Here is a 44,477-nt window from a genome sequence, read left to right as displayed (position 1 = left end):
ACGAAACGAGGTCAAAACTACGAAACGAGCACACTATAGACGTGTCACAGGTCACAAAAAGGCGCGCCCCTTGCGTGTCACCATGCCGCCACACAACAGCTGCCCCACCACAACACCCCAGCCGTGCCACGTGGCGTGTAGAAACGTGCTCGGTTCGATTCGTAAAGATTAGGTCGCAGGCTATTGTGCGCGACGCATAAGTTCCGTACGATGGCCCCCAGACCGTATGTGGCGTTTTAATTCGTTTTTGGTTTAGCCAGCCGCATACGGGGGATAACCCCGAGGATAATTCATAAAGAGACAGCCTCTCGACCGTGATAGGCGCGGTTCCTCCGACGAGATAGACCGGTCGGCAACGGCATTGCCAACCACAAAAGCGGTCAGGTAGGGAGTAAGCGCTCCCGTAAAGCGATGGGACGGCAGACCACCGTTCTAGCGAGTTGAGCACGGCACTCCAAGCCGCCTGAATAGCAAGCCGGTAAAGCACCCCGCTCCGGGACAGATCAATCTGCCCAGGAGCGTTTTTCTATGTCCGAAAAGGACACGACTACCGCCGTCGCGCCACGCTTTTACACGCTGCAGGAACTCGCCGATCTCGGCGTCGGCTCCGAGTCCACGTTGCGAAAAGCTATTAAAGAGGGCCGTCTTTCATTCCACCGTTTCGGCACCGCCTATCGGATTCGCCAAGACGATCTCGACGCCTACCTCGCGGCCGCACGCCGCCCTGCCCCGCAGCTATTCGACGGCTTCGTCGATGCCGTCGTGAATGCAGCGCCCCAACTGACAGATGAGCAGCGCCAGCAGCTCGTCACGGTGCTGGGCGGTGTGAAGCACTAATGCGGACAAACCCGCCTACGACGAGATCCCGCCGCTTAGCTCAGCTAGTCAGGCTGGGTCTTGAACTGAGTGCGAGGGCTGATGGGTGATGGCCGTGCTACTACACACGCGCGCTCCACCGTCGTGCCCCGAGTCCAAATAAACAGTTCATTCAACCAAGGAGAACAAACCATGTCTTTCAGAGACGATTACGCAGCAGCGCTGCGCGATGAGCAGCAAGCAAAAGATACCGTGAACGAGGCGCGCCGTGCACACAAAGCGACAAAGGAGCGCCTTGCGCAGTTGCGCAAGTATGCCGAAGAGTTCGAGGTGAATCTCGACGGTGACAAGTCCGCCAGCACCGAAGGGGACGGTGACAAGTCCGCCAGCACCGAAGGGGACAGCGATACACCTGAGAACGGTGACGGCGACACGCCTGAGAGCACCGAGGGCAGTAAGCCGAAGCGGCATCTAGAAGTTGTACCCGACTAACCCTTTAGCCGTACACGCAATCACCTCATGTGTGTACGGCCACGCGGCGTGACGACGTACAGCCGTCACGTTTGATGTCGCCACACACCCCGCTCGCAAGGGCGGGGTTTTCGCGTGTGTGCGGGTGGCTGCGGCACCGCTACACGTGACACTGTCACGATGCTTGCGCCGGTATCGGCGACGGGGCATATACACGTCTGCCCCGTCGCCTGGATCATCCGCCACATGGCTGGCGGTATGTCGCGCTGCTGTTATGCGCGGTTCTGGCCGGCATAGTCTTGTGTGGACTTGAAATATGCCGAAGACGGGGCCGTGGGTGCAGCAAAGACAGCAGCGTGGACAGAGCAGATTTCAGCAGCTGTGCTGCTGAAGATGCAACCGCGACGGCAGATGGTATGCGGCGCATGCCGCATAATGCCGCGTCGTGAGATACGCCAATATCCATCTCGGCAGGCTTGCCGTGATGGAGCGTTTCGTGATGACCCAAACACGACACATCGATGCTGGCATATCCGAATGTATATCAACGGGATATATCGGATTGCCGGCAGTGTCGTGATGCAGAGCATGGGTCATCACACAAGGTGCAGCGCCAGCTGCACTATTGGGCATCTTGACCGGAGCGCAAGCGGAGGGCAAGACAGCACCAGCCAGACCGAGCGAGCGAGGTCTGAGACTGGGGCTGTAGGGGGCGGCGCGCCAGCGCCGGGCACCGGGTTATGCGAGCGCCAGCGAGCAGTAATACCCGGTGCAGTGCCTCGGCTATGCCGAGCGCCGGAGCGCAGCGGAGGCGTCGCACCCCCTTATGCCCTTTTCCCCCTTCTACCCCTATAACGACAAACATATAGGGGTTTTGACACAGAAGGGGGCTGCGACCTGCGTGTTTCGGGTCTTAATGCGGTCTTCGACCCTTACCCGAAACGGCCCGTTGATGCGCGAAGCGCACATGGTGCCTACGCAAAACCTGCAGGTCGCCACGCTGTGCGCACCACATGCGGCTACGTCCGTTGTATGTCGGTCTTAAAGTAAGGGCCGATGACGGGTGGAAACGCCGCTTGCGGCGTCTTCCCGCGTCATCGAGACACCTGCAGCGAGCCTGCGAGCGCAAGGTGTCTAACCGAACGGCAAGACCGACATCGTTAACGTGGTGCGCACAGCCACACCCTGCACTCTGGCACCGCCGTCAGGCGGTCATTGCAGGGTGTTCCAAATCCCGCAGCGAGCCATCCGCCGCCAGGCGGTGTTGATGCTGCTGCGGGGGTCAACGACACGGGCTGAGTAACACACTCCATATCGGCCCGTGCTACAAGCACACTATCGGTGCAGACGTATCACGTTCGCGGCGGCCATATGCGCGCAAGCGCATGTAACAGACACCGCCAGCGACGTGTGTTTCGCGAGCGCCCGCTCGCAGCAGATCCAGCGGCAGCTGTTGATGCAAATGTGTAGCGCCGCGACTCGATTGGTTCATCTTTGTGGCAGCGGCTGTACGGCCCTGTGGCGGCCGTAGACGCCTCGGATGGACGGAGTGCGCGTGCAGAAGAACAGTTTCGAGACGTCGCTGTTCGTCGTGTATCTGCCGAAGTCGATGTGCAAGGAGATCCCCGACTACTACACCAGTGAGGTGGACGGGCGCGAAGTGAAACGTCCGCGCTATGCAGCCCGCGACTACGAAGAAGCAATGATGTACCCCGAAGAGTCAATGCGTTGGCTCGCCGAGAACTTCATTCCCGGCGGTATCGACGCAGTCGCTGGCGGTGATATGAACTTCGACGAATCAACGCCACACATCCAGTTCCAGGCGGATACGTTCTCACCGAAGCCCGAAGATCCCGACAAGCTCCGTTGCCGCCCCGGCATCGCGTACAACACTGACACCTCAGTGCGGTACACATCCGGCCCGAAGAAGGGCAAGCAGATCTCGGGTAACCAGAAGTTCATCGACGCGCAACGGGGCCTGCGCGAACACATGCACTCGCTGGGCTATCCGGTGGAACTGGAAGTCTCCGAGCGGCATGACGAGTCGTTGAACCTCGGACGCTACGCAGAACAACAAGACCGGGAGCGCGACCTCGCCAAGCGCGAGGATGATGTGGAAGTCAAGAAGCGATCCGTGCAGCGCGATATGGACGCAATTGATCGTGACCGCGAGCAAACAGCAAAAGAACTTGAACAGGCAAAAGCTGCCAACGAAAAAGCGCAAGGTGTGTTGCAGCACGCCGAAGAACAGGCTCGCGCTGTTGCCGAGCGTGTGCTCAACGAGGCACGTGAGAAGGCAGAGCAAGAAGCCGAGCAGATCCGCAGTGACGCGCGCGAGAAGGCCAAGCAAGAAGCCGAGCAGACCATGGGCCTTGCCGAAGCGCAAGCAGACGAGCTGCTCGAACGAGCCGAAGAGACTGCACAGGCCAAGGCGGGCGAGATTACAGCCGCAGCCCGCAGCGAAGCGGAGTCGATCACACGCCAAGCCGACGAGGCCCGTAAGCAGGCTGAGCGCGACGCTGAGACGATCCGCAGCGAAGCACGAGATGAGGCCACAAGCATCCGCGACGAGGCCACGCGCGACGCTGCAGTAACGCGCACGGATGCCCGCGATGAGGCTGATCAGATCCGCCGCAACGCGCACACGGACGCCGAAGATGAAGCAGCCATCATCATCGAAGAAGCGGTGAAGTCAGGACAGCAGTTGGAGCATCTGGACAAGAAGTTCCTGGTGCAAGAACTGCATCGCAGCCCGGAGCTGCTTGAGCGCTACACGCTGTTCAAGCAGTCGCAGACCTCAGGCAAGAAGGGCGGGGCGCAGCAACGTGCGCGCGAGCGTATCGAGAAGCGCCGCCAGCAGCAACAGCAGCGTGATCGTGACGGCGGTATGGAGCTTTAGCAGCTCACCATGCGCTCTGCACGCCCGTCTGCGGGCCGTACAGGGCGCCGTCGGCGTCGTCGGTCATCTGCGGTATGAAACCGCTGAGATTCGGCGAAAATCGAAGAAATCTCGGCTAAGCGGGGCCAAGTGTCACTACGTTGCGCAGCGAATTGGCCGGTTAAGTGGCGGAGATATTGCGCAGCGCGTCGGTGTGTACGACGGCGCATGTGCTGCACAGCAAACATGCCAGCACACAGACCTGCAGAATGTCGTTGTCATCCTGTTGCGCAGTAAAGGTGTCAATAGGATGACAAACCACTTCACTGCCCAATTCACATGTCATTAAAGTGACAGGGCATTTGATTGCGCAGTAAACGTGTCGATGAAATGGGTGCCCAATACACAGTGCAACCTACGTGTTAATGAAATGTCACAGACACTACATAGTGCAGTGAGTTGCGCAGCAGAAACGCCAGTAAAAGCACCGCACCACTGCACCGTAAAACTGCACAAGTGATTCGCAGCAAATTGGCGTGTGAAATGGTTGAAAAAATAACCCCGCAGGTTTCCCTGCGGGGTTTCGTAGTTAGAACGGTACTTCTTCGCCCTCAGCGCCAGCCAGGGCGGCGGTCGCCGCCTCGCCTCCGCGACGGGCAGCGCGAGCAGCGGACTCCTTCTTGGAATCGATCAGCTGCACCGTGTCGATGCGCGCCACCAGCGGGTACTGCTTCACACCGTCCTTGTCGGTGTAGACGTCGGTCTTGAGCGAGTAGCTCACCGCAACGCGATCGCCGGAGCCGATGCAGCCGAACACACCGGGGTTCGCGGCGTCCTGGACGTAGCCGGTCAGCTCCACGATCTCGCTTTCCACCTTGCCGGTGGACTTGTTCTTGAAGGTGTTGCGCGCATAGACGCTGAGCTTCACCGTCGCGCCGCCGTTTGCGTGCTCGAACAGCTTGGGTGCGCGAGCTGCGTTGCCGACGATGGTGCCGTTGTTGAAGGGGTTGGACATGTTGGTTCTCCTTACGTGAGTGGGTGTGATTTGCCGTGCAATTTGGGTACTTAAGCAGCTGCTTTGCTGCTGCGGGGCGGTTGCGCTGTCGTTACAACACTGCCCAGGGCAGCGGTGTGCCTGCCGCCTCTAGGTCGCGCAGTTCTTGTGCTGCGCCCGGATCGGCGTCCTCGCCGTCGATGCCGTCGGCGAGCTGGTAGAGCAGTTCCAGGTCGGTGTGGGTGATGTCGCGCATCACGTGCCTCCTTGTTCGGATTGATGGTCAATCCGTCTGTTGGAGACAGCTCTGCTGTCTAAAGGTCACTCCCCTGCCTCGTTGCGGTGTCTGTCGTCGCAAGCCAAGGCCCCGCGAGAAAAAGAAACCCCGTTGCATTGCTACAACGGGGTGTGTGGTGCTACTCGGCAAACAAGATCGTGCGGGTCTTCTCAGCGCCCTCGCGGACAAGCTCGACCATCCGCTCGCCCTGGCCGATATCGGTCAGCTTCGCCACCAGCGACGGGAAGTTCTCGTCTGGCCCGATCTCGGTGGCTCGCTGCGCAGCCACGCCAGCTAGCCCCGGCTGGCCTGTGGCGTGAGCGAGCACGGCAACAGTGGCGGTGAGCTGCGAGCGCATGCCTGGCCAGCTGGTCGGGACAGCGCGCATAACCTTCTCTATGAACGCAAGGCCCGCCTGCGGGTCATCGAGCAGTGCGGCAAGCAGCGTGTCCCGCAAGCGCGGCGTGGTGAAGCATTTCAGCGCAGACCGAACAGCGCGAGCGCTCGGCTGGGTGATCCCTGCCGCCGCCTGCTCATACTCACGCTGCAGCACGTCTGCGAACATGGGCGGGATATACGCCAGCGCGTCTTCGATGATGTCGGCGTGCTCGGCAGCGTCGATGCCGTGGTCAGTGCTGTTCAACCGTGCCTCGATGTCGTCTTTGCTCGGCTCCGGCAGCTCGCCGGTGTGCTCTAGCATCTGCTGCAGCGCCGCTGATGCGGCGACCTCGCCGACAACACCGTGGCGCGGCTCGTCGATGAGCGGATGCTGGTACACAGACCACCAAGCAGCCCCAGTGACGATCTCGGGCACCTGCACCACCCCGAGCAGCGGCGGTAGCGGCGAGGCCCCGCTGGTGAGGTACGTGGCCGTCTCGTCGAAGACCGGCTGCGCAATGTCATCGCTGATCATGTACGCGATAACAGCGTCGAGTTCGAGGTGGTGGACCCACGCTGCGAACCGCTCGCGGCTCTCGGTGAGCTTCTCCACTGCTTCGTCCAGGTCGAACCGTGCGACCGGGCCGAGGCGGACGGTGTCGACGCCCTCGTCGTCGACGAAGAACGCGAGGATCAGCGAGTTGTTCGGGTAGAACCCGAGGATGCCGGGGAGGTTCGCGAGGATCTCGCCGTGGGATGCAAGCGTGTGAGAATGGGTGGACATGGCAGTGCTCCTTTGCACGAATACGGGGTGTATGTGGTCAATCCCGTATTCGGCCCGGCTCTGCCGGTCGCAGGCGTATCCCAGCAGTGCAGCACTCATGTGTGCCGAGCGTCGCTAGCGCAGCCTGATGCCTTCTCGCCGGGTGCGAGCGCTAGCGACGCAGCCTGTGCTTAAGCGTCGGCTTCGATGCGCTTGAGAGCGCGATAGATCGTCGGCCGCGAGACGTTAAAGGTGCGCGCTACAGCGCTGACGGACTTGCCGCCGTCGATAAGCTCCTTGGCCATCTGCGCCTGCTCAGCGCTGAGCTTCGGCTTGGGGCCGGCGACCCTGCCCTGTGCGCGGGCGTGCGCCACGCCCTCACGGGTGCGCTGGACAAGCAGGTCACGCTCCCACTCGGCAAGACTTGCCATGACGTTGATAACCACCTTGTCGGTGGGCTTCGACGTGTCCAGCGCTGGCTCCAACACCTTGACGTTGATGTCACGCTCGGCGAGGTCAGCGATGGTGTTCACGGTGTCCGCGAGGCTGCGGCCGAGCCTGTCCAAGCGCGTGACCCTCCGAGCGTGTCGTCGGGGCGCATGTACGCCAGCGCGTCATCAAGACCAGGCCGTTGCCAGTTGGTGCCGGAGATGGTGTCTGAGTAGATGTGGTCCGGGTCGCAGCCAGAGCCTGAACGCTCAGATGACTTCGAGCCTGACTTCTAGCCTGGAACCGCTGGTAGAAGTAGCTGTATCTGAGGCAATGTCGAAAGAGTCCGAAAGCCTGCACAAGGCAGCAGAAGCATCTAAGAAGGCTCGCAGCGCCCTGCTCCAGGAGAAGGAGTCCAACGAAAAGCTGCTGGAGAAGATACGTGCAGAGCGCAAAAAGTACAACGACGACATGGAAAAGTCGAACACGAACTTTATTAAGGCCTGCATGTCTGCCTCGTGGATTGCAGCCAGTGTTCTCTTCGTTGCTATCGCACTCGTTGCTGTCGGAGCCTTGGGGAACGGGCTGCTAAGTATGCTCGGCATACCCGACGGCGTGTCTGCCTTGTGGGGTCACGTCCAGGAGGCCAACGGCATCGGCCCAACACTGGGCTGGTTGGCGTTAACACTTATCGTCATAGGGGTTCTTATAGCGCTTATGACCTGGATGTTGTCCCAGGCTGCGCCGGGTATTGCTCACTTAGTCGAGGAATACCGTCGCAATCACCCGAGGAAAGAAACGAACCACTAACTAGAACACGTGCACCGTAAAAAGTAAAAATCCCCACAACACAGCGTAGCGGTTAACCGCTACGCTTCTTTTATGCTCTTCCTATGCCCCAACTTTGCAACAGCACCAATAAACTGGCGCCCCGGTTATAAGTTGGGGCGCCAAGTCGATGTGCTCGAGTCGGGGGATGTTAGTGGCCGGTGCCAAGCCGGCCAGACAGGCGGTTCAGCCGGTCCTGACTGGGACCGTCGAGCCCGATAATGGACACGGTTTTGCCTCTGTCCTGGAACTTCTGCGTAATCGCGTCAAAGGTCGCGACCGTGGAGGCATCCCAGATCTCCGCCTCAGTGAGATCAATAGTGATATGACGGGCAGAATCGGTGTAATCAAAGCGATAAACCAGGTCATTGCTTGATGCCCAAAACAACTGGCCATGCACCCGGTAGGTACGAGTATCAATCTCGCCATCGCCGTCGCCGTCGATCTCGGAGACCTTTTCAATGGAAGCGATATGTGCCATCCGACGGGCGAACATGATCATCGCGGTGACCACACCCAACAGCACACCAATGGCCAGGTTGCTGGTGGCTAGGGTGGCAATAATCGTCACGGCCATAACAATGGTCTCAGAGACCGGCATGAGTTTAAGGGTGCGTGGATGCACCGAGTGCCAGTCGATGGTGCCGACCGAGACCATGATCATGATTGCCACCAGCGCAGCCATCGGGATCATGCCAACGATGTCGCCCAGTGCCAGGACCAGGACCAGCAGGAACACACCGGCTAACAGGGTGGATAGGCGGGTACGTGCCCCGGATTCGCGGACGTTGATCATGGTTTGACCGATCATCGCGCAGCCACCCATGCCGCCGAAGAAACCGGAGGCAATATTAGCCACCCCCTGTCCCCAGGATTCACGAGTTTTATCGGAATGAGTGTCGGTGATGTCATCGACGAGCTTGGCGGTCATCAACGATTCCATGAGACCGACCACGGCCATGGCCAGGGCATAAGGCGCGATGATCTGCAGGGTCTCCAACGTCCACGGCACGTTCGGAATAAACAGGGACGGTAAGGTCTCCGGCATCTTGCCCATGTCCGAGACCGTCGGGACAGTCAAACCGGCGGCAATGACCAAACCGGTGAGCACGATAATCGTGACCAGCGGGGCGGGGATCACACTGGTGAGCTTGGGGAAGAAAATCATGATCACCACACCCAAGCCGACGAGTGGGTAGACTATCCAAGGCACATCAATGAGGTGTTCGAGTTGGGCGGTGAAAATCATAATGCCCAGTGCATTGACGAAACCCAGCATCACCGATCGGGGGATAAAACGCTGAAGTTTCGCCACACCGAGGGCGCCGAGCACGATTTGTAGGACACCGCCCAACAGGACGGTGGCGATGAAATAATCCATCCCGTAACCACGCGCCACAGGAGCAATGACTAGGGCAATAGCCCCGGTGGCGCCGGTGATCATTGCCGGGCGGCCACCGGTAAAGGCGATCGCAATGGCCATGACTACCGAGGAAAACAGACCCATGGCTGGGTCAACACCGGCAAGGATGGAAAAGGCAATGGCCTCAGGGATCAGCGCCAGGGATACCGCCAGTCCGGCCAGAATCTCTATACGGATACGGGCGGGGGAAGAAAATGCGTAACGGAAGGATGCGATGATCCCGGTAGGGGCATCAGCGCCGTCTGGACTCAGGAGGGGGCGGGGGGCCGCCGTGCTAGTTTCAGTCATAGATGTCCAATCTTTGAGGGGATAGGTAACTGGGCGAACGCCCGAAAGGAATCCAACCCTCTAGTAACTTTAGGTTTGGTGATGGTGGTCATGGTAGCGGGAGTTTTACTCAACCGCCAACCCAGGCACAGGAACCCGTGGGCAACATCACCGTGAAGGAGAACAGGCAATGCAAAACAGTAATTTCAAGATCGGCGAGGTCGTTGACCAGACGGGGTTGTCGATTCCCACCTTGCGTTATTATGACAACGTCGGCCTGATTACCCCATCGGGGCGTAGCCCTGGTGGGTTCAGGCTTTATAGTGAGGCTGATGTACGTCGTGTTTTGCTGGTGCGACGGATGAAACCGCTGGGGTTTACTCTGGATCAGATGCGGGAATTCCTGGAAGCTGCGGAGATTCTTCATAGTTCAGATGGCGGGCAGGACAGTGATACCGCACAGCAGGCACGGAGTAATGCCAAGGCCACCCTTGCCGACATTCGTGAGGAGACGCGCACCCGCTACGAAAAGCTACGCAAGCAAATTGCCTACGCTGAGGAATTCCTCGATCTGGTCAACACCCTGGCACCCTAAACTGCCCCCATCCTTCGCAGGGAGAAAAAGACCATCGTATTGAATGCGCTCTGTCGAATCGCGTTCCAGATGAAGTGGACGAACGCCCGCGGCCTCTCCGGAGTGGATGGCGATAGTACAGAGGACTTCTGAAATCCGTGCAGACGACTCCTCAAAACGACACAGTCATCCAAGGTCACAAAATCGAAAATTGTCACTTAACCCCATCACTTCCAAACCGGCTTAAGTGACAAAATGCCATCGCTAAAGTCCCGATTTGAGTCCCAGGACGTGCGCCTTAAGAGAAATAACTAAAGCCCCTACCAGTGTTTCTCCTGGTAGGGGCTTGGAAGTTGGTAGCGGGGGCAGGATTCGAACCTACGACCTCTGGGTTATGAGCCCAGCGAGCTACCGAGCTGCTCCACCCCGCGTCGAGATGTACTTCCAAACATCAAGCGCTCTGCACACTGTCCCGTGTGCTGGCGACGGATGTAACTATACAGACACCTTGGCGCCTACCCAAATCCCCTGGGCAGGCGCCATTTCATAGGTGAGGCGCCGAGTTTTTCGCTGGCGCCTATCCGGACTTACTTAGACTGCAGCGAGCGGTAGTCCTCCACTGCCTTGTCCAGCTCGTCCAAAGCCTTGCCGTACTCCTCAAAGGAGCCGTCCTTGGCCTTGTCCACGCCATCGAGAGCCTTGTTGATGGCGTCGATAGCCTCGCCCTCGCTAGATGCCTTCGGAGCGGAGGCCGGTCCAGAAGCATCGGAGTCCTTAGCGTCCCCTGCATCCTTCTTCTCGCCATCGGTGGATTGCTCGTCCTTTTCCGTCTCATTGCCGGAGTCACCCTCAATCTCGGTGATGTCCTGGGCGGCCTTCGGGTCGATGCCCACCTGCTCCAGGGCCTCACCAATCGTCGGCGCATAGCCCACGCGGCCCTTGTAGGAAACGAGCACGCGAAGCAGCTTCGGGAACGCAGACTCCTGGCCCTTACGCTGCGAGTAAATCGGCTCCAAGTAGAGGATCTCTCCCCCACCCACCGGCAGGGCCAACAGGTTACCGTTCTTCAGATCATTCGAGCCTTCCCACAGGGTACGGTCACGCGCCACCTGGTCGGAAGACATCATGGCATCCTGGGCCTGCTTCGGGCCCTGGGTCTGGGTGTTCGTCGGCAGCACGCGCACGGTGATGTCACCGTAGGTGTCCGGGTCCGAGGACACCGCCATGTGTGCGGAGAGGAACTGGCGGTTCAGACCGCGGTAGGAGGTGATGAGCTGGAAGCTCGGCTTGTTAGTCTCCGGGTCGGAAGCCAGCACATAGTACGGCGGCTGGTTCAGGCCCTGAGCCTCGCCTGCGGTCGGGTCTTCCGGCACGGACCAGAAGGCGTCGTTGTTGAAGAAGACGCCCGGGTCATCCACGTGGTACTTGGCCAGCAGGTTGCGCTGCACCTTGAACATGTCCTCCGGGTAACGCATGTGCTGACGCAGCTCGTCGGAGATCTCCGACTCGGGCTTGACGACGCCCGGGAAGACACCCTCCCATGCCTTGAGCACGGGGTCTTCGGTGTCGAACTCGTAGAGATCGACGGTGCCATCGTAGGCGTCGACAGTCGCCTTGACCGAGTTACGGATGTAGCCCACCCGATCGTTGACCAAACGCTGCGTCGTACCCGTCGGGTTCTGTGCATCCTGGGTGGTCTCTGTCAGGGAGGTGCGCTGCGTGTACGGCAAGGAATCCAGGGTGGTGTAGCCGTCAACGATCCACTTGATGCGGCCGTCAATGACCGCCGGGTAGGTGGAGGAATCCGTAGTCAGCCACGGGGCGACCTTCTCTACGCGCTCGCGCGGATCGCGGTCATAGAGCAGCTTGGATTCCGAGCCCACGCGGTCCGAGAGCAGGAAGTTCAGTTCCTGGTACTTGAGGGCAAAAGCAGTGCGGTCGACAATGTTGCCGATGTCCACGCCACCCTTGCCGTCGTAGGTGTAGGTGGCGGTATCGGTGTCGTACTCCACGGCGGCGTCGCCCGTCTGGCCCACGATGGCGTAGTCCATGCCGTCTTGGGCGCTGGCGATCACCGGGCCGTAGTAAATGCGCGGCTGGTCCACCTTGATGCCGAGCGACTCCTCAGCGCTCTGGGTCTCGCCCTCACCTTCAGCGTCCTCGCCTGCCTGGGTCTGCAGGTCGGCCACAGTAAAGATGGGGAAACCACCACGGGCGGAACCGGCGTCACGAGCCACCTCATCGACCGTGTTGGCCTGCGCCGCGATGAAACCGTTGCCGTGGGTGTACACGGTGTGGCGGTTAATCCAGTTCTGCTGGTTTTCCTGCAGCTCATTCGGATCCAGCTCACGGGCCGCAACCACGAAGTCACGCAGCTCGCCGTCGATTTCATAGCGGTCCATCGCCAGCGTCTCTGGGAAACCGTAGAAGTTCTTCAGCTGCTGCATCTGAGTAAACGTCGGCGCCAAAATATCCGGGTCCAGCAGGCGCAGATTGGAAATGGTGGAGTCATCCGAGGCGACCTTGTCATCGGAGACGTCGTCAGCACCCCAGTTCTCCTCGTAGGTCACCTTGTCATCGGTGAGGCCATAGGCAAAACGGGTGGACTCGATGTTGCGGGAAATGGACTCCGCCTCTTTAGCTTGGCGGTTCGGGTTCACGGAGAAGCGCTCCATGATGAGCGGCCACCCCTGGCCAATGACCAAGGAGGACAGCACCATGAGAACCACGGCGAGGCCTGGGATGCGCAGGTCCTTGATAACGACGGCAGAGAAAATTGCCACGGCCACGAACACGCCGATGATCATGAGAATAATCTTCGCTGGCAGGTAGGCGTTGATGTCCGTGTAGGAACCGCCCGTAAACAGCGAGTGCTGGTTATACAGCAACTCGTAGCGCCCCAGCCAGTAACCGGCCACTTGGAGCAGCATCCAGATTCCACCGGTCACGGCCAGCTGCGTGCGCGCCGACTTCGACAAGGAACCACGGACACCGGCGGCGCGGTTACCTAAACGAATACCGCCGAGGATGTAATGCCCCACCAGTGCAATAAGGAAGCACACGGCGACCAGCATGGAGAAAGCATTGACCAACATCGACCACACCGGCAAGCGGAAAGCGTAGAAGCCAAGGTCGTGATTGAACTGCGGATCCGTCACCCCAAAATCGTGGGAATTGAGGAAGAGCATGACGGTCCGCCAGTTGGCTTGCCCCAACAGGCCGGAAACGACGCCAACGAGCACCGGGATGACCTTGAGGAAGACACTCATCGTGCTCTCAATGGACTTACGGTACTGATAGACGGGGGAATTGAAATCCGCCATGTCCATCGAGTCACCGCGCCCCCGCCACACAATCAGGCCCGCAACGTACGTAATAGCCGCTGCTACGAGGCCGAAGAGGATGAAGAGGACGATGCGCGTGATCAAGGTCTTGGTGAAGACCCCACGGTACTCAATCGCGCCGAACCACTTCCAATCCGTATAGAAGCCCACCAACATGGGGCCAATGAACAAGAGGACCGCGATGATGGCGACAACCCACGAGAGAAATTTGGGCGGCCGTTTCATCGGGGCGGCGGGTCGGTTGAGTCCGGAAGCCAACTCCAGCTCCAATCAAGTGTCGTGCGAATATAGAGGTATCAAGCTTCTAGTCTAGAGAAGCACTATGACCGTCAACGAACAAGGACGCTTATGAGTTCCCAACCTTCCTCCCAGCCCGCTGTACACCGCGCGCTCAACAAGGCTATGCGCGAAGCCGTGGACTTCATCCACGCCGAGGGCTGGGATGCGCCTCCTACACTTTTTGCTCTCGTCCCCACTGAGCTGGTGGCCGCACAGCTCGGTGACGTCGACGACTCCTCTCCCCTCACGCTCGTGGTGCAAGAGTTGCCGGAAGGCATCGAGCCGGGTTCCGAGCACCTCGCGGACTACGTCTCGCGCCTGGCCTGGCCACAGGAGATCGCCGGGGTCATCCTGGCACAGGAGATCACGTTTAAGGACACCTCGAACGCCGCGCTTGCCGACGCCCGCCCCGCCCGCCTCTTCTCCGGGGTATTGCGCGCTACCGCCATGGACGGTAGCTCCACAGTCGATGCTGAGGAGTTCGACGAGAACGGCGCCGAGCTCACACTGCTGCAGCTGCGCCCGACCGAGGAGGAGCTCGCGGAGGCCGGCCCCTTCGCGGAAGATGATATTCAGCTGCGCGGTGGTCCGAATGTGGCACCGGGGGTCATCGCTGCCCTGCGCTACGGGTTGGAGCAGGATCCGGAAGAGATACTCTAATCGACTAAACTCAGAATGCAGTGGCCATTAGTGCTCAGCTCTCCGGGCTGGGCACGCAATTGATAGAGGAGTCTCTCGTGCGCTTGACATCCCGCTTCACCGCCGCAGCTTCGGCCGTGCTTGCCACCGGCTGCCTGCTCACCGCATGTGGGAAGGACGATGTTCCCTCCCCTGAGCCGGCTCCTGCGAGCGAAGCAACCACCGCCGCGGAGAAGACCAGCGCGCCGGCCCCGGCCACCTCCGCCGAGGAATCCGAGACGACCACTCCCGCTGCGTCCGAGTCTGCAGACAGCTCGGAAGCGGAGGATGAATCCTCGACAGCAGGAAGCTCCGCTGCTCGGAAGGACAAAGACAAGGACGCCAGCGAGTCCGCTGAGCCCAGCGGCAAGTTCACCGACTCTGTGGAACAGGCTTATGAGATCTTTGGCGGCCTCGTCCCAGAGGAGATCTTCGCTCAATTCGACCGCTGCGATCCCAACGGCGTGACGGATTCCTTCAACTGCTCCGGCTCAGAGGTGGGCCAGTTCCAGTTCTTCAAGTCGAAGACCAAGGCTTCCCAGACCACCCAGGTGCTCACCGAGCTGCGCAGCTCCCGTGTCATCGAGGACAGCGGAAGCCGCGTCGTGGGCTGGTCCATGTTGGGTAACACGGCCATCCTCACCGTGGTGGATAACGATGAGGGCCTCATCATGCAGCAGATGATTTCCACGGACCAGGACGATCCGGAAGAGCGCCTCAAGGAGCTTGGCTTGGTCTAGGGCCGCAACTTCCTTAAGGTCTAGCCTTCGCAGGTCTCGACGGGGCTTCCCTCGGCGAAGTTGTGCATAGCCTCGATGGCATCATCCAGCGTGTGGACCTTGGCCACCACCATGTCGCCCGTTTTGCGGCTAACCGCCTCCGCGCAATTATCGGCTGGGGCGAGGAAAAGCTCGGCGCCCGCCTCCTGCGCTGCATTTACCTTATGGACGATGCCACCGATGGGGCCGACCTCTCCGTCCTCGCCGATAGTGCCGGTGCCGGCAACGAAGCGGCCGCCGGTGAGGTCCTCACTGGAAAGCTTGTCAATCACCGCCAGCGTAAACATCATGCCGGCCGAGGGCCCGCCAATGTCCTGCAGGTTATAGTCCACCGTGATGTCCTCGGTGGGCACCGAGGTCATAAGGATGCCTAGCAGGGCCACGTCCCCCTGCTCTGGGTGGGAGCCGAGGGTGACCCCGACAGTCTTTTCCTCGCCCTTGCGAACGATGCCTAGCTCCACCTCATCGCCAGGCTGAAGAGCACGAATCTTCTCTTGCACTTGGCCAGGCTCCGTGACCTTGTCACCGTTGACGGTGGTGATGATGTCGGCGTCGTCAAGCGCGCCTGCTGCGGGGCCGTCGTCGAGGACTTGTGCGACCTCAATCCGCACGGGCTTGTCCAGATAGTCCATGGCGGCGACCGTGGCCGCTGACTCGGACTGGGTAAAGGCCTGCTGATTGGCCTCCTGGACCTCCTTATCTGTCTTGCCCTGCGGGATAACATTCTCGATGGGGACGATGGTGTCATCCGTCAACAGCCACCGGCCCAGGGCCTGGGCTAGCGTCATGTTGGTGCGCACAGAGACCGTGGTCATGTTGAGATGCCCCTGCGGCTGGAACGTCTCTGGGGCTTCGACGTTGACCACCGGCTCACCTTCCACCTCGCCCAAAGTGTCCACGGTGGGCCCTGGTCCTTCGGCGGCGTAGGGAACGGACAAGGTGATATCGGTGCCGGGAATGTGGTCGATGCTGAGCAGGGCTCCCGTCAACACCACCGGAATGGCTCCCCACGTGAGGGTGGACAGGCGGCGGGCTCGGGGGTTCTGCGGGGTTTTCACGGAGGATCAGCCTACAGCCTTAGGCTGCCTGTTCGCTCTCAGCGTTGCCGTGGTCCTAGAATCCGTGCTAGGAAACCTAGTAGATTAGGGCCCATGAGCAACGGATTCGGTTTTTCCTTCCCCAATAACGACGATGACGATGATAACGATCGTCGCGACCAGAACCCGTTCGGCGCCTTCGGCTTCAGCGCGGGCAACGGTGGCCTAGGAGACCTGTTGAATCAGTTCGGCCAGATGCTGTCCGGCATGGGTTCCTCCATGAACTCCCCGGAGGGTGCTGGCCCGGTCAACTATGACTTGGCCAAGCGCATCGCGCACCAGCAGATCTCCCGCGATAAAGAGGTCAGCGAGCAGGACCGCACCGCCGTGCAAGAAGCCGTGCGGCTGGCAGAACTGTGGCTGGATGATGCCACGATTCTGCCCACCGCGTCCGGCACCGTGACCGCGTGGAATTCCGCGCAGTGGCTGGATGAGACGCTGCCGATGTGGCAGCGCATGGTCACTCCGGTAGCCGAACACATGAATTCCGCGCAGTTGGAATCCCTACCGGAGGAGGCCCGCGAGATGATGGGCCCGATGACCTCGATGATGAACTCGATGTCTGGCATGAACTTCGGGATGAAGCTCGGCCACGCCCTCGGTGATCTGGCTGCCCAGGCGTTGACCGGTTCTGACTTCGGCTTGCCTGTCTCCCCCGCAGGCACCACCGCACTCTTGCCGCACAATATCCAGGCCATCGCGCGCGATCTCAACGTTCCGGGCCAGGAGGTACTCGTCTACATCGGCGCCCGTGAGGCCGCCCGCCAGCGCCTGTTCAAGCACGTGCCGTGGTTGGTCGAGCGCCTCGTCTCCTCCGTTGAGGAATACGCCATGGGCTTGGTCATCGACACCTCCCATATCGAGGAAGCTACCCGCGAGCTCAACCTGGAATCCGGTGACCCGCAGGCCATCCAGGACGCGATGAACAAGCTGCAGGGCATGGACCTGTCCCCGCGGATCACCTCCCGCAACGCGGGAGCGGCTTCCCGCTTGGAGACCCTCCTGGCACTCGTCGAGGGCTGGGTTGAACACGTGGTGACCGAGGCGCTGGGAGAGCGCATCCCGTCTACGAAGGCAATGACTGAGGCGTGGGCGCACCGCCGCTCCACTGGCGGCTCCGCGGAGAAGGCCTTCTCCCAGGTCGTCGGCATCGAGCTCAACGCCCCGAAGGTGGAGGCCGCCGCTGAGCTGTGGCGCCGCGCCACCGTCGCGGTGGGCGCCGATAAGCGCGATTCCGCCTGGGACCACCCGGATCTTCTGCCCACGGCGGAACACCTGGAGAACCCGGCGTCCTTCATCGACGGTTTGCTCGATGACAATCCTGATGAGGGCTTTGAGGCAGAATTCTCCAAGCTGGAGGAGATGCTTCGCCAGCAGGATGCCGGGGACGATGCCAGCGATAACACCAGCGACAGCGCTGGTGAGGACACAGACGCCGACGGCGGCGAGGACAAAGAGGACGGGCCGGAAGAAGAGAACTAGCGGAAAAGCTGGTAGGCCTCGAGGTACCCCTTCGCGCGCTCTGCTTTAGGGGCGCGGTCAGCCCACTCCCAGAATTCCGGGCCATGGCCCGGAATGAAGGTGTGCGTCAGCTCGTGGATGATGACCGCATCGAGCACATAGTCGGGGACGTCCTGCAGCCGGTCGGAAATCCGAATATCTCCCGTTGAGGTAGTGCAACTGCCCCAGCGGGATTTTTGGTTGCTGACCCACCGAATGGATCCCACCGTGGCGCGGTCGTCCAAAAAGCGAGTGTTCAACGTGCGTGCGCGGGCGGCGAGAGAGGCATCGGAGCGCTGCGACGAGGTGTGCTTCTTGCGCACCTTCGCCACGATCTCATCCACTGCTTTCTGTTCTTCTGCTGACGACATCCAGGCAGGAATGCGCACCTCGAGGACACCTTCAACAACGCGGGCTTGGACGGTGCGACGGCGCCGGGCGGAGCGAATGACACGGACCTCGGGGTTGTTCGACATGACAGGGCATTCTACCTGTGGTGCAATGATGGCTAAGCACAGCTGGGGTGGGTCATCAACGGGGAGGAAACCATGTCTGCACAGACGTATATGCTGGCGCCGGAAACCACAATCCTGGAGCGCGAGCCCGGGATGCTCCAGTGTGGGATGGATGCCACGCGCGTCGGCGTGTTCGAGGCCCACCCACAACTGGCACGCCTGCTCAATCGGTTGCGCACCCCGCTGACCCGGCAGACCATTGAAAAATCCATCGAAAATACCGGCACCAGCCCGTCTGCTGCCCGCAGCCTGGTTGATGATCTGATCAGTTACCGCGTTCTGTGGCCAGCGCCCCAGCCGCAGCGCGTGGCCGTGCTGGGTACGTCGGCCCTCGCTAACGAGCTACGCGACGTCCTCCTGAACGATTCCTTCCAGCCCCGCTCCCCTCTCCACAGCGAAACACCCTCCGAGTACATCGCGAACGTGGCCGGGCACCTGCCGATTGTCGCCGTCGACATGCTGGACGGCGCGACGGAATGGGCACAAGCCCTGCACAAATCCTCGGCGACGTGGCTACCGGTATCGATGCTGGATGCCCGCGGCATCATCGGTCCGGTCCGCGTAGCCGGCGCGGGGCCTTGCCCACTGTGCGCGCATCTGCACCGCATCGATGCGGACGAGCAGTGGCACGAGGTGGCGCGCCGCGCCGCCGCGGTAGAACCGCCGGGGGATCCGATCGTGCGCACCGCAATAGTGATGCATGCTGTGGTCACCATCCGCCGCCTTTTGGGAAGGCCCGCCCCGCCCGGGGCTCCCGGCGGCAAGCCGTTAGCCGGGGAGCTTAAGGAGATAGACCCCTACGGGATCGAGCAACACCGGCTGTTGATGGAGCACCCACGCTGTACGTTCTGCGCCGGTGCCTAACCCCGGGTAGAGGCGATGATCTGCAACACCTCCGCGCCGTAGCGCTCCAGCTTGGAGGGGCCTACCCCGGAGATGTCGAGCAACTCGGCCTCGCTGGCGGGAAGCGCCTCCGAGATGGCTTGCAGGGTGGCATCGGAAAACACGACGTAGGCAGGAACCTGGGAGTCCTTAGCAACGGACGCGCGCCAGGCGCGCAGCGCGTTGAAGACATCCTCATCGCCCTCATATTCGCACCACTCGTGGCGCCCCAGAACCTTTTCGGCGGGACTGCTGAGCTGGCCCGAGCACACGCGGCAGCGGCGCGGGCGATAGCGACGGTTCGATGACTGGCTCTCCTCGATTCCCGGCACCACGCCGTCAAGGAAGCGAGTTCGCTCACGCGAAGCCCGCGAACCGGTCGTCTTGGCTAACGCCCACGACAAAGCCAGGTGCTCGCGCGCACGGGTAATGCCGACATAGAACAGCCGGCGCTCCTCCTCCACGTGCTCATCGCCGGCCTTGATGGCGTGGTTAATGGGCAAGAGTTTTTCGGTGAGGCCAACGAGGAAGACCGCATCCCACTCCAAGCCCTTGGCAGCGTGGATGGTCGCTAGGGTCACGCCCTCCATCGTGGGGTTGTGCTTGTTTTCGGATCGGCGGTGCAGCTCCCCCAGCACGCCAGGCAGGTCGATCCCTTCGTGGTCCTCCACGATCTGCGCGATGAGATCCACCAACGCCGTGAGCGACTGCCAGCGCTCACGCGCCTGCGCGCCCTGCGGCTCCGTGGCGGACAGCCCCAGCTCCACGAAGGCCGCACGTGCCACGGCCACAGGATCATTCGGCAGATCATCACGGCGCGTGGCAGCGATGAGCACGCGGATGGCCTCCAAGATCTCTGGGCGGCGGAAGAATCCCTCGCCGCCGCGGACTTGGTAGACCACTCCGGCGTCGGCAAGCGCCTGCTCAAACTGCTCTGATTGCGCGTTGATGCGGTAGAGAATTGCGATTTCGGAAGCCTTCACGCCCTGGTTGAGCAAAGTCAGAACCTGGCCCGCGACCTCCTTGGCTTCGATCTCCTCAGACTCATAGGCCTTAAAAGTGGGCTCGGGGCCAGGCTCGCGCATACCTTGCAGCTCCAGGCGGGTCCCCGCCGCGCGGCCCGTGGCCTTCGAGATGACCTCGTTGGCCAAATCCGTCACCTGCGGAGTGGAGCGGTAATCTCGCTGCAGCTTTACCACCGTGGCCTGCGGATACGTGCGGGAAAAATTCAGCAGGTACTCCGGGGAAGCTCCGTTGAAGGAATAAATGGTCTGGTTAGCATCGCCCACGACCGTCAGGTCATCGCGCTCCCCCAGCCAGGCCTCCAGCACGCGCTGTTGCAGCGGCGTCACGTCTTGGTACTCATCGACGACAAAGGTGCGGTACTGCTCACGGAAGACCTCCGCCACCGCAGGTACGTTCTCGATGGCGCCCGCGATGTGCATGAGCAAATCATCGAAATCAAGGTACATGAGATCCGGGGTGGCCTTCATGTCCTCGTAGCGGCGGAAGACCTCTGCCACCTTGGCCGGATCCCCCGGTGCTTCGCGGTCCGTGGACTCGATGACGCCGGGATAGCCCTCGGGGCTAATCAACGAAGACTTCGCCCATTCGATTTCCCCCAGGAAGTCACGGATGGTGTCCTTGTTATTGTCCAGACCGAGCGAACGCACCGCACGTGCAACCAGGCTGAACTTATTATCGATGAGCTGCCACGGCAGATCCCCGGCGACCTGCGGCCAGAAGTACTTCAGTTGGCGGCGCGCCGCGGCGTGGAAGGTTTGAGCCTGCACTCCCCCGACACCCATCTGGTTGAGACGCTCGCGCATTTCACTCGCGGCACGAGAGGTAAAAGTGACGGCCAGAACACGCTGCGGGTTGACGAAGCCCTGATCCACCATGTGGGCGATGCGATAGGTGATCGTGCGAGTTTTGCCCGTTCCGGCACCGGCCAGGATGCAGACCGGGCCGCGCGGCGCCGTGGCGGCGGCCCGTTGGTCTTCATCGAGCAGGGACAGATCCGGTCTCATCACCGTGGAACCACTCCATAATCATCGTGTGTGCAATTGAGCCCTGGCGGGCAATGGTCATTGTTGGAAGCTCGGCGCGGGACACCCACCGCACCTCAGCGAGCTCGTCGTCAGTATCGCACACGGGCTGGACATCCTCCGTGACCGCGGAAAAGCCCACCATCAACGAACCGCTCGGCGGCCACGGCTGTGAACCCCAGTACTTGACTGACTCCACGCGGCGGCCGGTCTCTTCCAGTGCCTCCCGGATCATCGCTTCTTCGAGGGTCTCACCGGGATCCACATAGCCGGCAATCAAGGAGAAGAAGTTAGGACGGTGGCGGTTACGAGCCAACAGGATTTGGTCCGAGTCTGCGTGACGGATAATACCGATGACGGCGGGATCAAGGCGTGGGAAGACGAGGCGCTCGCCGTCGCGCCCCACCGCCCCGGGCGCAGGATAAGACAGCTCGCGGCCGCTGCGCGGATCAAAGCGCGCTTCCCGACGGTTACGGATCAGGTGCAGGGCTTTGAGGATGTCGCGCTGACCGTTAAAGAAGGTGGCATCACGCAGCGAGCCGAGCCGCTCGGCGGCCTCGGTGCCCAGTAGGAAAGCATGGATGGCCCCGGCCGTGACCACGATGTCCCCCGCCGGCTCAGCCAGAAAGACCGGCTGGCCCTGTGGCGTAACCGGGACGCGGCCGGTCTCGGTGACAGGAAGGAACATTAGTTGCCTTCGTCCTCGTCTTCATCGGAATCTTCCGCGGCCTGCTGCATCTCGTGCTTGATGTAGAGCAGGCGGTCACCGGGCTTGAGCGCGTACGCATCTGCCGTGTCGACGCGGTGCAGCTCGTTGTTGCGCAAGACGGCCAGGACAATGTCAGCGAGGTGGCGCGGGTTGGAGCCCACCTCGAATTCGCGCACCGCGCGCTCCGCCACGGAGAAACCCTCATTTGGTGAGAGGAGATCCTCCATCATCTCCACCACGGTTGGCGTTACGGTAGCGAGGCCCAGGAGGCGGCCGGCCGTCTCCGCCGAGGTCACCACCGAATCAGCGCCGGATTGAAGGAGAAGGTGGCGGTTTTCAGATTCACGCACAGACGCGACCACCTTGGCCTTAGGGTTAAGCTCGCGCACGGACAACGTACACAGCACCGCGGTATCGTCCGTGGACGGAGTCACCACTACGGAGGATGCATGCTGCGCGCCGGCGATGCGCAGGACGTCCTGCTTGGTTCCGGAGCCATAGATGGTGACGAGGCCGTGGTGCTCGGCACTGGCCAAGGCTGCACGGTTGTTATCAACAACAACGATCTGGGAGGCGGGGACGTCGTCGGCGATCAGCGCGGCGACCGCACCGGCGCCCTTGGTGCCATAGCCGATGACGACGGTGTGGTTACGCAATTGCTTTCTCCAATTCTGGATTTCAAACGTGCGACGGGCTCGATCCGTCAGAACCGACAAGGTAGCACCGACCAACAAAACAAGGAAGAGCAGGCGGGCCGGGGTAACGATAATAAGGTTAATGAAGCGCGCGGTGGGAGTCACAGGGACAATATCGCCGTAGCCCACAGTGGTCAGCGACACCGCCGAGTAATAAGCCGCATCCAAGAAAGACAAATCCTCGCTATACCCGTCACCGTCGAAAAAGACGATGATGGTGACAAAGACCATCAGCCCCATGGCCCATATCACGCGGCGCGCCAGTTGCTTCCACGGGCTGGTGCTTTGCGTGCGCGGAATCGTGATGACATCGAGCAACGCGTGGTCAGGCTGCGAGGTCAGCTCAACCTGCGATAAAAAACGCGACGTAATGCGTTTTCTTAAGTGCTTGGGCACGAAGCGCCAACCTCCCTAGATGATGCGGATTTCCTCGTGAGACTACCTTAGACTCAACCCTGGTGGCGTGGAAACTGCAGAGCTTAAAAGCTCAGCCAGCCGTGCTCCAGTGGGCAAGTCATCCGGCTCCAAAAGGTAGTTCTCATGCACATAGAAGAACGCCGCGCGGACGGTCTCCACGCCGTGAATACGCCGCCATGCCTCCGCATACACGGCGAGCTGAATCTGCGCCGAGTTCAGTGCAGCGCCCTGCGGGCGGCGGCCAGTCTTCCAGTCCACGATGAGCCAGGAACCATCCGGTTGTTGGAAGACCGCGTCCATGCGGCCGCGGACGACCGAGTCCCCAATGGTGATCTCAAAAGGCGCTTCCACATAGGCAGGTGTGCGCTGCGCCCACTCCGAATCTAGGAAAGACTCTTTGAGTGATTCCAGGTCGTGGTCCGGCTCATCGTGGGAGCCGGGCAGCTCGTCCTCCCCCAGCAAGGCGGGCGCCCCAAACCGATCCTCCAGCCAGGCGTGGAAGGCGGTGCCGCGCTTGGCATAGGAGTTAGGTTTGAAGGGAATGGGGCGGCGCTGGCGGCGGGCAAACTGAGTGGGATCCGCTGACATCGCCACCATGTCGGAGGCTGTCAACTCGCCAGGCAGCTCCACATCGACCACCGGGGCTTGGAGGGCTTTGTGTTCCTCGATGAGCGCGCTCGCCTCCTGCTCCCAGAGTCCAAAGACCTCGCCATCGCGCAGCGGTGGCAGGTTCTCCATTGCCGCGCGCACCGCGTCTGCGGCCTTGAGCGCTTCCGGTTGCGGGGTTAGTGCAGGGAAGGAGGCCTCCGTAACAGAACGCTCTTCGTCTTCCACGGGGTTCTCGGGGACCTCCCAGTGGACGACGAGCTCTGGGTGCTTATCCGCCAGCAGTTGCAGGTAGGAATACGGGCCCTTCTTGCTCTTGCCCTTCGCCTTATTGGTTCCGGAGCCAGTCACCGTCAGGGTGGACTCGGTGCGGGTCATTGCCACGTAGAACAGGCGGGCTGCTTCCTCTGCTTGGAACTCGCGGTTTTGTTCCTTGAAAGCCTCACACGCCTTGTCGAAGTCGGAGCGTGTCACCGCGTCCTCGGGGACATCGATGACATCCTCATCACCCGGTGCTTTTTCGATCTTGGTCAGGAAAGTCTCCGCCTGCGCCTTATAGCTTGTGGAATCCGCGTGTGCCACGCAGAGGTGTTCCCATTCCAAGCCCTTAGCCTTGTGCACCGTCATGATGTGGACGCGGTTGCGCACGAGCGGGACCTCTCCCAACTCAAGGCCGTCTTCCTTCTCCTTAGCCAGCTCAAGATAGTCCAGGAGCCCGGCTAGGCCCTCCCCGTGGAAACCAGCGACGACGTCGGCGAAGGCGTCGAGGTGTGTTGCCCCGCCTGGCTTCCCGGAGGCTAAGACCTCGGTACGCAGACCAAAGAGCAACTCAATATCGGCGACAATGTCGTTGAGCGACTTTCCCAGGGAATAGGTGCGGAGGTAGCGCAGCTTGGAGGAAACCTCTTCCATGCGCTCTAGGCCTTCGGCACTGTAGCGCTCGCGTTCGCCGAGGTCTGCGAGGGCGTCGGCAAGCCCCAGCACCTGGTCAGGCCCCTCTGCGGTGATGTCCTCGATTTGGGTAGCCAGGTGCTCCAGGGGATCACCGCCCTCCCAGCGTGTGCGCCCCTCCGCAGCACCGGCAAGGTTGCGCTGACGCGAATGCAGCGCCTGGATGTCGGCGATACCTAGGCCGCACATCGGCCCGGTCAGCACGCGCAGCGCCGCCGCGGTGTCCTGCGGACGCACCAGCAAGGTGGCCACCGCTACGAGGTCTTGGATCTCCGGCTGCCAGAGCAGCCCGCCGAGACCAAAGATTTCGTTGGGGACCCCGGCCTTGTCCAGGGCCGCGGCGATCAACGGCGACTGTTTATTGGTGCGCACGAGTACTGCGGCGCTGAAGTCCTCACCCTCCGGCGTGGACTCATAGAGCTGACGCAGGTGCTCTGCGATGAAGTCTCGTTCCTCATCTTCGGAGGCGAAATAGCCCAGCTCCACCGTGCCTGCCGGCGCGGTGGGCTTCGGCGATAGCTCATTCACCGGCCGCTCACCCGGGCTTTCGGAGAAGAGCTTCGAGGCCACGTCATTGGCCATTCCCAGCACCGTCGAGGGGTTGCGCCAGGAGGTGGTCAGCTGGTCTTTGGGCGCCGGGGTGCCGTCAGCCTGCGGGAAGTCCGTGACGAAGGCCTCGAGGTTTTCCGCCGTCGCCCCGCGCCAGCCATAGATGGACTGCATGGGGTCACCGACCGCGGTAACCGAGAGCCCCTCGCGCTTACCACCGAAGAGGGAACGCAGCAGGATGCGCTGCGCGTGGGAAGTGTCCTGGTACTCATCCAGCATGACCACGCGATACCGCGCGCTTTGTTGCTCGCCCAAGAGGGGGAAGTTTTTGGCCAGGGTGGCAGCGATGGACATCTGCTCGCCGAAGGTGATGACGCCCCGCTCCGCCTGTTCCTTCTTCAGTGCTTCCACCAAGGGCAGGTACTCCAGGCGCAGGCGTTGGGTATCCAGGTATCCCTGCAGCTTTTGGCTGTACTCACTGCTGGTCCTCTTGCTCTTCTCTAGGTCCTCAGCGGTCTTGCGGAAGATGTCCTCGTGCTCATACAGATCATGGGGATCCTTGAGCTCCCCGTCCATGGTCTCTGCCAGTTTGAGCAAGGTGGCGGTGACCGTGGCCACGGCATTATCGGTGCTCAGCGAGCCCGTGTAGTTGCTGACGACCTCGTGGGCGATGGCATAGCGCTCCGCCTCAGTGATAATGCGGGCATTCGGCTCCACCGGCATGAGCAAGCCATACTCGCGGACCAGATCACCCGCGTAGGAGTCATAGGTGGAGACGTTAGGCGCGATATTCTCCACTGCCTCTGCCGCTGGGCTGCCCGGAGCAAGGATTCCTGAGGAACGCAGGGTCAGCAACTGGCGGCGGATGCGCTGCTCCAGCTGCTGGGCTGCCTTGCGGGTAAAGGTCAGGCCCAGGACTTGCTCGGGCCGCACCAACCCGTTTGCGACGAGCGACACCACGCGCGAGGCCATCGTCTCCGTCTTACCAGCGCCCGCGCCGGCCACGACCAGTTTCGGCCCGAGTGGACCATCGATAACTGCGGCTTGCTCTGCGGTGGGAGGAAAAGGCTTCCCCAGCGCGCTGGCCAGCTCCTCAGGACTGAAGTGTTGGGTAGGGTTCTTAGGCATCGGTCACCAGAGCTCCTTCATTCATCACAGGGCAAATAGGGCGGATCGGGCACCGATCACAATCGGCGTTTTCACGCGCGGTCAGCCCCGGTCCGCGCAGCTCGGCTACAAGTGCAGGTAGCGCCTGCGCAAATTCCTCGAGTTCCTCCGGGGGCTTGGTGGCTTGTTCCCGGGTGGACACGGAGGCAGCGCTGGATCGCGGGTACACCAGCACGCCGCCGCCACGCGGCAGGCCGGCACCGGTCCGGATGGATACAGACTGAGGCTCGCCGTCAGAGTCTGCTGGTGCCGTGACGAGTTCACCGTGTGCCAGGGCCAGTTGATACGTCATGAGCTGGGTATTGTCCTGGGCGCTGGCCTTAGAGGGAACCGTTGTTCCGGTCTTGAGATCCACCACAACGTAGTCCTCACCGGCCTTCGCCAGCCGGTCGATGAACCCACGAATGGTGACATCGGGGCCGATGTCCACGGTGACGGGGACCTCAACGCCGACGGGTTCGAGTGACGTCGAGCTCGAGAGCACCCAGCCGTGCGTGCGGTCGATGAGGCGCTCAAAGTCCGCGCGCTCAGCCTCGCGGCGCCATGAGGGGCCATCGAGCAGCGCAGCGAAGGCATCAACCACGAGCTGCTTCGCGGGTTCTGCGGCTGCTCCCCGGCCCAGCGCCTCTAGGAAAGCATGCGCCAAGTTTCCCCGCAGGAGGTTGATATCCGCTGAGTCATCTTCCACGAGCTGCCCGAGCACCGCGTTGAGCGGACACGTGAGCAGGGCATCGACCCGGGACGGCGACACGGTACTGGAACCATGCAGCGGCAGCTCCGAGGCCACGCCGCGGGCGGCCCACCACTGATTCGGGTGCGCCCCCGGAACCCCAGCCTCCGCCAGACGGGCCACCTGCCGCACCGCTTGGGAGCGCTCGGCCTCACCCGTCTCCGGATCGGTAGCGCAACGCCGCAGCTGCGCCACGAAGGCGGGCACCGACAGCACGGAGACGTCAAGGGGATCGAGCTCTTCCTCCCCACTAGCCGCACTGGGCAACGTCACTGGATGCGGTTCCGGAACCTCGAGGCCCAGCTCGCGTGGCCAGGCCTGGCGCGCCAGCCGCTTACCCGCTTCCCGGCGCGCTTGTGCTCCCGGAACATCGACACCGCGAGCGGACAGGAACTCATCGATGAAGCGCGACGGCTCCTCAGCCACATCGCTCTCCGGCGAATCCACCGCGAGGACGAGCAGGCGGCATCGGTGGCGCGTGGTGGCCACGTGGAAGAGCCGGCGCTCCTCCGCCAAGCGCCCCGACACGTGGCTAACTGGGGTGCCGGGTGTGATGCCGCGATCCAGCAAATCGATGAGGTCTTCCTGGCCGAAAAGAGAGCCCGTCTCCCCTACCGAGGGCCACGTTCCTTCCTGAACGCCCGCCACGATGACGGTGTCCCACTCACGGCCCACCGCGCCGTGCGCGGTGAGGATCTCTACCGCATCAGGCAGCGCCGAGCGACGATCTCGCACGCCGGTGGGCAATTCTTGCTCCGTGATGTGCACGATGAAGGACTCTAGGGAGGCCGCCGGGCGGCGCTCGGCATAGTCACCGGCGGCATCGAACAGCGCCATCATGGCATCCAGGTCTCGGTCCGCCTGCGAACCCGCAGCACCGCCGCGCAGGGCTGCCGCCTGCAGGCGCGTGTCCAAACCGGTGGCCTGCCACACCTCCCAGAGAACCTCCTCGACTGCGGCGCCTACGTGCAGGGCCGCGCGCCCGGCGGATAGCACCCCGCGAATACGGGCCAGGATCGCTTCTTCGCGCTCTGTCAGGAGGTTGTTGAAGTCCGGCAACTCACCATCCAGCAGCTCTCGCAGCGTGTCCATACCGCGCTGCTCAGGCTTCCAACGGCGCAGGCCCCGAATAAGTCGGCGCAGCGTCACCGGATCAGCGCCGCCGACGGGACCAGTAATCAGGTCCTCGAGCTCCACGGGCTCAAGCTCATTCTCCAGGGCGCGCAGAGCCAGAAGCACCGCCTTGACCAAGCGCTGCTCAGCGAGCACCACGTCCGTGGGGTTGATGTGCACCGGCACGCCAGCAGACAGCAGCGTGCGCCGGGCGGGGCCGATATCCCCAGTAGAGCGCACGATGACAGCGATATCACGCCAGTCCACACCGTCCTCGAGGTGCCGGCGGCGAACCGTGTTGGCCAGGACATCGCGCAAGGTGCCGCGGGACTCCACGACGCTCACGCAGGCCGGGGAGGGAGTGCGGTGCGTCGAGTCTAAGCACAGCTCGTTCTCCGCCTCCCACGTGGTGAGGAATTCCGAATTAGCACCACGGAAAGCAAAGACCGCTTGGTCGGGGTCACCACCAATCACGGTGAGGCGGGCGGTCTTCGCCAACTCCGCGATCAGCTGGCCGGAGGTCGGATCGAGCAACTGGGCGTCATCGACCACGATGGTGTGCCACGGGTGCTCGCGCAGTAGCTCAGGGCGCAAAAGCACCTGGCTGACCAGTTCTGCCGCGGAATAGGAATGCGAACCCGCCAGCGCCTGAGTCCGCTCATATTCGCGCAGGAACTCGCCGGCAGCAGTCCACATGGGCCGAGCATGGCGCTCCCCGAGCTCCTCGAGCTCTGTCGGGCCCAGCCCCCGTTCGATGGCACGCAACAACAAGTCACGCAACTGGCGCGCAAAACCCACGTACTCCAGGGCCGGCCGCATCTCCTCCGGCCACGCACCCCTGCCATCCGCAGCATGGCCTTGGAGCAGCTCGCGGATGACCGCATCCTGCTCTGCGCCGGTAATCAGGCGCAGCTCTTCCTCGCTGCTCTGGCGCAGCAATGCAAAGGCCAAAGAGTGCACCGAGCGCACCATCGATGCTTGCGCCGCATAATCATCGAGGTTTTCTGCTAATTCCCTGCGCAGCAGCGAACCGGATTCCTTGGACGGGGCGACGACGAGGATGCCGGAGGCATCGGCCCCGGCGTTGAGCTGGCCCAAGACCACGTCGATCAGCAGGCTCGATACTCCGGACCCGGCCGCGCCGAGCACCCGCCACGTGCCTTCCGTGGGCACCGGTACATCCCATGTGCGCGACGTGGCCCGGCGGTTCCGGGGAACAAGGCGGACATCCGGCGAGGGAGGAAGCGTGACGCCGGAACGTGTGGGGGATTCGCTGCTGTACTTCACGCCCTACAGTCTGTCAGATGCCGCGGACACGAGGGCCTCTTCCACCCTTTCTATGTTCGAACGCACGGTCGCCTTGGAGCGCGGGTGCAGGATATTGACGTAACGGCGATACGCCACCGCACGCAGCAAGAGCTGCTGTATTCCGGGCACCGACGCAAAGCGGGTGCAAATATCACCATCGACCGCCCCCGCGATCAGACCATCCACCATGACTATCGCTGCAGTCCAGCCCGCCGGACGCGGAGCGGCAGAAGGCACGATATCAATCAACGCCGGCGGATTGGCCCCGGAAAAAATGGTGGTTCCCAGAAGATCCATGTGAGCGGTGACCAACGGGAGGTGCGCAAGCTCAGCATCAGAATAGGCCTCGCCGCTCTCCTCCCACGCGGCCCGCTCCGCCCGCGCAAACACGTCCTCGCGCCGGTCCATGGTGGGCAGCGGGGCCACATCGAGGGCGTCATCAAGGCGAAGCGCCAACTGCACGGTTTCATCGATGCGCCCTCGCAACTGACCGTCCACGAATTGCGTGGCCTTCCACCCAGCGGCTGTGTAGCGCCCATCGGCGGTCAGAACCGGGCGGGCGATACGCGCTCCCGGCACGCTGAGTTTCTCGCGTACCTTAGCGGACCAACCAGTCCACGGCCGCGCCTCGGCAAAGACGATATCCCCGACGCGAATCCCGTTATCCCAGGCAGACCCCACGAGCTCTCCCTGCGTTCGGCGCGGGTGAAACTCGGCGTTGAAGGCGGCAAGAACGGGCTCAGGTGGCAGTGGCATGGGGGAAATAGTCCTTAAATTTCGAGCGGCTTACTCGGGCTTGGCGTGATCAGAATTAGCCGGATTCGGGTAGGGCCACGGGTTCGGCTCGCAGGTGACGTCCTCGTCCGGATACACCTCGTTTGGTTCCTTCTCAAAGAGCTTCCCGTTGTTGAGGCTCAGCGTCTGCTGCATCATGACGGGCGCGAGCTTACCCTCGCCACCACAGGGCTGGTGGGCCGCGTAACCAATGGCGTGGCCGAACTCATGGTTGATCAGGTACTGGCGGTAGTTGCCCAAATCCCCCTCAAACGGTGCAGCGCCCCGCACCCAGCGAGACTCGTTGAGGTTGACCGCGGATTCACCGGTAATCGTCGTGTGACACGAGGTTTCCGATTCCAGCTGTGCACCGCACAGCTTTGCGGTGGTCCCCAGCGAGGTCAGACGGATGTGCGTATCTGGGTTGTCATCGGCCTTGACGTGGATGAATTCGAAGTCTCCGTTGGCGGTCCACCCGCGGGGGTCGGACAGGGTGGCGTCGACCAGAGCGACCACCGCAGCATCCCCACCGTAGGCGGAGGTGTCCACGCCATTTTCGATCTCCACGGAAAAACGGATGGTCTGTTTTCCACCCTTGCCCGCGTGCATGGTGGAAGGGCCGGCATCGCGGTAGGTTTCATCACCTTGCTCCGTGAAGGCACCGCCGGCGGGCAAGCCATCCTTGGCAGCAGCGACCGCACTGGCGTTGGCAGGATCGGGCCCCTTGGGCAGGGACGGGGTTGCGGTAGCGCTGCTTGTCGACGTCTCCCCTGCCGCCGTCACGTCCGCCTCCTGAGCTGGGGAGCGGAAAACGTCAACGAGCACCCACACGGTGATGACGACCATGACGGGGATCGCCACCACGCGCCACCAGCCATACTCGCGAGCGAAACGCTCCACCGCTGAAAGGCGCTGTGGGTGCTGTCCAAGATCCGCGGGATTCTCCATGGCCATTTAGGCTACCCGCTGAGACGGCGCGCGCGTACTTAGCCCGCGAAACCGACGGTGTGGGCGCGTGCAGTGCCGATTTCTACGTAGACGACTCGCTCGGTGCGCACAATGTAGGAGCGGCCCTTGGTGTCCTTCAATTCGAGGGTGGAGTTCTCCGCCAAGGCATTGTTAATGGTCTGGGTCAGTTCTTCGCGCTCGCCTTCGGCATGAATAACCAGTTCGCGGGCGGTATCGGCAAAACCAAACTTGATGTCCATGTGGTGTGTCTCCCTTAGATCGTTGTCATTAATCGGTGCCGTGAGGCCTGCGCCCCCGGCGCTCTAATGGCCCCACTATAGCCACGTCCTCTACTATCAAGGTGTGCTTGCCCCGAAATCTTCCCGCGAATCCCGCGAATCCCCTACCTTTGCCGAGCTCGGCGTCGCCGTAGAGATCTGCGATGCCCTCGCTGACAACGGGATTACGCACACCTTCGCCATCCAGGAGCTCACGCTCCCCATCGCGCTCAATGGCCAGGACCTCATTGGTCAAGCTCGCACCGGCATGGGAAAGACCTACGGCTTCGGTGTACCGCTTCTCGATCGCGTCTTCGATGACGCCGACATCCCAGAGCTTGACGGAACCCCCCGCGCGCTGGTCATTGCGCCAACGCGCGAGCTAGCCATCCAGGTCAGCGGGGACTTGCAGGTCGCTGCCGCGAATTTGCCGCTCAGCGTCATCACCTTGTGCGGCGGCCGCCCCTATGAGGAGCAGATCAAACAGATCAACGCAGGCGCGGACGTCGTCGTGGGCACCCCGGGCCGCCTCCTCGATCTCTGCCAGAAGAAGCACTTATCCTTCGATCAGGTCAGCGTTCTTGTATTGGATGAGGCCGACGAGATGCTGGACTTGGGCTTCCTTCCGGACATCGAGAAGATTCTCTCCCTGCTGCACGGCAACCCGCACCAGACCATGCTCTTTTCCGCCACTATGCCTGGCCCCATCGTGACGCTGGCTCGCACATTCCTGGACCAGCCGGTGCATATCCGTGCCGAATCTGCCGACGCCCAGCAGACCCATGCCTCCACCCGCAAGGTCACCTTCCAAGCGCACCGCATGGACAAGATTGCGGTACTGGGAAAGGTCCTGCAGGCCCACGGCCGCGGGCGCACCATCATTTTCACGCGCACGAAGCGCTCGGCGGCCGCCGTCGCGGAGGAGCTGGCGCAGCGCGGGTTCGCGGTGGGCGCGGTTCATGGCGACATGGATCAAAAAGCACGCGAGCGCTCGCTCGATGCCTTCCGCGACGGCACCGTGGAGATTCTAGTGGCCACGGATGTCGCTGCCCGCGGCATCGACATCGATGATGTCACCCACGTCATCAACTATCAGGTTCCGGACGATCCAATGACGTTTGTTCACCGCATCGGCCGTACCGGCCGCGCCGGCCATACGGGCACGGCGGTGACCCTCGTCGGTTACGACGAGCTGGGCAAGTGGCAGGTCATCAACGATGAGCTCGACTTGGGCCAGGCGGAGCCACCGCAGTGGTTCAGCACTTCTCCGGAGCTTATGGAAGCACTTGATGTTCCGGAAGGGGTTGCCGATACGGTCGGCCCACCCACCAAGGTGTTGGGTGGACCCCGGCGCTCGGGCTCCCCGCGTGGAAGCTCCCCGCGTGGCGAATCCACGCGCTCAGCCCGCGCTTCGCGCCGCACTCGTTCCCGTAAACGCAATCCCCGCCAAGGAGGACGCCGATGAGCACCGAGCACGCCCAAGAATCCCCGGTCGACAACGCCGCTGCGAAGAAGGCACCCATTTTGCGTTCCACGAAGGCGGACTGGATTGCCGTGGGCGCGATCAGCGCGGTATGCGCCATCGCCATCGGCGGTGCGGTCATCACCGCACCGATCCACAAAGCTGAGCTCACCCCGGCAGTCGATGCTGCTGCCAACGCCGAGCCAGCGCTTTTCACCGCCGTCCCGAACTCCCTCACCGAATCCTTCAGCCTGCCCAACGCCTTAGTCCCGGGCCAAGCCCGGGCTGTGTCGTCGAAGGGTCTGCTGGTGACCCATGACGGCGACACCCTGAGCGCCACGAATGCTGCCGGCGATGAGGTGTGGACCTATGAGCGCCGCGATGCCGACCTGTGTTCGCTCGGCACGGCGTGGAACAAGATTGTCGCTTCCTATGATTCGGGCAACGGCTGCGGTGATGTGGTGGCGATCGATGCTGCCTCCGGCCAGTATTCCGATACCCGCAGCGCCCGCAATTCCGACGAGGTGGTCCCCATCGTCTCGAACGACCGCGTGGGAACGGTCTCCGCCGAGCGGGTAGAGCTGTGGCGCTCCGACCTCGTGCGCACGGTGGAGTACGGCGATGTCGATGCCAAGCAGGAACCCAACATGCAGCCCCACGAGGACTGCGCCATCACATCAGCGCTGACCCGTACCGAGACGATGGCAGTGACCGAATCCTGCCCGGATTCCCCGGATGCCACGTGGTTGCGTATCCAGACCGCCACACCGGAGGATTCCCGCTCCCCGGAGATTTCCAAAGACATCAAGATCGAGGATCCGGGCGCGCGCCTCGTCGCCTACGGTCAGGAGGCGGCCGCAGTCTTCTTGCCGGGCGATACGCCTCGCATTGTGTCCTATAACTTTGAGGGTGAAGCGCTGTCGTCCACGGACGTGGAACCTTCGACGTCCATCACCAACTCCGCCTCCCCCTTTGCTCCTGCCGTAGCCGATCTGCCCCACCACATGACGTGGTTTGATGGCGAGCGCCTCTACCTCTTTACGCCAACTCAGCTCAAGGTTGACCACGTTTTAGAGCAAGCGCTGGGCACCGGCGTAGCCGTTGACGAACGCGTTCTCGTGCCCACTGAAGAAGGGATCGACGTGGTGGATTGGTCGACCGGTAAGACGGAGCGCACCATCCCCGTCGACCGTGATGGCTATTCAGGCCCGATTTCGCTGACCTTGTCTGGCACGGTCATCGTTGAACAGCGCGGGGACACGGCCGTGGCGCTCAAGGCATCCTAGAAGTGGCTTTCAGCCCATTGCGCTGCCTCGGGTCGCACCATGAGCAGGTACAGCACCAACCCGGCGCTCGCTAGGGTTAGCGCACCGAGCAGGGCCGAGCCCCCACTAAACATCTGGAAGGCGATGGCGCCCAGGATGAATTCCACGAGCACGATGGCCCCGCGCCCCCAGCGTTTGCCTTTCACGAAGGCCCAGGAGCCGACGATGACAAAGCCGAAGACGATAAAAATGAAGATGGCCGTGCCCAGGCCGACGAAGCCTGTCGCGCCTGAGTCCGAAACCATCGAGTCGTTTTCAGCACCAGATACCTCACGGACGATGAGGAAAATGCCAAAGATGATTACGGCGATGGACTGAACCACCGCGATTCCCGCAGCCGCGATGACTGAAGCCGGCGCGCCATTCCCACTGGTACGAGGTGACGTAGTCGAGGACTGTTTCTTCTTCTTGTTCACGGTCGCTTAGTCTACTTCTTACCCCTTCGGTTTAGGCCATCTCCACACCGCAGACTCCCCCGCCCCGCAGACACAGTCCTCGGCATTCAGCTAGGCCTTCCCTCACACAGGGTTTTCGGGGGCAGAGGACTGAATATGGATTTGACGCGATCCAGGTCACCACACTCACAGTTTTACCCACATCAACGCTGGTAGACGAATTATTGACAGCCTTCTTACAGCCTTCAACCCATTAGTAAATCCTAAACCGACGACATTTCTTTAGTGACTTTGGACACTTTTTACCCTTTACCCCTAGCGGACTTTGAGTAAACGTGTCATTATTCTCAGGTAGCAAAAACAACGAGCTGTTAAATCAGTTCATAACTCGGAGCAAACTTCGAGTTAACAGAAAGTGAACCACGGCGGCGTCGACGCTGGCCCCAACTCGAGACAGGGCCCCACTGACCGCAGACCAGTCCACTTCACCCCGTAGCACTCGGAACAGTTCACAGCTGTGAACTGTCCTAGGTGCGCCTACTTTCACCCACTGCTGTCAAAAATTTGTTAGGAGATTTCAATCATGGATTGGCGCCACGAAGCTGTTTGCCGCGACGAAGACCCGGAGCTCTTCTTCCCTGTCGGTAACTCCGGCCCTGCTCTCACCCAGATCGCTAAGGCCAAGCTGGTCTGCAACCGCTGCCCAGTTGCCTCTTCCTGCCTCAAGTGGGCCCTGGAATCCGGCCAGGACGCTGGTGTCTGGGGCGGTCTCTCCGAGGAGGAGCGCCGCGCCATCAAGCGCCGCAACCGCAGCCGCGCCCGCGCTCGCGTTTCCGCCTAAAGACCCCTCAGAAGGCACACCCCCGATTAACACTCCGGCATACCCTGCCGCTACAGTTAAATAAGTTCATTTACCCTTAACAGAAGGAGTACGCGATGAGCAAGCGTGGCCGTAAGCGCAAGGATCGCCGTAAGAAGTCCGCTAACCACGGCAAGCGTCCTAACGCATAACGTCAGCATTCAGGGCTCGTTTCCTTCCTCATTCCGAGGACGGGAACGAGCCCTTTGCTTATACGCCGAGGCCTAGCCCCAGGTGATTTCAGTCCGCGTAATCTCCACGCAAATGCGCTGGCGCAGTGACTGCGGTGCAGCCTGTCCCCCGCAACATTTGCGCACAAGTGCTCGGACTACTTCTTCACTCTCTACGCGTTGCTGACAGGCATCGCACTGCGCGAGGTGCTCGCGGATTTCCAGTGCTCGCGCATAGCTCGTTGATTCATCGAACAGCTCCCGAAAGAGCGCTTCAACCTCGGGAGAGTTACACGCACCGCAATTGCGTCCTGTTGCGCGTTCCATTACTTCTCCTCCATCTCTGGGTGGTTGCGACCAATGCCTTTTTCTCGTGCTACGTCCTTCAACGCCGCGCGGAGTAGTTTTCTTCCGCGGTGGAGGCGGCTCATGACCGTCCCCAACGGGGTGCCCATCACTTCTGCGATTTCCTTATAAGCCAAACCCACCACATCCGAGTAGTACACCACCATGCGGTAGTCCTCCGGCAGGTCATTCATGGCCTCGGAAATCTCCGAATCCGGCATCTGCTTGAGTGCTTCGACCTCCGCTGATTCCAGGCCCGTGGAATCATGCCCGGACGTGGTATACAGCTGAAAGTCACTAAGCTCATCCGCGGAGGATTCCACCGGGCGGCGCTTGGCCTTCCGGTAGGAGTTGATGTAGGTATTCGTCATGATGCGGTACAGCCACGCCTTCAAGTTCGTGCCCTGTTTGAAGGAATCGAAGTTGCTAAAGGCCTTGAGGTAGGTCTCTTGGATCAAATCCTCCGCGTCTTGCGGGTTCCGCGTCAGACGCATCGCTCCGCCGTAGAGCTGGTCCAGCAAGGGCAAGGCTTGCTCCTCAAACAACCGCTGTTTCTGAAGCGTCTCGCTCGTCGTTTCTGTGGCCATACCGACCATCCTAGCGCTCCGGACTAGGGTGGTTTATATGTCTAAGAAGACCCCGCGTGCCGCTACCCCCGCTCTCAAACTCCTCGAAGAGGCAGGTATTGACCACCGCGTCTCCACCTTCGACGGCGGTCGCGAAAACTTCGGCGAGGCAGCCGCTGCGGCCCTCGATGTTGCGCCTGAACGCATCTTCAAAACCCTCGTCATTGATCTGAGCGCCGGCAAAGGCCCCAAGCGCCAACTTGCCGTCTGCGTCCTTCCGGTCACCCACCAGCTCAGCCTCAAGAAGGCCGCCGCCGCTTTCGGTGCGTCCAAGGCCACAATGGCCGCGCCTGCCGACGCCTCCAAGTCCTCCGGCTACATCCCCGGCGGCATCTCCCCGTTAGGGCACAAGCATGTCCTGCCCACCGTTGTTGACGAGACGGCGCTACTCTTCGACACCATCTTTTTCTCCGGCGGCAAGCGTGGCCTCGACATCGAGATGAACCCGGAGGATCTCCCCCGCGTCCTGGAGCTCTCCTTCGCCGACGTGCTCGCCGACTAGTTCTGCCGTCTAGAGCTCGCGTACTAGAACAGGGTGGCGGCCGGTGGTTCGTCGATAAGCTCTGCGTAGTCGTTGCGGACGTTACCCACCGCGGGGTCCGCCGGGTGTGCCTGGAAGCCGCGCACGGAGCTCGGCTCCAACAGAGCCTCCCCCGCCAGCCAAGGTGCGATCTCATCTGTAGTCAGAAACTTGGGTAGCCGGTGATGCAGCCACGCCATCTCCTCCGTGGCATCCGTGGTCACCATCGTGGCTGAGAGCCTCTCCATCCCCGTGGCCCACAAACCAGCCGCCCACAACAGGCCATCGGGTCCGGTCACATAGTAGGGCTGTTTCTTGGCCTTCTTATCTTCCCCGGCTTTCCACTCGTAGTAGCCATCCAGCGGGATGACGCAGCGCTGCGCCTTGAAGGCATCGCGAAAGGAAGGTTTCTGCGCCACAGTCTCCGCGCGGGCATTAAACAGGGGCGGGCCGTCGAGGTCTTTCTTCCAATGCGGAATAAGTCCCCAGCGCGCTGGCTCCACACGGGCGGTCTCCTCCGCAACCCGCACGATGGCGATGGGCTGGGTCGGAGCAATGTTATAGCGTGCTGGCGGCAGGCCTTCCGGCGCATGAACTTCCGTAATGGACTCCCACGCTCCGACTTCCTCCAGTAGGGACTCGGTGAACAGAACAAATCTTCCGCACATGCCCTTTATTATGGACTACATGTCTGCTTACTGGAGTGCTCCACAACCCACCGGCCCGCTGTCCTGGACTCAAGAAGTCCCCGGATCGAAGTCGATGACCAACCGCGCCCTCATCCTCGCCGCGCTGGCTGACTCCCCCTCTATCATCTACAACCCACTGATCTCCCGCGATACTGACCTGATGAAAGAAGCTCTGATGGCCATGGGCGTAGGTATCTCCGACTGGGGCCCGCACCTGCGTGTGACCCCGGGCCAGCTGCATGGGGCGACCGTCGATTGCGGCCTGGCCGGCACGATTATGCGCTTCTTGCCACCGGTAGCCGCGTTGGCGGATGGCCCCGTCATCATCGATGGCGACCCGTATGCGCGCAAGCGCCCCATGTCCACCATGACGAAGGCCCTGCGTGAGCTGGGCGTTGACGTCAAGGGCGATAGCCTGCCGCTGACCATCACGCCCCATGGTGTCCCAGAGGGCGCCGAGGTCACCATTGACGCTTCCGCTTCCTCACAGTTCGTCTCTGGCCTGCTCCTGGCCGGTGCGCGCTACCGCTACGGGCTCAGCGTGCGCCACGAAGGCGGCACCGTACCTTCCCAGCCCCACATCCTGTTGACCATCGGCATGCTGCGTGATGCCGGCGTGCATGTGGTCGCGGGCGAAGATAATTGGGTCGTGCGCCCTGGAAAGATTGAAGGCCGCGAGTGGTATATCGAGCCGGACCTCTCCAACGCCACTCCTTTCCTTGCCGCTGCTGCCACCTGTGGCGGAAGCGTGAGCATCCCGAACTGGCCGGAGGAAACGGACCAGCCAGGTGATGCTTTCCGCGGCATCCTGGAACAGATGGGAGCTCAGGTTGAGTACGTCCCGCAGGCACCTCGCCAGGATCCCTACCTGAAGGTCACCGGCCCAGAGGAGGGTCTAGCAGGTCTGCGTGGTATCGATCTCGACATGGGCGATATCGGTGAACTCACCCCGACCGTGGCTGCGCTGTGCGCGCTGGCCTCCACGCCTTCGACGTTGACCGGCATCGCGCACCTGCGCGGTCACGAGACGGACCGTCTGGCGGCCCTCGCTACCGAGATCAACGGCTTGGGAGGCAACGTCACCGAGCTTGACGACGGCCTCCGCATCACCCCTGCCCCACTCCACGGAGGGCAGTGGCACTCCTACGCCGACCACCGCATGGCCACCGCCGGTGCCATCATTGGCCTGGCAGTCGAAGGGGTCGAGGTCGAGGACATCGATACCACGTCCAAGACTCTGCCCGGCTTCGCCGGGATGTGGGAGGCCATGATCCGTGGCTAGGCGCGCAAGCAGCTATGACGAATCCGATGTCCGCATCCGGCCCGGCAAAGGCTCGCGCCCGCGCACAAAGGACCGCCCAAAGCACAAGGATGCCAAGTTTGGCATGGTCATCACCAAGGATCGCGGCCGTTGGGGAGTCGCTCTAGATAACGATGGCCCGGTCGTCACGGCCATGCGTGCCCGCGAGATGGGCCGCACACCCGTCGAAGTCGGTGATCGGGTCGGCGTCGTGGGCGATACCTCGGGTAAGAAAGACACCCTCGCGCGCATCGTGAAGCTCGAGGAACGCCGCTCCGTCCTCCGACGCACCGCGGATGACACGGATCCTTATGAGCGCATCGTGGTGGCGAATGCGGACCGCCTGCTCATCGTCAGCGCCGTGGCGGATCCCCCGCCGCGTTCCGGATTCGTGGAACGTGCACTCATCGCGGCCTTTGCCGGCAATATCCAGCCGGTCCTATGTCTAACGAAGACCGACCTCACCGACCCCACTCCGTTTGCCCAAGAGTTTGCGGACTTGGATGTCACGGTGGTGGAGGCCGGCGTCGACGATGGGCTGGAGCAGGTCTGTGCCGCAATTGATGGACATGTCACGGCCCTCATAGGCCACTCGGGCGTGGGAAAGTCCACCCTGGTGAACCGGCTTGTCCCGGACGCCAACCGAGAGACCGGCGAGGTTTCCGCCGTGGGCAAGGGCCGCCACACCTCGACGCAGTCGGTGGCATTGCGCCTGCCGGCGGAAGGAAGCACGCCGAATGGCGGGTGGATCATTGATACCCCCGGCATCCGCTCCTTTGGCTTAGCCCACATTGACGCGGAGAACGTCATCGAGGTCTTCGATGATCTGGCCGAAGCCATCGAGGACTGCCCGCGCGGCTGCACGCATGCTGGGCCGCCCGCGGACCCTGAGTGCGGCCTGGACTTAAACATCGAGGAAGGCACTGCTTCTGCGCGCCGTCGCGACGCAGTGCGGGGCCTTTTGGCCTCCCTGCGCACCAACGTCGATTGGGCTTAGGCCCCATTGGGGCCTAAGCGTCGGCTCTTTAGGCCTTAAGCCCTAAGGCTTAGGCCGGAAGCATGGCCGCCAGCTGCGGCGGCAGGACGGTCTTCAGGAAGGGGCTGGCAGCGCGGAGAGCCATAAAGAACACCGTCAGGGCGCCGGATACACCGAGGATGATGGCGCCACCCTTGTCGATGTTGGAGGAGGTGTTATCACCGCTCGGTGCCTTCTTGTTGAACTCTTCCTTCTTGGCACACGCATCGAGAGCCTTGACGTACTCCGGCGCGATGTCGCGGAAAGTCTCGGCTACCTTGATGTTGTTCTTAGCGCGCTTGACGGCGTCCTCGTCACCGAGCTCGACCTCTGCCTCATAGCCAGCCAGAGCACGGTAGAGCTCGTCCGATTGGTTCTCTACGTCGCGAGCACGCTTCTCCGCGTCCTTGGGCGAAATCTTAAGGCCATCCTTCAGCAGGCTGCTGTCGACGTCGTTGTCCTTGGACTCCGCGTTCTTGAGGTCGCTGGCTTCGTCCTCGCTCAACGTGATGGTGCACTTGTCATTCTTGATGGAGGTGGTCACCGCACCCGCAGTGGGGGCAGCGATTCCGCCAGCAACAAGTGCGACGGACAAGGTGGAGGTAGCAACTACGCGGCGAAGACGAGAGGAAGTCATGCTGAGGGGACCTTTCGATCGAGCTGAGTTTTACTCCAGCAGACTATCAGCATTTAGCCCAACTTGGGCAGGTAATCACCGAACTCCTTGTACACAGCGAAGCCGATGCTGATAATTCCGAAGAGAATGGCGACGATAACCCCCATCGGTCCTTGCGAGGAGCCCTCAACGATGCGCAGCCACGGAGTCTTAGGCATCACGGCCATGTTGGGGTCCGGATTGTTGGGGTCAGGTTCGCTGGGAGCCGCTTCCTGAGCAGAGCTCCCCTGCGCGGTCTGATTTGTCTGCGCTGCCGGCGCTACTGCTTCCTCTGCCCCGGCAATTGGTGCTGAAACGAGGGTTGTGACGCTCAGGGCTGCAGCGGTGATAAGGCTAGCAAGGCGAGTTGCCTTCATGATGGTGCTCCTTTTCTCAAGCAATGCCAATAAGGGCTTAGAGTAGCACCACCACTCGCGTTAGGGCTGTTAACGCTGGTGATCCTAGAGCAGTTCTACGAGGATGGGCAGCTCAGTGGGATCATAGAAGGCCATGAAGTTATCCAGGGCATCACCGACGGCAAGCTCGGCGTCTTCGTCGCCGAGGTCAGCATTGTCGATGGCGGCGATAGCCTTGGCGGTGGCAGCCTCGGATTCCTCGATGTCCACGTGGATGGCTTGCAGGTTGTCCTTCGTGATGGTGGCCGGGTTGAGCGCCACGACTGGTTCACCCATGTCCGGCTTCGGGGTCACTACTGAATCATCAACATCGACGGAGATCACCACTCGGCGGTGCGGGAACTTCTCCTCATCGCCGATGGCCAAGAGCCGCAGGGAGGCCATGGAAGCTTCGAGGAAGGCAGAGTATTCGATCTCTTCTTCGTCGCCCTCAGTGTAGAACTCGCGCAGCGCCGGGGTTACTGTAAATCCCCAACCACTGCGGGCAGCAAGCTGGCCGGTTTCTTCCAGCTCTGTCAGCATGGCAAAAGTAGCTGGCAGGAAGACGCGCACATCCTTCGACACTTAGAACTCACCTTCAATGTCGAAGACTGCCTGGACTTCCACGCTGGTGCGGTCAAAGACCGTGTAGAGCATGCCCACCATGCCATTTTCCACCGCGGCGCGGACGTTGACGATGGAATCATCTACCATGACGCAGTCATTAATCGGCAGGTCGATAGCGTCCGCTGCAGCCTGGAAGGCAGCACAATCCGGCTTTTCCGCACCGACCTCACCGGAAAGCACGACGGCATCAACGATGCCCCGGTATTCCCACTCGCGAATATGCTCCGCGCCTGGGCCGCCCGGATCGTTAGAGAGAATAGCGGTGGCGACTCCGTTAGATTTCGCGGCGGCGAACAGCTCCCGCCAGCGCTTGACGTCTTCTTCGGTGCCGTCAAGCACGCCTACAAAATCGACGATGAGTCCACGCATATTATCTACCCTTCGCATTGAGCTGTGTTTATCGTCCGAAAGTATAGCGAACATACCGCTCGCCTGCTCCCAAAGGCCAAGGCGCAGCGCCTTCTAGCCGCGGATGGCTCCAGCATGGCACAATGAACGTGCGTCCAGCTTCCTTCCCTCCGCTCGCCTTCGCCTGCCTGAGCGCCTTTCTCCGCGCTGCTTATCGCGGATAAGGACCGGTTTCCGCATGTATACCCCCATCCCCGGCATGAGCCATCTGCAGCTCTATGTTGCTCCACAGCGTATCCGCTATGAGCGCGAGCCTACCGCTGGTGACCTCGCCACGCGTGACGAGATCCACGGGCTCGTCGTCATTGTTTTAGAAGTTGCCGCCGCTTTGCGGCCAATGAGCCATCTCAACAACCCGCGCTTTGCCCCAGAAATCATCACCCATGTACGCGCGTGGCGGAAGGCCCATGCAGCGGCAGAGCTCCGCGGGGGCATGGCGCTCACCAGCTTGCATGCGCGCGCAAACGGCGAGTTCTTCGGTTCAGTGCTGATAGGTTCGCACCAGCGTGCTTTCACCGGCTCCGCAGCCGGGCGGCACATACGTTCCTTCCGGTTACTCTCAGTCGGCCCCAGCCCCAGTATCGCTGGAGGCGACCGGCAGGCTACGGGAGGCTAAACAAGAAGCCAAGGGACAACCTTGGCTGGAAACTGCGGGAGATTAAAAAAGCGAACCGAGCTTGATCAAGATGGGCGTCCAATCGATGCCGGCGAACGCCGCGGACGCACTCACCAGAGCCAAGCTGATACCGCCAAACATGGTGGCTCCGACCACAGGCAGGTTCTTTGCAGCTTCCTCGGAGGTTTCCGGAGCAGACGCAGCGCCGCACTGAGTGGCCACGGTGTCCTGGGAGCTGAGCACGGCGTCCTTGGAGGACTCATCGTCCTGCGAGCTCAAGACGGAAGAGAGCTGGCACTGCTCCTCGGGAGCAAGCTCGATAGCTGACGCAGCTGCGCCGCCGCCCAACAGGGTGGCAGATGCGAACACGGAGAGACCTACTCGCAGAGACAAGCGGCGCATACTAACTCAACCTTCCGAAGCAGAACAATTAATAATTTGACAGTATATACCTAACTGCTTCCAATAAAAAGGCGCCGTGGGGAGTTCTTCCCACACGGCGCCTCATCACTTTCCGCGCTTTCTAGCGCCAGCGCGTCAACGCAGTTTCAAGCCGCGTCAGATTAAGCTTCCGCTTCCGCGTTTGCTTCACCCGCTGCACTCGCCTCTTCCTGGGCCTTGAACTGCTTGCGTAACATGAACAGCTGGCGGACGGTTTCTTCCTTCACTGCGTCGTTCATGGCGTTAAACATGTCGCCGCCCTCCTTCTGGTATTCCACCAGGGGATCGCGCTGCGCCATAGCACGCAGGCCAATACCTTCCTTGAGGTAATCCATTTCATAAAGGTGCTCGCGCCACTTCTGGTCGATGATCGGCAGAATGATCATGCGTTCGGTATTGCGCATCTGGTTCTCACCGCCGATGGCAGTCACAGCATCTTCGAGCTTGTCGTACTCGGAGTTGGCATCAGCCAGGAGGGCATCCCGCAGCTGCTCCGCAGATAGTTCGCCGGCGGCGCCGTATTCGGTGCCGTCAACGAGCTCCTCATGCGTCATGGTCGGCCCGTACAGGGACTCCAGCGCATTCCACAGCTCATCGAGATTCCAGTCCTCCACGTAACCGGTAGCAGTAGCCCCTGCCACGTAGGCGGACACGGTGTCGTTGATCATCGTCCGGATGTTGTCCTTGATGTCGTTGGCCTCAAGGATGTCGTGGCGGGTGGCGTACACCACCTTGCGCTGCTCGTTAAGAACCTCGTCGTACTTGAGCACGTTCTTACGCATCTCGAAGTTCTGGTTCTCCACCTGTGCCTGCGCACCCTTGATAGAGTTCGACACCATCTTGGCCTCAATCGGCACGTCATCCGGCACGTTGAGGCGGTTCATCATGTTCTCCATGGACTGGCCCACGAAGCGCACCATGAGCTCATCGCGCATGGACAGGTAGAAGCGGGTCTCTCCCGGGTCACCCTGACGTCCGGAACGGCCACGCAGCTGGTTATCAATACGGCGCGACTCGTGGCGCTCGGTGCCCAGCACGTACAGGCCGCCGGCCTCACGGACCTCATCGCCCATCTTCTTGGAGCGTTCCCTCTCCTGCTCGATCTCAGCGTCCCAGGCTTCCTGGTACTTCTCCTCGTCCTCGAAGGGATCGAGGCCGCGGTCC

General features: G+C 61.6%; 43 protein-coding genes and 1 tRNA gene (1 of these 44 only partly in view). 17 read left to right on the top strand and 27 right to left on the bottom strand.

Annotated features, from left to right (window positions below):
* Positions 1-528 precede the first annotated feature (528 nt).
* From HMPREF2635_RS08645 to HMPREF2635_RS08635, 3 genes are all read left to right on the top strand, one after another.
* On the top strand, positions 529-837 hold the full coding sequence (locus HMPREF2635_RS08645) for a helix-turn-helix domain-containing protein (RefSeq protein ID WP_024058948.1): 309 nt from the start codon (positions 529-531) through the stop codon (positions 835-837).
* A 171-nt stretch (positions 838-1,008) separates the two neighbouring features.
* Complete coding sequence (locus HMPREF2635_RS08640; RefSeq protein WP_024058949.1) at positions 1,009-1,308, top strand: hypothetical protein; 300 nt, start codon at positions 1,009-1,011, stop codon at positions 1,306-1,308.
* Between the two features lie 1,534 nt (positions 1,309-2,842).
* Complete coding sequence (locus HMPREF2635_RS08635; protein WP_231699088.1) at positions 2,843-4,186, top strand: coiled-coil domain-containing protein; 1,344 nt, start codon at positions 2,843-2,845, stop codon at positions 4,184-4,186.
* A gap of 568 nt (positions 4,187-4,754) precedes the next feature.
* Here HMPREF2635_RS08635 and HMPREF2635_RS08630 read toward each other — a convergent pair.
* From HMPREF2635_RS08630 to HMPREF2635_RS08620, 4 genes are all read right to left on the bottom strand, one after another.
* Complete coding sequence (locus tag HMPREF2635_RS08630; protein WP_016456430.1) at positions 4,755-5,180, bottom strand: single-stranded DNA-binding protein; 426 nt, start codon at positions 5,178-5,180, stop codon at positions 4,755-4,757.
* A gap of 91 nt (positions 5,181-5,271) precedes the next feature.
* Positions 5,272-5,415 (bottom strand): hypothetical protein, encoded by a 144-nt coding sequence (locus tag HMPREF2635_RS13435; protein WP_016456431.1) that lies wholly within the window; start codon positions 5,413-5,415, stop codon positions 5,272-5,274.
* Positions 5,416-5,575: 160 nt separating this feature from the next.
* The gene (locus HMPREF2635_RS08625) at positions 5,576-6,598 is read right to left on the bottom strand and encodes a DUF4192 domain-containing protein (RefSeq protein ID WP_049181628.1); all 1,023 of its coding nucleotides are present in this window, start codon (positions 6,596-6,598) and stop codon (positions 5,576-5,578) included.
* 170 nt (positions 6,599-6,768) lie between these two features.
* Entirely contained in the window at positions 6,769-7,143 is a 375-nt protein-coding gene (locus HMPREF2635_RS08620; RefSeq protein WP_246824867.1) for a recombinase family protein, read from the bottom strand.
* A gap of 196 nt (positions 7,144-7,339) precedes the next feature.
* Here HMPREF2635_RS08620 and HMPREF2635_RS08615 point away from each other — a divergent pair, with 196 nt between their 5' ends.
* Positions 7,340-7,816, top strand: a complete 477-nt coding sequence (locus tag HMPREF2635_RS08615; RefSeq protein ID WP_012359769.1) for a hypothetical protein — start codon at positions 7,340-7,342, stop codon at positions 7,814-7,816.
* Positions 7,817-7,985: 169 nt separating this feature from the next.
* Here HMPREF2635_RS08615 and HMPREF2635_RS08610 read toward each other — a convergent pair whose 3' ends face one another.
* Positions 7,986-9,545: a SulP family inorganic anion transporter gene (locus HMPREF2635_RS08610; RefSeq protein WP_070821589.1), complete on the bottom strand. Its 1,560-nt coding sequence runs from the start codon at positions 9,543-9,545 to the stop codon at positions 7,986-7,988.
* 169 nt (positions 9,546-9,714) lie between these two features.
* Here HMPREF2635_RS08610 and HMPREF2635_RS08605 point away from each other — a divergent pair, with 169 nt between their 5' ends.
* The gene (locus HMPREF2635_RS08605; RefSeq protein WP_005293770.1) at positions 9,715-10,119 is read left to right on the top strand and encodes a MerR family transcriptional regulator; all 405 of its coding nucleotides are present in this window, start codon (positions 9,715-9,717) and stop codon (positions 10,117-10,119) included.
* A gap of 333 nt (positions 10,120-10,452) precedes the next feature.
* Here HMPREF2635_RS08605 and HMPREF2635_RS08600 read toward each other — a convergent pair.
* Together HMPREF2635_RS08600 and HMPREF2635_RS08595 are read right to left on the bottom strand one after the other, a co-directional pair.
* Positions 10,453-10,529, bottom strand: a tRNA-Met gene (locus HMPREF2635_RS08600).
* Positions 10,530-10,685: 156 nt separating this feature from the next.
* Complete coding sequence (locus tag HMPREF2635_RS08595; RefSeq protein ID WP_070821596.1) at positions 10,686-13,667, bottom strand: UPF0182 family protein; 2,982 nt, start codon at positions 13,665-13,667, stop codon at positions 10,686-10,688.
* 123 nt (positions 13,668-13,790) lie between these two features.
* On the opposite strand from HMPREF2635_RS08595, the gene HMPREF2635_RS08590 reads away from it, so the two are divergent.
* Complete coding sequence (locus tag HMPREF2635_RS08590) at positions 13,791-14,381, top strand: PPA1309 family protein (protein WP_070821588.1); 591 nt, start codon at positions 13,791-13,793, stop codon at positions 14,379-14,381.
* A 77-nt stretch (positions 14,382-14,458) separates the two neighbouring features.
* Positions 14,459-15,139 carry a hypothetical protein gene (locus tag HMPREF2635_RS08585; protein ID WP_049156211.1) on the top strand — a complete coding sequence of 227 codons (681 nt, stop codon included), beginning with the start codon at positions 14,459-14,461 and terminating at the stop codon, positions 15,137-15,139.
* A 20-nt stretch (positions 15,140-15,159) separates the two neighbouring features.
* On the opposite strand, the gene HMPREF2635_RS08580 is transcribed toward HMPREF2635_RS08585, so the two are convergent.
* Positions 15,160-16,236, bottom strand: coding sequence for a YlbL family protein (locus HMPREF2635_RS08580; protein ID WP_070512151.1), 1,077 nt, complete (start codon positions 16,234-16,236; stop codon positions 15,160-15,162).
* A gap of 93 nt (positions 16,237-16,329) precedes the next feature.
* On the opposite strand from HMPREF2635_RS08580, the gene HMPREF2635_RS08575 reads away from it, so the two are divergent.
* Positions 16,330-17,757 (top strand): zinc-dependent metalloprotease, encoded by a 1,428-nt coding sequence (locus HMPREF2635_RS08575; RefSeq protein WP_070512156.1) that lies wholly within the window; start codon positions 16,330-16,332, stop codon positions 17,755-17,757.
* On the opposite strand, the gene HMPREF2635_RS08570 is transcribed toward HMPREF2635_RS08575, so the two are convergent.
* A complete protein-coding gene (locus tag HMPREF2635_RS08570) occupies positions 17,754-18,251 on the bottom strand; it encodes a M48 metallopeptidase family protein (RefSeq protein WP_070512160.1) in 498 nt (165 codons plus the stop codon). The two genes, HMPREF2635_RS08575 and HMPREF2635_RS08570, sit on opposite strands and share 4 nt — an antisense overlap.
* A gap of 72 nt (positions 18,252-18,323) precedes the next feature.
* Between HMPREF2635_RS08570 and HMPREF2635_RS08565 the strand changes: the two genes are divergently transcribed.
* The gene (locus HMPREF2635_RS08565; protein ID WP_070512163.1) at positions 18,324-19,154 is read left to right on the top strand and encodes a hypothetical protein; all 831 of its coding nucleotides are present in this window, start codon (positions 18,324-18,326) and stop codon (positions 19,152-19,154) included.
* Here the strand turns inward: HMPREF2635_RS08565 and HMPREF2635_RS08560 are convergent.
* From HMPREF2635_RS08560 to HMPREF2635_RS08525, 8 genes are read right to left on the bottom strand one after another with little or no spacing between them, the layout of a single operon-like run.
* The gene (locus tag HMPREF2635_RS08560) at positions 19,151-21,202 is read right to left on the bottom strand and encodes an ATP-dependent DNA helicase UvrD2 (protein WP_158397690.1); all 2,052 of its coding nucleotides are present in this window, start codon (positions 21,200-21,202) and stop codon (positions 19,151-19,153) included. The two genes, HMPREF2635_RS08565 and HMPREF2635_RS08560, sit on opposite strands and share 4 nt — an antisense overlap.
* A complete protein-coding gene (locus HMPREF2635_RS08555) occupies positions 21,174-21,908 on the bottom strand; it encodes an NAD(+) diphosphatase (RefSeq protein WP_046647468.1) in 735 nt (244 codons plus the stop codon). The genes HMPREF2635_RS08560 and HMPREF2635_RS08555 overlap by 29 nt, the downstream gene beginning before the upstream one ends.
* Complete coding sequence (locus tag HMPREF2635_RS08550; protein ID WP_049156104.1) at positions 21,908-23,020, bottom strand: potassium channel family protein; 1,113 nt, start codon at positions 23,018-23,020, stop codon at positions 21,908-21,910. The genes HMPREF2635_RS08555 and HMPREF2635_RS08550 overlap by 1 nt, the downstream gene beginning before the upstream one ends.
* A gap of 42 nt (positions 23,021-23,062) precedes the next feature.
* Positions 23,063-26,275, bottom strand: a complete 3,213-nt coding sequence (locus HMPREF2635_RS08545; RefSeq protein ID WP_070512170.1) for an ATP-dependent helicase — start codon at positions 26,273-26,275, stop codon at positions 23,063-23,065.
* Complete coding sequence (locus tag HMPREF2635_RS08540; RefSeq protein WP_083306712.1) at positions 26,268-29,444, bottom strand: ATP-dependent DNA helicase; 3,177 nt, start codon at positions 29,442-29,444, stop codon at positions 26,268-26,270. Before HMPREF2635_RS08540 ends, HMPREF2635_RS08545 begins: the two co-directional genes overlap by 8 nt.
* Positions 29,445-29,447: 3 nt before the next feature.
* On the bottom strand, positions 29,448-30,221 hold the full coding sequence (locus tag HMPREF2635_RS08535) for a hypothetical protein (protein WP_049156097.1): 774 nt from the start codon (positions 30,219-30,221) through the stop codon (positions 29,448-29,450).
* 30 nt (positions 30,222-30,251) lie between these two features.
* Positions 30,252-31,193 (bottom strand): DUF3152 domain-containing protein, encoded by a 942-nt coding sequence (locus tag HMPREF2635_RS08530; RefSeq protein WP_049156095.1) that lies wholly within the window; start codon positions 31,191-31,193, stop codon positions 30,252-30,254.
* Positions 31,194-31,225: 32 nt separating this feature from the next.
* Positions 31,226-31,447 carry a DUF3107 domain-containing protein gene (locus HMPREF2635_RS08525; RefSeq protein WP_046647465.1) on the bottom strand — a complete coding sequence of 74 codons (222 nt, stop codon included), beginning with the start codon at positions 31,445-31,447 and terminating at the stop codon, positions 31,226-31,228.
* Between the two features lie 103 nt (positions 31,448-31,550).
* Here HMPREF2635_RS08525 and HMPREF2635_RS08520 point away from each other — a divergent pair, with 103 nt between their 5' ends.
* Positions 31,551-32,930 (top strand): DEAD/DEAH box helicase, encoded by a 1,380-nt coding sequence (locus HMPREF2635_RS08520; protein ID WP_046647464.1) that lies wholly within the window; start codon positions 31,551-31,553, stop codon positions 32,928-32,930.
* Positions 32,927-34,213, top strand: a complete 1,287-nt coding sequence (locus HMPREF2635_RS08515) for an Rv3212 family protein (RefSeq protein WP_046647463.1) — start codon at positions 32,927-32,929, stop codon at positions 34,211-34,213. The genes HMPREF2635_RS08520 and HMPREF2635_RS08515 overlap by 4 nt, the downstream gene beginning before the upstream one ends.
* On the opposite strand, the gene HMPREF2635_RS08510 is transcribed toward HMPREF2635_RS08515, so the two are convergent.
* A complete protein-coding gene (locus HMPREF2635_RS08510; RefSeq protein WP_046647461.1) occupies positions 34,210-34,668 on the bottom strand; it encodes a hypothetical protein in 459 nt (152 codons plus the stop codon). The two genes, HMPREF2635_RS08515 and HMPREF2635_RS08510, sit on opposite strands and share 4 nt — an antisense overlap.
* Before the next feature lie 562 nt (positions 34,669-35,230).
* Here HMPREF2635_RS08510 and HMPREF2635_RS08505 point away from each other — a divergent pair.
* Positions 35,231-35,488 carry a WhiB family transcriptional regulator gene (locus tag HMPREF2635_RS08505; protein WP_042529827.1) on the top strand — a complete coding sequence of 86 codons (258 nt, stop codon included), beginning with the start codon at positions 35,231-35,233 and terminating at the stop codon, positions 35,486-35,488.
* Between the two features lie 95 nt (positions 35,489-35,583).
* Positions 35,584-35,658, top strand: a complete 75-nt coding sequence (locus HMPREF2635_RS13835; protein WP_012714902.1) for a 50S ribosomal protein bL37 — start codon at positions 35,584-35,586, stop codon at positions 35,656-35,658.
* 72 nt (positions 35,659-35,730) lie between these two features.
* Here the strand turns inward: HMPREF2635_RS13835 and rsrA are convergent, their stop codons facing one another.
* On the bottom strand, positions 35,731-36,003 hold the full coding sequence (gene rsrA / locus HMPREF2635_RS13010) for a mycothiol system anti-sigma-R factor (protein ID WP_080975102.1): 273 nt from the start codon (positions 36,001-36,003) through the stop codon (positions 35,731-35,733).
* Positions 36,003-36,608 carry a sigma-70 family RNA polymerase sigma factor gene (locus HMPREF2635_RS08500; protein WP_049156090.1) on the bottom strand — a complete coding sequence of 202 codons (606 nt, stop codon included), beginning with the start codon at positions 36,606-36,608 and terminating at the stop codon, positions 36,003-36,005. The genes rsrA and HMPREF2635_RS08500 overlap by 1 nt, the downstream gene beginning before the upstream one ends.
* A gap of 37 nt (positions 36,609-36,645) precedes the next feature.
* Here HMPREF2635_RS08500 and ybaK point away from each other — a divergent pair, with 37 nt between their 5' ends.
* Positions 36,646-37,149 (top strand): Cys-tRNA(Pro) deacylase, encoded by a 504-nt coding sequence (ybaK, locus tag HMPREF2635_RS08495; protein ID WP_049156088.1) that lies wholly within the window; start codon positions 36,646-36,648, stop codon positions 37,147-37,149.
* Between the two features lie 23 nt (positions 37,150-37,172).
* Here the strand turns inward: ybaK and HMPREF2635_RS08490 are convergent, their stop codons facing one another.
* Positions 37,173-37,835: an SOS response-associated peptidase gene (locus HMPREF2635_RS08490; protein WP_046647459.1), complete on the bottom strand. Its 663-nt coding sequence runs from the start codon at positions 37,833-37,835 to the stop codon at positions 37,173-37,175.
* Between HMPREF2635_RS08490 and aroA the strand changes: the two genes are divergently transcribed.
* Together aroA and rsgA are read left to right on the top strand one after the other, a co-directional pair.
* Positions 37,834-39,138, top strand: coding sequence for a 3-phosphoshikimate 1-carboxyvinyltransferase (aroA, locus tag HMPREF2635_RS08485; protein ID WP_070512178.1), 1,305 nt, complete (start codon positions 37,834-37,836; stop codon positions 39,136-39,138). The two genes, HMPREF2635_RS08490 and aroA, sit on opposite strands and share 2 nt — an antisense overlap.
* Positions 39,131-40,153 carry a ribosome small subunit-dependent GTPase A gene (gene rsgA, locus HMPREF2635_RS08480; protein WP_070512182.1) on the top strand — a complete coding sequence of 341 codons (1,023 nt, stop codon included), beginning with the start codon at positions 39,131-39,133 and terminating at the stop codon, positions 40,151-40,153. The genes aroA and rsgA overlap by 8 nt, the downstream gene beginning before the upstream one ends.
* A 49-nt stretch (positions 40,154-40,202) precedes the next feature.
* On the opposite strand, the gene HMPREF2635_RS08475 is transcribed toward rsgA, so the two are convergent.
* The 4 genes from HMPREF2635_RS08475 to HMPREF2635_RS08460 form a co-directional block, all read right to left on the bottom strand.
* On the bottom strand, positions 40,203-40,808 hold the full coding sequence (locus tag HMPREF2635_RS08475; protein ID WP_070512186.1) for a hypothetical protein: 606 nt from the start codon (positions 40,806-40,808) through the stop codon (positions 40,203-40,205).
* A gap of 53 nt (positions 40,809-40,861) precedes the next feature.
* Positions 40,862-41,203, bottom strand: coding sequence for a hypothetical protein (locus tag HMPREF2635_RS08470; protein ID WP_070512189.1), 342 nt, complete (start codon positions 41,201-41,203; stop codon positions 40,862-40,864).
* Positions 41,204-41,287: 84 nt separating this feature from the next.
* On the bottom strand, positions 41,288-41,794 hold the full coding sequence (locus HMPREF2635_RS08465) for a DUF6912 family protein (RefSeq protein WP_185963766.1): 507 nt from the start codon (positions 41,792-41,794) through the stop codon (positions 41,288-41,290).
* 12 nt (positions 41,795-41,806) lie between these two features.
* Positions 41,807-42,217 carry an HAD-IA family hydrolase gene (locus HMPREF2635_RS08460; protein WP_070512193.1) on the bottom strand — a complete coding sequence of 137 codons (411 nt, stop codon included), beginning with the start codon at positions 42,215-42,217 and terminating at the stop codon, positions 41,807-41,809.
* A gap of 217 nt (positions 42,218-42,434) precedes the next feature.
* Between HMPREF2635_RS08460 and HMPREF2635_RS08455 the strand changes: the two genes are divergently transcribed.
* On the top strand, positions 42,435-42,872 hold the full coding sequence (locus HMPREF2635_RS08455; protein WP_070512198.1) for a hypothetical protein: 438 nt from the start codon (positions 42,435-42,437) through the stop codon (positions 42,870-42,872).
* A 42-nt stretch (positions 42,873-42,914) separates the two neighbouring features.
* Here HMPREF2635_RS08455 and HMPREF2635_RS08450 read toward each other — a convergent pair whose 3' ends face one another.
* Together HMPREF2635_RS08450 and secA are read right to left on the bottom strand one after the other, a co-directional pair.
* Positions 42,915-43,274: a hypothetical protein gene (locus HMPREF2635_RS08450; protein ID WP_070512202.1), complete on the bottom strand. Its 360-nt coding sequence runs from the start codon at positions 43,272-43,274 to the stop codon at positions 42,915-42,917.
* A gap of 161 nt (positions 43,275-43,435) precedes the next feature.
* Positions 43,436-44,477: the 3' end of a preprotein translocase subunit SecA gene (secA, locus tag HMPREF2635_RS08445; protein ID WP_070512207.1), read on the bottom strand. It continues 1,523 nt past the right edge of the window; only the last 1,042 of its 2,565 coding nucleotides appear in the window; the start codon falls outside the window, past its right edge — the gene reads right to left on this strand; the stop codon is at positions 43,436-43,438.

The sequence above is a fragment of the Corynebacterium sp. HMSC035E02 genome, assembly GCF_001836065.1.
Lineage (GTDB): Bacteria > Actinomycetota > Actinomycetes > Mycobacteriales > Mycobacteriaceae > Corynebacterium > Corynebacterium hiratae.
Note: the sequence above shows the minus strand (reverse complement) of the source record. Positions and strands in the feature narration are given on the sequence as shown.

Bases quoted from the DNA above. Each gene is read 5' to 3' on its own strand.
- HMPREF2635_RS08645 (WP_024058948.1), top strand. From the start codon at position 529: ATGTCCGAAAAGGACACGACTACCGCCGTCGCGCCACGCTTTTACACG.
- HMPREF2635_RS08640 (WP_024058949.1), top strand. From the start codon at position 1,009: ATGTCTTTCAGAGACGATTACGCAGCAGCGCTGCGCGATGAGCAGCAA.
- HMPREF2635_RS08630 (WP_016456430.1), bottom strand. From the start codon at position 5,180: ATGTCCAACCCCTTCAACAACGGCACCATCGTCGGCAACGCAGCTCGC.
- HMPREF2635_RS13435 (WP_016456431.1), bottom strand. From the start codon at position 5,415: ATGCGCGACATCACCCACACCGACCTGGAACTGCTCTACCAGCTCGCC.
- HMPREF2635_RS08625 (WP_049181628.1), bottom strand. From the start codon at position 6,598: ATGTCCACCCATTCTCACACGCTTGCATCCCACGGCGAGATCCTCGCG.
- HMPREF2635_RS08615 (WP_012359769.1), top strand. From the start codon at position 7,340: ATGTCGAAAGAGTCCGAAAGCCTGCACAAGGCAGCAGAAGCATCTAAG.
- HMPREF2635_RS08610 (WP_070821589.1), bottom strand. From the start codon at position 9,545: ATGACTGAAACTAGCACGGCGGCCCCCCGCCCCCTCCTGAGTCCAGAC.
- HMPREF2635_RS08605 (WP_005293770.1), top strand. From the start codon at position 9,715: ATGCAAAACAGTAATTTCAAGATCGGCGAGGTCGTTGACCAGACGGGG.
- HMPREF2635_RS08595 (WP_070821596.1), bottom strand. From the start codon at position 13,667: ATGAAACGGCCGCCCAAATTTCTCTCGTGGGTTGTCGCCATCATCGCG.
- HMPREF2635_RS08590 (WP_070821588.1), top strand. From the start codon at position 13,791: ATGAGTTCCCAACCTTCCTCCCAGCCCGCTGTACACCGCGCGCTCAAC.
- HMPREF2635_RS08575 (WP_070512156.1), top strand. From the start codon at position 16,330: ATGAGCAACGGATTCGGTTTTTCCTTCCCCAATAACGACGATGACGAT.
- HMPREF2635_RS08570 (WP_070512160.1), bottom strand. From the start codon at position 18,251: ATGTCGAACAACCCCGAGGTCCGTGTCATTCGCTCCGCCCGGCGCCGT.
- HMPREF2635_RS08565 (WP_070512163.1), top strand. From the start codon at position 18,324: ATGTCTGCACAGACGTATATGCTGGCGCCGGAAACCACAATCCTGGAG.
- HMPREF2635_RS08560 (WP_158397690.1), bottom strand. From the start codon at position 21,202: ATGAGACCGGATCTGTCCCTGCTCGATGAAGACCAACGGGCCGCCGCC.
- HMPREF2635_RS08555 (WP_046647468.1), bottom strand. From the start codon at position 21,908: ATGTTCCTTCCTGTCACCGAGACCGGCCGCGTCCCGGTTACGCCACAG.
- HMPREF2635_RS08545 (WP_070512170.1), bottom strand. From the start codon at position 26,275: ATGCCTAAGAACCCTACCCAACACTTCAGTCCTGAGGAGCTGGCCAGC.
- HMPREF2635_RS08535 (WP_049156097.1), bottom strand. From the start codon at position 30,221: ATGCCACTGCCACCTGAGCCCGTTCTTGCCGCCTTCAACGCCGAGTTT.
- HMPREF2635_RS08530 (WP_049156095.1), bottom strand. From the start codon at position 31,193: ATGGCCATGGAGAATCCCGCGGATCTTGGACAGCACCCACAGCGCCTT.
- HMPREF2635_RS08525 (WP_046647465.1), bottom strand. From the start codon at position 31,447: ATGGACATCAAGTTTGGTTTTGCCGATACCGCCCGCGAACTGGTTATT.
- HMPREF2635_RS08515 (WP_046647463.1), top strand. From the start codon at position 32,927: ATGAGCACCGAGCACGCCCAAGAATCCCCGGTCGACAACGCCGCTGCG.
- HMPREF2635_RS08505 (WP_042529827.1), top strand. From the start codon at position 35,231: ATGGATTGGCGCCACGAAGCTGTTTGCCGCGACGAAGACCCGGAGCTC.
- rsrA (WP_080975102.1), bottom strand. From the start codon at position 36,003: ATGGAACGCGCAACAGGACGCAATTGCGGTGCGTGTAACTCTCCCGAG.
- HMPREF2635_RS08500 (WP_049156090.1), bottom strand. From the start codon at position 36,608: ATGGCCACAGAAACGACGAGCGAGACGCTTCAGAAACAGCGGTTGTTT.
- ybaK (WP_049156088.1), top strand. From the start codon at position 36,646: ATGTCTAAGAAGACCCCGCGTGCCGCTACCCCCGCTCTCAAACTCCTC.
- aroA (WP_070512178.1), top strand. From the start codon at position 37,834: ATGCCCTTTATTATGGACTACATGTCTGCTTACTGGAGTGCTCCACAA.
- HMPREF2635_RS08490 (WP_046647459.1), bottom strand. From the start codon at position 37,835: ATGTGCGGAAGATTTGTTCTGTTCACCGAGTCCCTACTGGAGGAAGTC.
- HMPREF2635_RS08475 (WP_070512186.1), bottom strand. From the start codon at position 40,808: ATGACTTCCTCTCGTCTTCGCCGCGTAGTTGCTACCTCCACCTTGTCC.
- HMPREF2635_RS08470 (WP_070512189.1), bottom strand. From the start codon at position 41,203: ATGAAGGCAACTCGCCTTGCTAGCCTTATCACCGCTGCAGCCCTGAGC.
- HMPREF2635_RS08460 (WP_070512193.1), bottom strand. From the start codon at position 42,217: ATGCGTGGACTCATCGTCGATTTTGTAGGCGTGCTTGACGGCACCGAA.
- HMPREF2635_RS08455 (WP_070512198.1), top strand. From the start codon at position 42,435: ATGTATACCCCCATCCCCGGCATGAGCCATCTGCAGCTCTATGTTGCT.
- HMPREF2635_RS08450 (WP_070512202.1), bottom strand. From the start codon at position 43,274: ATGCGCCGCTTGTCTCTGCGAGTAGGTCTCTCCGTGTTCGCATCTGCC.